The organism is Chitinophaga solisilvae, assembly GCF_009928525.1.
GTDB classification, from domain to species: Bacteria; Bacteroidota; Bacteroidia; order Chitinophagales; family Chitinophagaceae; genus Chitinophaga; species Chitinophaga solisilvae.
On record NZ_JAABOK010000012.1, the window covers coordinates 173,014 to 230,684 of the forward strand.

Consider the following 57,671-nt stretch of genomic DNA (forward strand, 5'->3'; position numbering starts at 1 on the left):
TTCAGAAGGGTCAAAGATACGGTATTCGCTGAAGTGCGTGCAAATATTTTTTATTTAAACCCTGCGCGCGGATATATAAAAAAATACTTCCGTAATAACTATTGTTAAACACATTTTTTTAAATGGAGATACTAACATAGTTTTGCACCCTCGCAGAAAAAATTGTGAATATCTCGCCGTTTATCTGTGAAAGAATTTTTTGTGGAGAGAAGTTACGATATTATTTTATCAGGTATATATCCATATTTATGGTAAAAAGGACAATGATAAAGATAAAGGTGTTGTTAATCAACGGTATTTATAGTACTTAAAAGCGCGTAACGTCAATGCTGTAAAGCAATAGCAGCAGGGGCAAGAGCAGTATTAACACACTGTAATCAGGAGAATATAAACAAGGGTAGATAAATTTTTTTTTTCAACATTTTCTACAGATATTCGTCGTCCTGTCTGAAAATTTTTCAACATCCTGCGTTGGGAGATTTCGAATTCGAGAACTAAGCATCCTTAATTAAGAAACAACTAATTTTTTTTATCTCAATGAATAAAACTTGCGAACAAGTTTGGGAAAGGTGTCTTAATATAATTAGGGATATAGTGGAATGGCAGCCGTTTAAGACTTGGTTTGAACCTATTAAACCCATTAAACTTGAAAACAATGTTTTAACCATCCAGGTCCCCAGCCAATTCTTTTATGAATACCTTGAAGAGCATTATGTGGGATTGTTAGGGAAAACAATTAAAAGAGAATTAGGTAAAGAAGCCCGGTTGGAATACCGCATTGTAGTAGAGAACGGTACACCACACCAGCATCCCAGAACGGTAAACATGCCTACGCAGTTTACCAAGCCCCAGAAAGACAATGAAGTAGATTTTCCGCTTACGATTCATAACCCGGTGAAGAACCCGTTCGTTATTCCGGGAATCAAACGCGTGCAGATTGATTCGCAGCTCAATCCGAATTATACGTTCGATGCGTATATAGAGGGGGATTGTAACCGTGTGGCGCGCCGTGCAGGAAAAACGGTGGCGGAAAAACCAGGCGGCACTTCCTTTAATCCACTGGTGATCTACGGTGGCGTAGGGCTGGGAAAAACCCACCTGGCGCAGGCTGTAGGCAACGATGTGAAGCGCATTCATCCTAACAAGGCCGTGCTGTATGTGAGCGCAGAGAAATTCATTAATCAGTTTATCGATCACTCCAAGAATAATATCATCAACGACTTCATTCACTTCTATCAGCTGATTGACGTACTGATCGTAGATGATATACAGTTCTTTGCCCGCGCAGAGAAAACACAGGACGCGTTCTTCGCGATCTTCAACCACCTGCACCAGTCGGGCAAACAACTGATCCTGACCTCCGATAAAGCGCCCAAAGACCTGGACGGTGTGCAGGAACGCCTGCTGAGCCGCTTCCGCTGGGGCCTCAGCGCAGATATCCAGATCCCTGATTTTGAAACCAGAATGGAAATCCTGGAACTCAAAATGAAAAATGACGGACTGGAAATGCCCAAAGAAGTAGTGAAATATGTGGCATATAATATCCAGACAAACGTCCGTGAACTGGAAGGAGCCCTCATTTCCCTGCTGGCACAGTCCTCGCTGAACCGCAAGGAAATAGACCTGGAACTGGCCAAACGCGTACTGAAATCTTTCGTAAAAACTTCTTCCAAAGAAATTACCATAGAAAGCATTCAGAAAATGGTCTGCGAATACTTCGACGTGCCTTATGATAAACTCCTGCAGAAAACACGTAAACGTGAAATTGTACAGGCACGCCAGATCACCATGTACCTCGCAAAATCATTTACTAAAAATTCATTGAAAACAATCGGGGAACACTTCGGCGGACGTGACCACACTACCGTGATTCACAGCTGCCAGACCGTGAAAGACCTGATGGATACAGATAATAATTTCCGCGACAGCGTCATTGAACTGCAACAGAAAGTACAGCTGGCCGCTATGTAAGTAAGACCCCCTGAGCTTTTTTAAAATCCCAATCTGAAATAATTACGAATTACGAATTGCGAATTACGAATGTAGTAGCGAAGAACTAAACGTAGATGAAGGAGGACATTTTGTAGTTATCACCTTTATCTACGTTTAGTTCTTCGCTACTACATTCGTAATTCGCAATTCGTAATTCGCAATTATTTTTTCTCCCCACCTGATCGTTTATATTAAAAAATTACATATTTTATCAGGAGAAAAAGAATCCTATGAAGATCAACAGTGTCATCTGGAGCATTTTGCTATGCCTTGTTGTATTTCTCTTCAGCAGCCAGATATCTGTAGTAGCCTATCATCATGCCACCCTACCCATTTCACTTACAGGCGGCATATTGCTGGCGTGTTGTCTCATGCAGCTGGTATGCGGCTACAGGAGCCTGCGGGAGTTGTATCCGGACAAAAATCAGCGCGACTGGCGTCATAGTCTGCATCTCGCATGGGTAGGCGCCGCCGTTATAGGCTGTTTTGTCTTTTATGCCCTGGCAGGCCTGCGGGAAGAATGGCAGCTGAAAAGGAAGGGCGTGAAAGTAGCCGGCAGTATAGAAAGCAGCGTACGGCAACAGCAGCAGGAATATGCCGTGAGTAACATTATCGTGAAGTTTACTACCAGGGAAAACAAAAAAGTAAAAGCCCATGTGTCCCTGCCCTCAGAAGTGTTTTCCGCCCGTTACAAAGATCAGCCGGTGGAAATCCTTTACCTGCCTGAAGAACCGGACATCTTTCAACTGATGTACGATGAAGATGCCGGTGATATCCCCGGCAGATCACTCACCCTCACAGAACTGGAACTGATGCTGGCATCTACCTTCAGCCAGGACTCGCTGGGAATGCTGCTGAACACGATCAGCTATCACTGGGAACGGGAAATAAGCCACGACAGTATGCCGTACTGGATCAATACCACCAACGAGGATATGCTGATGCTGGTACCCGGAAAAGAAGTACGCTACGCCATGATGAGCCGTAAACCCGATACCATGCCGCTGTGTATGGAGAACTACACCAGAATAGAAGATATAGGTCTGAACACTAAGCTCCCCCGGACCCAGACAGGAAGAGTACCGCTGACGATGCCCGAAGAAGCCTGGAAGAACGACTCACACACGCTTTTCCTGCATCGCAGGAAACTGAAAGAAGGCATGATGACCCAGCTGCTTATGATCCCCCTGCGACCCTGAACTTTACATCACCACAAATTTTTTTCGAAAAAAATCGAAATGCTTTTGGAGAATATAAAACTTTTCCTATTTTTGCAACCCCTTCAGGGAAATACGGTGAGGTGCCTGAGTGGCCGAAAGGAACGGTTTGCTAAACCGTCGTACGGGTTAAACTGTACCGAGGGTTCGAATCCCTCCCTCACCGCAGGTAAAAGCCTCAGACATGCAAGTGTCTGAGGCTTTTTTTATTTTGTTATTTTTTTATTTGAGATTTAATCGAAGCGGAGACCAGAGCAGATACTTAAAGTATAATCGCTTTGGTCTTCGCTTCTATAGAAATCTCAAATAAAAAAATAATAAAATAAAAAAATAAATCAGAGTGTATACGTGATCGTTAGTTTGGGCCAGGTGGCAGGGTCGGGTTTCCGGTGGCCGGAGAAGTTGAGGTTGCGGTAGTAGTTTTCTACCTGGAGCTGCAGGCTGAAACCATTATTCTGGCCGCTGTTGACGATGTCCTGTACCAGGGCGGTGACGTTCACGGTAGTGGAATAATTCCACTGGGAGGTAGAAGCAGCTACGGCAGCCTGGTTGGCGCTGGTGGTGGCAGGCTGGTTATTCCAGGTAATCGTGGACTCATCCCAGGACCCGAGCACCCGCTTCACCCAGCAGGCATTGGTACCGGAGCCATTGTACGGAGAGCCGGGATAATAGGAGTTGCCACCCGGATTGGCTACCGCCGTGCCGGGAGCCATACCATACAGGGTAAGGGTGGCAGCAACAACGTTAGTCCCCGCAGGCAGATAGCTGATACCCGGAAATTTAATGAAATCCCGCGCCACTCCCGGCGTGCCGGAATACGTCCACGCGGAAGCAGCCAGGTCAGGGTTGCTCACCAGGTTAATACCCGCATAGGCAGGGTTGCTGTTCACCAGGCAGTCTTCCTGTCCCGTACCCAGCTTGATTAAACTCATTACATAGGCTTTTTTGCCGTTAACGATAGTGGTTTCTTCACTGTTAATACCGGCATTGATAACAGGGTCCGTAGCCGCATCTTTCCGGCAACTGAAGAGCTGTGTGAAAACAAGGGCAGACAAGAGCAGTACAAGGGTCTTTTTTTTCATGGTCAGCATTTAGAGGGTTAAAAATGAATAAAGGCATTGTCAGGTTGTGGTACGTAGAATTATCAGGTTGTTGGGTTATCTGAGTGAACGTATGGGATACGTGATTGAATATAGGGATTAATTCCGGCAGAATTCTTTTTAATTCTGTGGGAGAAAATGTATATTCTGAGCCACTGTGGCTATTTTACAGCGAATAAGAATACTTGGGTATAAGCAGCCTTAAAATAAATATGAAAAAAATTGATAATATATCGGAAAGATACAGAAAGTATTTGTTGCAAATTGTATTTGAAGAACAGATGTATTATACCGTCTCTGGTGCAGATTTTTCAGATCAGGAAACAGATAAGTTATTGGTTGATGCTGATGGTAATATACTTCTCTTCTCTTTGCCTGCAGATTTATTATCAGTAATACTAAAGGGTACTTCTTTTTTTGATAATGGAATATTACAAGAATGGGCCAGAGAAATTAACGGTATTGAAGAATCATATGCAGTAATCAATTTGGATCTTCTCGGACAAAACAATTTTTACTTAAATGATGTTGATTTGTTGAAATCTATCTATGACACATTGGGGATTGTGGAGGATTATGCAAATCAGATTAATGATGAAAGATTACTAGCTCTTTTGGAGAAGGATATTTTATTACAGTTCAAAGATGATCTCGCCAGTTATTTTATCTGGTCTGAAAATAAAGCTTTTAAAACGTTCGTTCACGTTGATGCTTTGTTGCTTTTATTGAAAGAAATTCATACAAAATTAAAAGAGAGGTTAAATATTTATCAGTAGCCTTAATAAGGCTAACTAAGATCGTAAATAGATCTATCCTGATCGTTCACCGAAAAGCAATAATTCATCCACGAATTCCTGTTTAGAAGAATTATTTTTACAGATAATTCCTGTTAAAGTCCCTTAACTTTAATCAGTTTAACCTAACTTATATAACATATTAGTAAATTCCGGTATTATATAAACCATACGCCTCATGAGAAAATGGTTACAGTTGTTTGTTTGCATCAGTATATTTTTCTGTTCAGGATGTACAAAAGAGGAAGAAAAACCAGATACCACCGAAGTGGTGTTTCAGCTGGAATCACGGACAGACATACCTTTCGGGGATGTTGAGTACGGAGAAGGTACAGCCCCGCTGAAAAAATGGACAGTGTCCGGTGTTGGTACCTTTGAGCAGACCATGAACCTGAAAACCGGCAGCGGCATACGCTTCAGTGCCCGCCACCCCAGCTCCGACAAATGGAAAATAAGCGTGCGTTCCACAGATGGCAATCTCCTGATTGAAGGCGCCGTGAAAGCCTCGCCGGGTGCAACCGACAAATATTACGCAGATATCCGGGTTACCATCAATTAACAGCTACTTACGCTAACGGCTACACGAAATAGCTATAAAAATAAAACCACCTGAAAAGGTGGTTCTCTAATTCATTTTTGCACAGCCTTCAGTCTGATCAGGGGGGAAACCGTTAAGCTGAAGGCCGTTACAAAAGTAGTACGTCTATACGTAATGGATATACGTAGTTAACAATTATCGTCAGTTGTCTTTTACATTTTCTCCAGCCTGATGTCCATAAAGTGGTTGTAGTAACCATTTTCGTCAGCCTGCTCCCATATTCCGGATAACACCCGGCCCGATTCGCTGAAACTACCGGTGAAGCGTAAACGATTTCCCCGGAATATCCATTTTCCGTTCTCACAGGTACCGGTCATTTCCGTGTACTGCCCCTGACTGTCAAAGGCATGCATATGTATGCTGCCGCCTGCTTCGTCTGCACGGATCATCTCCAGCGTCTGGTGACGCTCCGTACCCATGCGCACATCCACTGTATGTTGCAGGAAATGACCGCCCGGGAACCATTCATATACATCGGTACCACTGATGTCCATATCAGCGGCAGGTATCCGGCCACTGGTTTTCCATTGCCCGGTAAAAGCATTTAATAATTCATACATGACCACAGGATTTAATAGTGCAGCACCCAGGCACTGCCTCTTCTAATTTACATTTTTTATCTGTTCATTTTAAATTAATAGTCTACAAATATTGTGTACTAATAGAATTATTATTACTTTTACGCCGTTGTTCCAGGCAAGGCACTGTCACCAATACCAGATTACAGCAAACCAGAACACTCCTGCTGCTTTTAGCACCACCCGATAAAGCCGGCAGGGGCAGACAGACGCTATCCGGCAACAGTATTCATCAAACACTAAATCTATTTTAGATGTCAACCATGTATTACTCCTCCTGTAGATGCGGAGCAAGGTGCTGTTTCGTGTGCAATAATGAACTGTAGCCGATTCCCGGCACATCTCCCTTTAGGTATCTGATTCATCAATGCTGTCCGTTTCACCGGTATGGTATGGGCTTCCTATGTCCATAGCAGCTTTCCGGCATCGCCATACCGGAACGGACCAGAAAAACCAGTCATTAAAAAAATGCAGCAATATTTACCAGGAAGCAGACTGCTGGCGCAGCTGCTCTCCGCCTTACTTTTTATTCCCTTTATTTTATCAGCGCAGGATCCGGGTACGCCCCTCATCAACTCAAGGCTGACGGGCATTGTACTGGATGCGAGAACAAAGGAACCACTTCCCGGCGCAGTAGTGAATATCAAAGGCACTACACACGGCGTATCCACAGATGCAGAAGGTCGCTTCGCTTTTGTAACCGGACAGAAATTTCCCTATACCCTGATCGTCAGCTATATCGGATACAGGAAAACAGAGATAATTGCTGCCGGCGGCCACATAGAAATACTGCTGGAAGCCATACAGAGCCAGTTAAATGATGTAGTGGTAGTAGGTTACGGCGTACAGAAGAAAAGCGATGTAACCGGCGCCATTGCCTCTGTATCCGGCCCGCTGCTGAAACAACCTGTCAGCTCTCCGGACCAGGCGCTGAAAGGCGCTGTTTCCGGTGTGCAGGTAACGCAGACTTCCGGGCAACCCGGTGGCGGCGTCAGCATCCGGGTACGGGGCGGCAGCTCTATACAGGGCGGCAATGAACCGCTGTATGTCATCGATGGATTTCCGGTGTACAACGGACCCGCAGGCCCGGGCACCATCAGCGGTACGCCCGTAAATCCGCTGGCGGCCATTAATCCCGCTGATATTGAAAGTATAGACGTGCTGAAAGATGCTTCCGCTACCGCCATCTATGGCAGCCGGGGCGCCAACGGCGTAGTTATCATCACCACCCGCAAAGGGAAGGCCGACAAAAACAATGTTATCTATGAAGGTACCTACGGCATACAATCGCTCAGAAAGAAAATAGCCTTGCTCAATGCCCGCGATTTTGCGGTGCTCAGAAATGAAGTGCTGTTTGATACCAACCCTGCAAAAGGGCCGTACCAGTATCTTTCACAGGAACAGATCAGTAAGCTGGGCGCGGGCACCGACTGGCAGCAGGAAGCCTTCCGCACGGCGCCATCGCAGAACCATCAGCTGTCTGTAAGCGGTGGCACGCAGCGCACCCGTTACCTGCTTTCGGGTAACTACTTTAATCAGCAGGGTATTGTACGTAATACGGATTTCTCCCGCATTGCCCTGCGCGCCAACGTAGATGCGCAACCGTACGACCGGCTGAAAGTCAGTGCCAGCCTGTCACTCAGTAAGTCTGATGCCAACGTGTCGCCCGCAGGAATTATTACAGCACTCCTGCAGATGCCGCCCACGGCCACTATCTACGAGCCGGACGGCAAATACACATTGCGTAATCCTTTCGAAAATATCTTCGCCAATCCCATCGCCACCCTCAACGAACAGGTAAATAGATCTGCCGCTAACCGCTTGCTGGGCACGGCTTTCGCAGAATATACCCTCGCTGACGGCCTGCAGGTAAAAGTGCTTTTCGGAGCGGATGTGAATAATACCAATGAAAAAAACTATATCCCTGCTACTATTTACGAAGGCATTCAAAGCAAGGGCATCGCAGCAAGAGGTACCTACAATGCTTACTCGTGGCTGAATGAGAACACCATCACCTACAATAGAAAAATCAACAGACATACTTTTGATGTGCTGGGAGGATTTACACAGCAGGAGTTCAAAAGTGATATTGTCAGAGCCGGTGCAGAAAAATTTGTATCAGATGACCTGACCTACAACAACCTGCAGAGCGGCTCTGTACCGGTACGCCCGTTTGCTGACGCAACCGCCTGGGTACTGCACTCCTGGCTGGCGCGCGTAAATTACAACTATAACAACCGTTACTACTTTACTGCCAGCATCCGTACGGATGGCTCTTCCCGGTTCGGCAAAGGCAACAAGTGGGGATATTTTCCTTCCGCTGCTGCCTCCTGGCGCGTGAGCAACGAGCCTTTCTTTAAACCGTTGTCGCACGCCATCAGCGACCTGAAACTGCGTGCCAGCTTTGGTACTACAGGAAACCTGGAAATCGGGGAATACCAGTCGCTCGCAACATTATACAGCCTGGGATATCTCTTTGGAAAGGAAGTGGCTACCGGTTTCGCACCTTCCCGCATCCCCAACGAAAAGCTGGGATGGGAAACCACGTACCAGTATAATGTTGGTATTGATGCCGGCTTCTTTCATGACAGGTTATCACTCACGCTGGAAGGATATTATAAGAAGACCAGCAACCTTTTGCTGAATGTGGAAATACCATGGACTTCCGGGCAGTCATCTTCCTTGCAGAACTTTGGCTCCGTGCTGAACAAAGGTATTGAAGTGGGTATCAGCAGCCGTAATCTGACCGGTGCGCTGACCTGGAATACAGACTTCAACATTTCCTTTAACCGCAATGAAGTACTGACCATCGGCAATGGCGCGAGTTCCTATATCAGCGGTAACTACATCATACAGGCCGGCAAGCCGCTGGGTAGTTTCTATGGTACGGTAACGGATGGTATTCTGCAAGCCGGCGAAACAACCGCTAAAGGCAGGTATACAGGCAGCGCTGCACCTAAGCCAGGGGACCGGCTTTATAAGGATATTAACGGTGACGGCACTTTCACCACAGCTGCCGACAGAACCATTATCGGCAGTGCGCAGCCTGATTTTATTTTCGGACTCGCCAATAACTTCTCCTGGAAGGGGTTTCATCTTTCTGTATTACTGCAGGGATCTTATGGTAACAAAATCCTGAACGCCAACCGGCAGTCACTGGAGTTATTTACCGGTCAGCAGAATGCATCGGAAGTAGCCCTGGAACGCTGGACTGTCAACAATCCAGGCCAGCAGATTCCCCGTGCCAAGCTGGATCCTGCACCCGTATTTTCCGATCGTTTTATTGAAGACGGCTCTTTTCTGCGTGTAAGAAATGTTACGCTGGGGTATACGCTGCCGAGAAGTATCATCGGAAAATTATCGGCGCTGAATGTATACCTGTCTGCCCAGAACCTGCTTACCTGGACCCGTTACAGCGGATTTGATCCGGAGGTAACTTCCGGCAGCAACATATCGCCGGGAACAGATGCCGGTATTTATCCCGTAGCCAGGACTGTGAGCGCAGGTGTGCGGCTTACATTTTAACCATCATTTTTTAAATATGAGCATATGAAAAGAATATATATAGCGGCGGTGCTCATCCTGCTGGCAGCCTGCTCCCGGCTGGATGAAAATCCTGAGGCAGTATTAACAACAGATAATTTTTACAGTAATGAAGAAGAAGCGAAAGCCGCAGTCACCGCAGCTTACCGTAAGCTGTATGAATCGGGGCAGTCACTTTACAACAGCCTGTTCCAGATAGGTGTGGAAATGGCAACAGACGATTATGAAGCAGGGCCGCGTGCGCGTAACGCCCATGTACGTGCCATCTCCGGGCTTACCCACGATGCCTCCAACGACCGTATGGAGCAGTTGTGGAAGCAGAGCTATGACGCTATCAATGTATCCAACATTGCGATAGACCGTATTCCGCTGATTGCCAAAGATCGTATAACCGAAAGCGTTAGGTCGCGCCTTGTCAATGAAGCTAAATTCCTGCGTGCCCTGCATTATTTCAATCTGGTGCGCTGGTTCGGCGCAGTGCCCGTTGTACTGCATGAGCCGTCTTCCCTGGATGCAGACGCCCTGTATGTTGAAAAATCACCTGAAGCCGCTGTATATGCGCAGATTATCCGCGACCTGCAGGATGCGGAGAACTTACCTGCTCCCGGCGATTACAGTACCGGAGATATAGGCCGTGCCACCGCCGGATCGGCCAAGAGCCTGCTGGCTAAGGTTTACCTCACGCAGCAAGACTGGCAACGGGCAGCAGCCAAAAGCAAGGAAGTGATAGACCGCGGCTGGTATGCCTTATTTCCTGACTTCGCAGATGTATTCAATGTATCCAGGAAGAATGGCAGCGAGCATATTTTTTCTGCACAGTTCCAGGGCAACGGCGGTTACCAGGGAAACAGCCTTGCCAGCCGCTCTGCACCTAATGAAGTACCGGGTATCAACGGAGATTATGCCGATGCGTTGCACAAACAGGGAGGGCTGTACGAAAGTTACGGGGAAGGCGACAGCCGCCGTGCCGTTACCTTTGTTACCCGGATGCAGAGTCCTGCAGACGGGAGCGTCTATACTTTTGAGCCGCACTTTCATAAATATTATGACCCTGCTGTAACAGGTAACCAGAGCCAGTCTTCCAAGAACCTTCCCATTATCCGCTACGCAGAAGTATTGCTGATGTATGCAGAAGCATTGAATGAAACTGCCGGGCCATCGGCGGCAGCCTATGAAGCGATAGATGCAGTGCGGCAAAGGTCGGGGGTACAACGGTTGCAGGACATCGCGCCGGGACTGACCCGTGAGGCTTTCCGTGATTCCGTCTTCCAGGAAAGAAGAAAGGAATTTGTGTATGAGTATCAGCGCTGGTTTGATCTGGTGAGAAGAGGGCCTGACTATTACGTTAAAACGCTGAAGGCTGCCGGTAAAACGCTGGCAGCGCCACGCCACATACATTTTCCTACACCGCAGCGCGAGTTAAACCTCAATCCGAAACTGAAGCAGGATCCGCTTTGGGTTAACTATTAAAAATTTACAGATGAAAAAGATGATTGCCACCCTGTGCCTGTTCAGCCTGTTGATAACCGGCAGGGCACAGCAGCAGCCCAACATCATACTGATTATGGCAGATGATATGGGATATTCGGATATTGGTCCGTATGGCTCGGAGATACGGACGCCTAACCTGAACAGGCTTGCAGCAGAGGGTTTGCGGCTGAAAGAGTTTTACAACAATTCCATCTGTGCGCCTACCCGCGCCTCGTTGCTCACCGGGCAAAGCAATCATAAAGCGGGTATCGGTTACTTCAATGTAAACCTGGGACTGCCGGCATACCAGGGCTACCTGAACCGGGAATCGCTTACGCTGGCAGAAGTATTGCAGCAGGCTGGTTACAGTACACTGATGGCCGGTAAGTGGCATGTTGGTGATGATAGTACTGCATGGCCCAACCAGCGTGGTTTTGACCGGTTCTTTGGATTCATCGGCGGCGCCAGCAACTATTTCGATATCGGTGATTATACCGATAAGGTACCACCTGTGTCCCTGGTAGAAAATAACAACAGAATCAACCTGGCAAAGGGGCAATACCTGACTGATGAAATTGCGGGGCATGCCGTGCAGTTTCTGGAAGAGCAAAGCAAAACCCGTAAACCCTTTTTCCTGTATGTGGCCTATAATGCGCCCCACTGGCCGTTGCAGGCATTGCCGGAAGATATACAGCAATACCGGGGGCGTTATGCCATTGGCTGGGACTCGTTGCGTAAAGAGCGCATAGCCCGGCAGCAACAGCTGGGTATCATTGCTCCCAATACCACTATAGCCCCGGATCCCGAAGTACCGGCATGGGAGAGCCTTACCTATGACGAGCAGCAATTATGGCAGCGGAAGATGGAAGTATATGCTGCCATGATAGACAGGATGGATCAGGGGATCGGGAAGATATTAGCGAAGCTGAAGGCGTTGAAGAAAGATGATAATACACTGATTGTTTTTATCTCCGACAACGGCGCGCAGGGAGGTTTTATACCGGTGGGCCGCAGAAGGCAGCGCAGCTCCGGTCCGATAGGTACGGCAGGTTCCTATGACTACCAGGAACAAAGCTGGGCGCATGTATCCAACTCTCCGTTGCGGGCATATAAAGCCAGCGCCTATGAAGGAGGTATCAGCTCTCCACTGATAGCCTGGTTCCCGCGCAGGATAAAAGGCGGCAGCATTGCACGGGGAACAGCTCATCTGATAGACCTGGCGCCTACCTTTTATGAAGTTGCGGGCGCAGCCTATCCGGCTGTCTATAAAGGCGCGGCAGCGCATCCGTTGCCGGGAGTGAGCCTGGCGTCATTATTTTTCGCTCAGCAGGAGATTGACAGAAAGCAGCCGCTGTTCTGGGAACGAGCCGGCAACCGGGCCGTGCGTAAAGGCCGCTGGAAGCTGGTGTCGTCCTGGCCTTCCCGGGAATGGGAGCTATACGATATAGACAACGACCGGGCAGAAACACATAACCTGGCAGCGCAGCAGCCGCAGGTAGTACAGGAGCTGGCAGCAGCCTATGAGGTATGGGCCAGGCAGAATGATGTGGTAGATTACGACCGTATCAAACCCGCTGGGCCGGCAGGTTTCGCCGCCCCTACCGGAGGCCGCCCGCAGCAGGCGGCAGCGCCCGGAAAACGCAACCTTTAATCAACAGATAAAATTACTGATATCATGAAGCAATTATTTGCCTTACTAACGCTGACGGCTATACTAACAACAGCCGCCGCACAACAAAAGCAGCCCAACATCATTCTCATCCTGGTAGATGATATGGGATATGCGGATCTGGGGGCCTACGGCTCGGAGATACATACACCTCACCTGGACCGCCTGGCGCAGGAAGGGTTGCGGCTGAAGGAATTTTATAACAACGCCATCTGTGCACCTACGCGGGCATCGTTGCTGACAGGCCAGTACCAGCACAAAGCGGGTGTCGGCTATTTTGATGTAAACCTGGGATTGCCCGCTTATCAGGGTTTTCTGAACCGGGAATCCCTGACGCTGGCAGAAGTGCTGAAAACAGCAGGTTACAGCACGCTGATGTCCGGTAAGTGGCATGTAGGGAACGACAGCCTATCATGGCCTAACCAGCGCGGCTTTGAAAAATATTATGGCGTTATCGGTGGCGGCGCAGACTACTTCGATGCAAAGCCACTTCCGCTGGGTGGCGGGCAGTATCCGGTATTGCTCGTAGAAAATAATAAGCGCCTGCATCCGGCAGATAACAGTTACTACTTCACCGATGAAATAGCTAACCATGCCGTGCAATACCTCGATGAGCAAAACCATACCAACAAGCCCTTCTTTCTGTATCTCGCATTTAATGCGCCGCACTGGCCGTTGCAGGCGCTCCCTGAAGATATGGCCAGGTACCGGGGAAAATATGACATAGGCTGGGATTCCCTGCGTCGGCAGCGCCTGACCCGGCAGGCGGAGCTGGGGCTGCTCTCCCCGCAGCAGACGGTAGCTGCCCGCGATGAAGAAGTGCCGGAATGGAATAGTCTTACCTACGATGAGAAACAATTATGGAAAGCTAAAATGGAAGTCTACGCCGCCATGGTAGATCGTATGGATCAGGGTGTGGGCAAGGTGCTGGATAAAGTCAAAGCCCTGAAAAAAGATGATAATACACTGGTGATATTTATTTCCGACAACGGTGCGCCGGCAGAAGATGTTGCGCACTGGGGCCGTAAAGCCGCCAGGAATACAGGTCCGGTAGGTACTGCAGGATCATTTGAATCGCAGGGTAAGAACTGGTCATTTGTATCCAACACGCCTTTCCGTTCCTTTAAGAGCTTTATGTACGAAGGAGGTATCAGTTCCCCGTTTATCGCCTGGTTTCCGCGCCATATCAAGGCGGGCAGCATTGCGCAGGGTACAGCTCACCTGATAGATCTGGCGCCTACCTTTTACGAGTTGGCGGGGGTGAAATATCCTGCTGAATATCGTCACGTAACCACCAATGCCCTGCCGGGAAAGAGCCTTGTCCGGCTGCTTTTTGAAGGAACGCCGCTGAACAGGCCAGAGCCTGTGTTCTGGGAGCGTGCCGGCAACCGGGCTGTCCGTAGAGGTAAATGGAAGCTGGTATCTGCTTACCCGCAATATCGCTGGGAGTTGTACGACCTGGATAAAGACCGCGGCGAAACCAATGATGTAGCTGCAGCCAATACACAGGTAGTAAATGAGCTGTCGGCCGCCTATTTTGAGTGGGCGAAGAAAACCGGTGTGGTAGAGTTTGACCGCATTAAGCCCGCATCCATATTTGATAAAACGCCTGCAAAGAAAACGGGCAACTGATGATGGGATTATTGGAGATATTATGATTTGAGATTTGACCGGAGCGGAGTTGATGTGGTTTTCGTTGCCGGTCAGATCTTAAAAAATAATTTTTTAAAATAATATTTATTGATGAAACGTTTGTTGGTGGCTTGTTTGGAGCGATGCGGGTTTGTTGTTGCGGAAAAATTTTTACAGAAATTTGTTTTTATGTCAAACTTATGCCTACATTTGCACTCCACAATTGAAGAAACAGGGGATCTGAAAAGATCTTTTTGGAGCTGAAAGAGTGGCCCGGAAAGGGATTCGGGGCGTAGCGTAGCCCGGTATCGCGCCTGCTTTGGGAGCAGGAGGTCGCAGGTTCGAATCCTGCCGCCCCGACCGAAGAAAGAGCCATCTGAATATTCAGATGGCTCTTTTCTATTTAAGCTGATATGACTTCCTTTTCCCCCAAAGAAAATCTTATCCGTACATCATAGCGTACGTTACTAATTACGATGTACAACAACTTTCTCGCTGTAGATTTTTCCATCTTTTGCCAATACCCGGAGAATATAATTTCCTGATGACACAGAAGGTGGTAAGTTGATTACCGGATTGGTGGTGTTGATTTTGAAGACTTCTTTCCCGGATATATCGGTTAGTGTGATGAGGTTACCATCAGGATCGAGTTTAGATTTGATAATGATCAAGCCGGTTGTTGGATTAGGGTACAGTTGGAGCGACTGAGTTTTAGCCGTATGAGCGGTTAAGGCCGTTGTATGGATATTGGGCGCTGGCGTAGCGGTAGAATCGGGTACCTGATAAGAGTTCCAGTATGCAGTTACTTCCTGGGCTGTTAGGGCACGATCATAAAAAACCAAATCGTCCAGGTATTGTTGATTGAGCGTTACACCTGTGGGACGTGGGATATTTGGGAGAGTAGGGTCTTTTGCAGGCTTGCTGCCAGTTAATCTGGGAGATCCATTAAGATAGTATGAAATTAGGTTGTCTTTGAGCGTAATGACAACGTGATGGTATTTATCTGCATTCGAGGCGGGTACAATAGCATCAGATATGGCCGGGAAAGGGTGCCCCAACGGCTGCACATATATTCCAATAGTTGCTATTTTATTGTTATCAGATCTTTGTGTAATTATCCAGTAGTCATAGGTTATTGATAGCGTGGAGCTGTTATTAATGCTTTTGGTCCAAAAGGCGATGGTAAATTCGTCTGCCTTTACCGGTAATGTAGGCATTGTAAATGAGCTGTTGGTAAGGTTAGTATCTGCTGCGGCAGTTCTGCAGATAGCATTATCTGTGTACGCAAGCCGGTTGGTAACAGCATTAAAATGATTGGGAGAATAATCGTTGGTGTTCAGGTCTAATGGATAATAGGCCAATGGACTGGCGGGAGGGGTCACACAGTGATTGGTCGGAAGGGTCTCATAATAAACATAGTATATTCTTAAACTATCACCCAGCGAAAGCAGGCCGCCATCGAGTTCAATGCCCACACGGTCAAAATTTTTTGAGGTAAAAAAGGTGTAGGTAAATCGGGTAGAATCCGCATTGTAACCGATACTGGTACTGTCAATGTAACGGGTATCTCCGTTGGAACCCAAGCCCTGGAGGGTTCTGATACTCACATGTCCCAATAATTTTAGGGAGAATCCTCTGCCCCTGCCAAGGCCTACCACAATTTTGGAAACGGCGTTAGTCTGCATTTGCGGGAAGCCCAGCATCTGCGTAATAGAACCTCCTAATGCACTGGTGTTGATTACCAATGTAGCATAATCGTTTTCATTACTGCCGACACTGCCTTGTGGGTTGAGGACCTGACAGCTTCCGCAGCCTGCCACCTGTTCAACGGTCTCTGAACTGGCGTATATTTTAGTTTGTGAACTAGCTGGAATATAACAGTATACAGATATGAGCATAGTGATGACCATACTCTTCAGGAGTAGGATCGGAAGGGAAATTGTTTTTTTCATGGGATGTAGATTTAACGCATTGATAAATGATTTTGATAATTGGGTTATACGATGTTTTAAATTGCCAGGATAACGGAGGATACTTTATTAAAAATAGTAATGCTGATACGAAGGCACAATGCAGAGGAAAAACAGTGTGTAAAAGATAGGTGCTTCATTTAGTAGCAAGCCATTGGTGCAATGGTATTCTGGTAAATCCTTATTTGGCAAAAAAAGAATTATTCTTGTCTTTCTCCGACTGTTTTGTACAGTATTGCGCAATTTTGTTCATATTTGCTATAATAAAGTTCGAAATTTGTCGCGTTCTCCCGACCGGAAAAAGTCTTAATATTCTTGTCAAAAAAAGATTAAGACTTTTTTCGTTTATATAAATCTGTATGCTATGCTGATAGCGTTTAGCCCCCCGGCCGAACCTGTTTAAGCGATTCCCATAATGTACTGTTATCTTTCAGTAGTCAGCAATAATGGCCGGACAAGTAGTATTCAAATCATTGCATCCTTTATTTCGCGATAATGTATTCCTTTCCGTTTTTGCTGCCTGATGCGGCAGGCCAGATGGCTGCCGGATCTAAATGTTATTTTGTTGGTAAAAGAAGAAAAAAATACTAATTTGGAGTCCTTACTTAATGAAAGAAAACCTTATAGTATCCCAAAAGTTAATTCATTTTTCACCCTCAAAACCATTTTTCCATGGAAACTCAATCCCAATCCCAATCGGTAGCCATTTCGCTGTCAGAAGCAATTAAGTATGCTAAATTAGTCGATCTGGCAGACCTTGTTTTCAAACTGGCCGTAAAGAATAGTGATACGAATGCGCAGCAAAATCCTTCCATACTAGCCTACAGGAATGTGTTAAGAAGTAAGACCTATCAGTTGCAGGTAGACACGAACTTTGAGCTGCAATACAAATTATTGTATAACATCCAGACGATGGAGAATGGCTCCCCGGTATTTTATGGTTTTATAGCGCAGAATAAGAGTACTAATGACTATGTAATCACTTTCCGCGGTACAGAAACCATATCAGAAATCGGTTCAGACGATTATATCGTGCCAACTACCTTTAATGAGTTCAGCAACAACGCACAGGTACCAGCCGGATTTTACGATCTTTATGAATCAGCTGTAGTCACATCACTGCCCCACGATACTAATCAGGTATCTGTACCGCTAAAGAATGTTGCAGCTAATCCGGTGAGTATTATGCCGGATATTCAGAAAGTGCTGACAGTGGTTGCGGGCCATAGCCTGGGAGCTACAATAGCCACCTATTTCGCTGCCGCTGTTTCCGTTGGGCAGGATAAAGATATAGATCTCAGCATTTATACGTTTGCATCACCGATGACAGGTGATAAAACCTTCAGCGACACATTTAACAGCAACGTTGGCAGAAGCCAGCGGGTGTATAATGTGCCGGATAACGTTCCCAATCTTCCGCAGTGGTTTATAAACGGTAAGAATATCTATACCCAGGTAGCCAAGGCTTACAAGGTGGACTCAACAAATGATTCCAATGTAGTCAGCGGCGCCGGATGTGCACACCAGCTGCCGGTTTACCAGTATTTATTGGAGAAACTCAATGGAAATACGAACCCTGGTATACTGAACGACGGATTTACTGATTGTAATAGCGGAAGTTAGTAAGATGGCATCCTGATGATATCATCTGGAAAGCCCTGCTTGTAAGGCAGGGCTTTATTATTTGTTACCCGTACTCCGGAGATTAACAATCCATTCACGGGTAAACGCAGGAGCGCTTTGCCTGTAGCAGATAAGTATACCGTCAATGGTCAATATCTGATAATAATCTGGTAATATTCATACTGCCTCCGTAGCGATTCTAGTTAACTTTGATACCAATCAGCAGCTTCCAGTACAAAGAAATAGCTTCGTTTTTGTTTAATAGCATCCAAAGGGTCTGACAGGTGATAATAAGTTAAATGCTCCGGTAATTATCAACCAGCAATATGCTGCTGCACTTTATTAAATTTTCAGATAGCGTCTTACGAATAGCAGTCAATGATTTTTTATTGTTTAATCCTGTATACCTCCCACTATGAAAAAGAAAAAAATCACTACCCCCCTGGTGCTTAAGAAGAGCATCATTGTCAATCTGGGAGCGGTTGTCAGTGGCGGCGGTGAGCCTGCTACGATGCCCGTCAAAACCTACAGGTGTCCCACCTGCGGGCCTCCCTGTACAACACCTGATCCGTTACCTAATCTGCAATCCTGTGAATGTGGCATGACCACTTTCCAGAACACTTACATTCCCTGCACTACGCGGCCGGGGCATATTTGCGGATAAGCGGCATTCGGGAAATGAAAAAGGGTCTTCAAATCCGTGATTTGAAGACCCTTTTGAATCTGCTATATAACTGCTGTATGCTGCTAATTCTTTTCCTTCAGATGATGTTGCCAGCCTGCCGCTAATCCTGCATGAACCGTTCTCCTGGTTTTTTTGCAGAAGTCCAGATACGAGACTGTTACTCTTATCAGGTGATGCGAGGCTTTAACCCGCAGGCATCTGCTCAGCTGCATGTCCTGTGTTAATGCTTCAATCATCTGAATGGGCTTTAAGTAATAGGCTTCGCTGCTGTCTGGTTCCTGCAGGTCCCAGTAAGTACCGGCAATGTTATTGCAGGAAATAATGTAGATATCGATGACGGGCACGCCGGTTTTCAGGTAGGCATAATCTATATCTGTCAGCAGCTCTTCGGCAATTTCCAGCGCATTGTAATAGTAACTGATGCTTTCCCGGTACCGGTTAAGGTGATATAACCGGTTGCCTTCTTCGGTCTGTTGTTTCCAGGCGGCCTCTTTTTGCAGTAATTCCGGTTTCATAATGCCAGGCTTTTGAGGTTACTGTTGCAGAAATCCCAGTTGACTACATCCCAGAAGCCTTCAATGAATTTATTCCGGGCATTACGGTAATCAATATAGTAGGCATGCTCCCATACGTCCAGCGTAAGCAGGGGCGTTTGCCTTGCGGTCACCGGTGTGTTGGCATCCTTTAATGCAAGTATTTCCAGTTTGCCCTGCTGATTTTGTACCAGCCATGTCCATCCGGCGCCGAAGAGCCTGAGAGCGGTGTCAGAGAACTGCTGGCGGAAAGCGTCGAAACTGCCGAAATCACGGTCAATCAGCTGCTGTAACTGACCGGTGGGGGTACGGCCTCCATCGGGAGAAAGACAGTGCCAGAAGAAGCTGTGGTTCCAGTGCTGCGCTGCATTGTTGAAAACAGGGACCTGCTGCTGTGCAAAAGCTGACTGGATAATTTCTTCCACTGTCATGTCAGACATGGGAGTATCTTTCACCAGCCCTTCCAGATTTTTTACGTAGGCGGCATGATGTTTCCCGTAATGATACTCAAAGGTTTCAGCTGTAATGTAAGGTTGCAGCGATTCCTGTGCATAAGGAAGTGCTGGTAACTGTAAGGTTATATTCATTTTTCCGTTTTTTACATTTGTTTACGGCTCATCAGGGCAAAGTATGCCCTGCACCGGCAACGTGGCCGGTGCTGCTGATACAGACTTCTCTTTTTTTATTGCTATTACCGGCCAATTTCTATAATTATTTTAGATTGGCAAAAATAAAAAATTAGACAAGTCTAAAATAAAACGGGTGATTTGAATGCGGCAGATTAAATTATCATGTCTTCATGCTTCTGTACACAAGCACTATAATTTACTATCTTACTAATCTTACAAGACTGCCACAACACGTCTAAAAAACAGCTGTCATCATGAAAAGTAAACTTGTCTTGTTTTTTATCCTGCTGGCTGTAACAGCAACATCGCAGGCACAGGATACCGTGAGAAGATTTTTTGATACCGGAAAACTGGATACTATCAGCTCCGGTATCTTAAAAGAAAAAAGACTGATACAGGTATTTGTTCCTGCTACTTACAAACCCGGCAGTAAGGATAAATATGATGTGCTGTATGTACTGGATGGCGGAAACTGGAACACCGGCCTGATAATGAAAGTGCAGCATTTCCTGGAAGATGAGAAATATATGCCGCCCATCATTGTGGTAAGTATCCTGGGAATAGACCGCAACAAAGACCTGACGCCGACACATATCAGGGACTGGAATACTTCCGGCGGAGCAGATAAATTTCTCGGTTTTATAAAAGAAGAACTGATACCGCATATCAACAGCAACTATCCTTCCAGCGGTGATAACGCCCTCTGGGGACATTCATTGGGCGGACTGTTTGTTATCAACGCCCTCCTGCAGGCGCCGCAGACTTTTAAATCCTACATTGCTGCGGACCCCAGCCTCTGGTGGGATAACTGTTATATACAGGGAATAGCGCCGGATAAATTACCCGCACTGGCAGGCAGACCAACTACCCTGTTCATCAGCGGAAGAGCCGGAAATGAAGGAAAGAATATGAAGATAGATTCGATGGATGCGGTACTGAAGAAAATGGCGCCGGCAGACCTTAGCTGGAAAAGCATTCCCTATCCGGATGAAACACACAGCTCCATCAGATTAAAAACTATTTACGACGGCCTGAAATTTTCCTACGGCTGGCACGACGGGCAGCTGGAATTTCATCCGGAGAATGGTATCATCATTAAAAATCAACCGCTGAAAGTATGGTTTTTCAGTGATACCACCGCTGTGCGATATACCCTGAATGGAACCGTGCCGGAAAGAACCGCAGCAACCATATCCCCGGAAATTACGCTGACGGATGCTACTACCCTGTACATCAAACAGTTTACCAACCGCGCCCGGTACGATAAGCTAAGATCCGGCAACTTTACCGCCGGAAAGGCCATGACGCCGGTATCCCGGCCGGTTGGCGTCCGGCCGGGCGGATTTCATTATGCTTACTATGAAGTGCCATGGGATACGCTGCAAAGCCTGAAATCCCTGCAACCACAACAGACAGGAATACTGAGCCCGGGTTTTGAAAATAAACTTCCCCGGAAAAAAAATTATGCCCTGCTGATTGACGGTCTGCTGGAAACACAGGAAGAAGGCTACTATATTTTTGCACTGGATGCAGACGCCGGTTCGAAACTGTATCTGAACAATCAGCTGCTCATACGCTGGGAAGGCTCTGCCAGCAAGCGTACTACTTCTTATATACTTCCGCTGAAAAAAGGATTTTATCAGCTCCGGCTGGAATATCTGCGCAAACAGGAAGACCTGCATCTGAAACTGGGATATGTTACTCCGCGTAATCTGCAGGAAAAAAAGGTAATTCCTGTTCCGCCTGACCTGCAATACAGTACTCAGTAACAGACGGCGCCGGCAGGTTTATCTGCCGATGGTTCTATGCCGCCAGATGGCTATAACATCGGTATCTGCATGATCTTCTTCAGGATTATTTACCAGCAGATTTTTCCTTATTTCATACGCACGCTGGTAATCATCAATCAGGCCATACCGGTTAAGTTCCGCAGGAAGGAAGGTTTCATCAAAACCGCCGCAGTTGGATAATGCACTGGTGCAGTAATAATAATCGATCAATTCATAACCCAGAAAATCATAGGCATCTGCCTGAATGCCTGCGCAATCTTCTTCCGGATTAATAACTGTCATCAGTAGATTAAAATCTGTTTCTTTTGCCGTTCTTTTCAGTACAAATTCCAGCGTAGTAAAAAGTTCCGTATCACGCGGTCCTGAGAAGGTAAAATGTTTCCAGTCATCCTCATTCTCCCGGTCTGGTTCAACCAGTACTTCATTCAGCCCTGTATCCAATGAAACAAGTTCAGTCAGCTGTGGCAGTCTGCTCCATGCTATATATTTTTCCCAGGGCATACTGTCGTCTTCCTGATGCTGAGCATCAAATTTTCTTCGTGCTGTAAATAAGAATTGCATAGGTATGTTTATTGTATTAAACAGTTGACCGGATGTTTTCAGCCTGCCGGGCGTGTTGCAGGCGTTGTGCGAAACCGCCCCCAGGCTATTACGGCGGCCATCAGTGCTACGGCAATATTGAAGCCTGTCACCGCGCCTTCGCCACGGGAAACATGAAAAATGATGGCGCAGATCATCAGCAGTACAATCGCTGCAGCCGTCCAGGCGGTCAGCGCTGGCCGGATGCGCAGTATGCCCGGCAGCAGTAATCCCAGCGCGCCCAGCAGATCAATGGCTCCCATAAACCGCACAAATAAGGGCGATGCCTGCCCCATCCAGGGATAGCTGGCGGCTAACCGGCTGATGGGTTCTGCCAGCTTCATAAAAGCCGCCATCAGCATAACAGCGGCTACCGCTGCCTGTAATACCCAAAGCATGATGTGCTGCAGAGAAACGTTTTTCTTTTGTGTCATCGTAATAGTTTTAGCTGCAACAAAATTAGGCAGCCTGACTATAGAAAGGTAAGTCCTATACTTTAGTATAGGACTAAACAAAAGTATAGCATATACTCCTATATTTGGAGATGAAAAAACCGTATGATACATGGGTAGACTTCCGGGTATCTCCGGAGGGTTGCCCGAAAGAATATATGCTGGCACTGAATGACGCGCTGAACGTATTTACCGGTAAATGGAAACTACATGTCATCGGCGCACTCACTACCGGCAAGAAACGTTTCAGTGAAATAGAACGTTTCATCCCTGATATTAACCCGCGGATGCTATCCAAGGAACTGAAGGAACTGGAAGTGAATGGTATTGTTTCCCGGACAGTATATGATACGCTGCCCGTAACAGTGGAATATGAGCTGACCAGATCCGGCAGGGAAATCAGGCCGGTATTCGATGCTATGATCCGCTGGGGGCTTGAACACCGCAAGACCAACATTAAAAAGAAAAGATAATTACGACGATGCTCCCTGCCGCAGCGGTTCTTCCGTCGCAGAAACCCAGTCGGGCGCACTGTTAATCCCCTGACGCAGTAACAGGTTCAGCTGCGCGGTATGATGCTGCACATGACGCATGTTGTACAGCAATAACTCAAAAAGAGAGAAATCCTTGTACTCACTGGTGAAACGCCTGTTCAGCAAGTCTTCTGCTGTATTGCTTTGCAGCTGTCTGCGCAACCTCTCCCTGGCTGATTTCAGGAAGTCCAGCAATTCTTCTTTACTGTATACCCTTTCCGGCAGCCTGTCTTCAAATTCAGCGCGGGTAAAAGGATGCGGCGGCTGGTAGTCTGCTTCCAGCGGGGTGTCGGACAGGTAGTAATCCGTCCAGAATAGCAGATGGTAACTGATATACCAGAACCTGGCAGGCGTATCCCACAGTTCCGGCGGACACGCCAGCATGGCGTTTTCCAGCATGTCGATGGCGCCGCCGAATTGCTGCCAGAGGTACTGTTGCATGGAATGAGACATACTTTTTCAGGAAAGGTAACAATATTTTATGTGCCTGAAAGCGCCTGTTACCGTCTCTTTTAAAGCGGCTGCAGCAGGCGCTTTCAGGCGCATATCCTGACCTGATTTATTGTACGCCGGTTTCAAATCTTACCTCATGGGGCTTCAGCCGGTAACCATCTGCTGACCGGAAAGACCGGTCCGTCATGATAAATCCGTACCGCACGCCGGGTTGTAAATTTACCCGAATGAGAATGGACTGCCCGTCAGGACTGAAGCCCTTTACGGCTTTGATGGGATATTGCAGCGTGGTGTCGGCAGACAGGCTGATAGAATAGCCATTGCTGCTCATCGGCCGGGAGAAATCTATTTTCAGCAGGGTGTCTGTTGCCTGTATCAGGCTGTTGCCGGTTACTGTTCCTACTTTGGTTACAACGGGTGTCTGGCGTTCCAGCGTGGTGAGCAGCGTCGCTTTGTTAAAGCCTTCGGGGAAGTAGGCCGATTTCCGCAGAAAATTTTCTATCATCACACTATCCTGGAAGTTCAATCCGATGATATCTTTTACTGCCTGCGTTTTATTTTTTGTTTTGTGGTAGTAGGACTTGCAGATGCGGTATCCCATAAAATAGCCGAGATCTGCAACGGCGGCTCCCTGTCCGTTGTTATACAACCAGGTATCCCAGGAGTCACCGAACATATCTGTTTTGAATTTTTGCTTCAGGGCAGTTTCTTCTTTTCTGCCGTAGTCCATATAAGGCAAAGGAATCTGTTTGCCGGTAACGAGTTCGGTAATGAAGTCGCATGCACCTTCGCAGAGAGATTGCGACAGCAGGTTGTAGCCGTAGTTAGGTTGCTGCGTGTGTACGTACTCGTGAATATTGAGCAGCACCACATTTTTAAAAGGATCGGAACCGTAATAACCCTGGAGCCATTTGCGGGTATTGGCGGGCAGCTCGCTGACATCCGTTTGTGGATTGCCGGTCACCATTTCAGCGCCGATGAGCACCATGCCGGGTTGTGCCGTACCACCGGAGCGCATACCCCCGATGGTGAAGTAGATGGCAGCCGGTTTCAGCTCCGGGTATATCTTCCGGAATTCCCTGATGCCGGGTTCAAACTCGCCGGCGAGTTCCTTCACTTTCATGGTATTGGAACGGATGCTGTTCCAGTACGCAGGATACCTGCGGATCAGGCTCACATAACCGGCAGCAGTATAGTCTTTTAATTTCATAAATGCATGCAATCCCGGCGTACCCTTATCAATGTAAAGCTCCTGTATGTATTGCAGTTGCTGCAGGCTGTCCTGCGTAGTGCGGATGCTGTCATACGCTTCCCAGAAATGATCGATATCTGTGGTGATAACCGTTTTTGCTTCCTGCGCGGACACGGAAGCGGATAATAAAAATACTATCGTTGAAAGTAGCGCCAGTTGCTTCATAATAGAATATTGTCACGTAAAAATAATCATCCTGCAGCTGGGACCGTTTATTTTTTTATCCGGATAACAACAGGTATCGCAGCTTTGAGTAAATTCAGGGATCATTAACAATTCCTTCCTTTAGCGGTTAAGATTTTATTATTTTATTATTTGAGATTTGTTTCCCATCCTGGTATACTGCTGCACCGGCAGGTGCAAGAGAGATAATGATAGCAGATAAATCTCAAATAATAAAATAATGAAATGATACTATATATTTTCCTGCTCCCATCATTTTACCGTTGCCGTCGAAAACCTGTGTGAGCCCTTCTTCCGTAACGTATTCCTGTCCGTCGCCATAAATCCGGGGGGGGGTGATATTGCCGCTGCGGGAGCCGGCGGTATAGGCGTCGTTGAAGAATTTAAGCAGTCCTTCGCGGCCGCAGCGCATGGGCGATCCGGGCATCAGCAGGCAGGCGTCTTCGGTGTACAGGCTGAGGATAGAACCATCGTTTTTGGCAAAGAGGGCAAAGTGTTGCGCATTGCAAAGCGCGATAGCTTTTTTAGCTTCTTCGAGGGTGCCGGAAGATGATTGTGCTTTGCCGGCGATGGAAAACAGGGTCATGATGCATGACAGAGCAGGGATGATCGCTTTCATGGTATGTAATTGTTTGCTCAAAGATCAGTACCGGCGCAGCAAGGAAATTGTATGAAAGCGAACAAAACGGCTGCTGTCTGTCTTTATCAGACAGCAGCCGGGATTCATTGGCTAGATTTCTTTTCTTTTAACAAGCTGGCTTTTACCATACACGAAGTTGGTATATCGGTTGGTTTCTTTACTGCTCCAGTCTATATTACCCCGCATGATAGCCTGCAGGCACTCCTTGTACCGGAGTATTTCGGCTTCATACCCTGTAAACAGCTGGTGGCTGTTGATGCTCATCAGCCGGAGGAACTGGCGCATGTCTGCGTTGTACAGCCTGCGGGTTTCCTTCATGGCCTGTTTCAGATGGATATCTTTTTCCTGCATCATAATTACCACCATGTTATGATAATCCTGGTGCCCTATTTCCTTCATGACAGAAAACATATCGTTGGCAATACATACGGTGATCTGGCACAGCCTGGTGATTTCCTGAAAATACGGGAGATCCAGAATGGTATTGGGAATATGTACTTCCTCAATGATCTCGATCATGTCGGTGGAAGTGTGGGCGGCGCCCAGGAAGGGGCGCATGGTGTAGAACGCCGCAATGGAAGGAATTTGTCTGGCAGCAACATTGTCGTGCGCCCAGAGGGCGGCGTCAAACATTTTGCTGATACTGGAAATGAATTTTTCCTGCCATGCGGGCGTGCTGATGGTTTTTACTTTTGTCCATACGTCGTGCAGGGCGGCCAGGTGACCGGTGGCCGGGAGTTGTCCTTTGTATTCTCCTTTCATGATGAGGAGGCAGGCGTCAATGAACCGGGTGAACCGTTCTTTACTGCTGATAATGATGTCCCTGTTATCCTGGTGATCCATACGGTCGTCCATGGCAAAGAGCAGCGTGTTAAACTGATCGGCAATAAAAAACCGCTCTTTGGGAGCGGTTGGATAAAAGCGTGCAGTCATGTAAGTTAGATTGTCCTTGAGGTAGGCGTCAAAGTCGCTACCTTCATGTAGCTTGAATTTCTCGACCCATTTTCGGGTGTTTTCTCTGGATTCATTTGCAAACCGATTGATGCGGGGAGGGAACGGAGCCAGCAGCTCCGCAATTTTTTGCTTTCTCATGACTTATTGTTTTTGTGAAGAATAAAGATCGTTAACAATAAGCTTTTTGACCGCGGTTTAATTTACAATGGGTTTGCGTAAGTATCCTGCGCCAGAATTTTCTGTATAGAGTTCTTCAAAACCAGTGGGGATACAGGTTTGAGCAGATAGTCTTTGGCACCTGCCTTTAAAGTGGCGCCCACAAATTCGGGGGTAGCTGTTCCTGAAACGATGATAACCGGAATATGCTGTGCTTCCGGTAATGCCTGCAGCTGCCGGAGTACGTCTACAGCGCTGGTATGGGGCAGGGAGCCGTCCAGCAGGATAATATCCGGCCTGTGCTGCAGTATGATACCGGCCGCCTGCTCGTAGCTGTCCGCCTCATAGTGCGTGATACCCAGCTGGGTCAGATGCATTTTCATAATGGCCCGGCTGAGGATCTCATCTTCTATATACAAAGCTGCAATACCGGTGAACTGCCGGCTGATATTTTCCTCGGTTTTTTTGGAGCGGGCAACGGGCAGCTCGGTAGTTTTTACGGGAATGGTTACGGTAAAGGTGGAGCCTTCATCAGGCTTGCTCTGTACGGTGATGTCCCCTCCCATTTTTTCGATGAGGGATTTGGTGATAGGCAGTCCCAGTCCGTTGCCTTCATAGTATTTATTGGTGCCTTTATAAAACGGCTGGAAGATATCGCGCTGCTGTTCTGTGGTCAGGCCCTTGCCCTGGTCGCTGACAGCCAGTTCCAGCGCATTGTCGCGGAAGGCTACATGCAGCGTAACGGTGGTTTGCGCCGCCGTAAACTTGATGGCATTGGTCAGCAGGTTGCTGATAACGCGTCTCAGCTTGGTCGCATCGGCAATGATGGCCGGTGGCAGCTGGGAAGGAATGCTGGCAGCAAACAGCACATGGCGCTGAGCTGCCTGCTCTGTAAAAAATTCCGATATATCCGATATGAACTGTTTCAGGTTAAAGGCTTCGTTGATTAATACCCGGTTGGCGCCGGACTCTATTTCCCGCCAGTTCAATACATTGCCTACCAGGTCCAGCAGTTCGCCGGTGGCCAGCCGCAGCAGCTGGAAGTGCTTTACCTCCATCGCCATGGCCTCGTCCGGCTGATGGTTCATGATAGCAGGCTTGTAATGTTCCGTTATACCATATATCACGTTGAGGGAGCTGCGCATCTCATGGGTAACAAAGGAAGTGTAATTCTGCAGCTCTTCTTTGGCTTTCTGCAGGGCGGCAGTATTTTCATCTATCTCCTGTTGTTTTATCTGCAGCTGCTTCATGTAAAAGAACAGCATGATAGAGTTGAGAAACAATACGGTACCTATTACCAGCCGGCGCAGCAGCTGTTCATACCTGACCGATAGCGTAATCGGGGAAATAAATTCAAACTGATAATTCAGTTCCAGCGCCAGGATAATGAGTACAACAAAAACCAGTGCTGCTATTTTTGCTTTCCGGCTGCTGAAGATGAGCAACGCCACCAGGCTGAGGAACAGCCCCATAGCCCATATGGGCGCTATGGGAGTGAGCAGTAATCCGAAATATAATACGGCGAGCGACTGTAATGTGAAACACAGCGTAATGGCGGCGGTCAGCTGTTTACGGTATTGCAGCAACGGTACGGCCAGGAAACAGAGGCTTTCTATGAAGCCGGCATAGAGAATAATTTTCTGACCGGACATGCCGTACAGTATCGGCGCCATAACGGATGCCAGCAGTGCGGTGGAATATGCGATAATATTGATAATGCGCCCTATGGCTTTGCTGCCTTCGGGAGCCAGTATAAAAGTCTCTTTAGCGGATGGTATATTTATGAGTTTTTTTATCATCAGGTAGTACTGTATGGTTTTTGGAGGATGCCGCCGGAATAAGCACGGTCACTGTTAACCAGGATGACTTTATCAGGATCACCTTGTCTGAAAAGAGATAGCATCGGTTAGAACGGTTATCTGAGACACGGATACAGTGAATTTGCAATTGTTCAGTAAAAGCATTGTAGGTTTAGCTGTAACGGAAAGCCAGGCAGTTGCGTGAATGCTGTTTCAATATAAACGAAATTTCATACCGGTAAGATCTTCGGCTACTGCTTCGTGTTTCCGCTCAGGGCGTGCAACTAAAATACAAATTTTTGAAAATATTACTGTAATATACCTGCAGTCATGATAGCTTACAGTCTTATAAAGAAAACCACAGGATAAAAAAACGATATCTGTAAGCCACCGGTACGGTCAGTATAACTGGTTGCGGAGTATTCGTTTAATCATTTGAATGGTAGACCGCGTGATTTGTCCTTTGTACTTCTGCAGGATGGCGCTTTCACTCACGCCTTCGCTCATTTCGTTGATAACGCACAGCCATTTGCTCAGAAACTCGGCATTGGGTGTACGGTATCGCAGCAGGCGCCTGACGGTGTCTATCACCGATTTGTTGATAGTGCCTTCATGCAGCTCAAAAACTTCCTCATTGCTGAGCCCCATCCGGATATCGTCCGCTATCCTCGAATAATCCTGGAGATATTTTTCATTGGCTTCCATGACCTGCAACATCGGGTTCTCGCTGAAAGTGATATCAGTATACCGGCGGGGCTGCCGCTGCATATGGTGCAGGGCATAATTCCGAGCCACGTTATCGCAGATAGTCAGGTCTCCTTTGCTCAGCTCAAACCATTCTCCCTTGATTCTTTTATGCTGAAAAATGATATGCAGACTTTCTTCGAGATGGGTTATATTCAGGGCAGGGTACTGTCTGATAACACGGAACATAACAGGCAGGTGGGTATGGTAGGCAGCCAGCCGCTTATGCAGATCCTGGGTTTTGCCAATCTTATACAGGTTTTTTCCGGTATTCAGCAGATAAACACATTTCCCGGCTTGTACTTGTTCCATGTGGTGGTTTTCACTTAAAATGACAATTCTGTTGTCAATTTACGACTATGATTTTTATGTACAAAATTGTATAATTACGGTAAATTGTAATATGACTGACAGCACAACCATGTAATCGTACGGGCAGCAGTAATTTACCCCTTACTTAATCCTCACCATATGAAATTACGCACATCTTTATTACTGGCAGTACCTGTACTGCTGATTATTGTTGTGGGATTGTACCCGGTCATTTACCTGGTCATACCCCGTTTCGGGATACTGACTTCAAAAGAGCCGGAGTTATTGTCTGGTATATTATGGAATGCGGCCTTTTACCTGCACATCCTTCCCGGCGGGCTGGCGCTGCTGACAGGCTGGTGGCAGTTTAACCGGCGTATGAGAGCAAGATACCTGCGCACGCACCGGTTCATAGGAAAGATTTACATCATAGCGGTATTGTGCAGTGCAGTGGCGGCTATCTACCTTGGCTTCCATGCCAACGGCGGCATCATTGCTTCCCTGGGATTTATCGGGCTGGGGCTGGTATGGTTTTTTACGACCGTCAATGCGTGGAGCAGTATCCGCAAAGGCAACGTATGGCAGCATGAGAAGATGATGATATACAGCTATGCGGCCTGCTTTGCAGCTGTTACGCTGCGCCTGTGGCTGCCGCTGCTGGAAAAACTTTCAGGAGATTTTTTTACGGCCTACCGCCTGACGGCCTGGTTATGTTGGGTGCCTAACCTGCTGGTGGCGTGGTGGCTGGTAAAGCGGGCAGAAACCCGTAATACGGCGGCTGTATAATATTCAGGGCTTGCCGGGAAGCAGCTCGTACAGCAACACATCTTCATTATTGAGCCTGACAGACTCGCTGAACTGTAGTCCCAGCTTTTCCAGCAGCCGTATGCTGCGGATATTTTCAGGAATAGTGGTAGCCAGTATCGGCTGATAGAAATTTTCCTGCCGTAATCTGGACAGGTAGGCACTGGCTGCTTCAAAGGCAAGCCCCTGGCCTGCATAGGCTGGCAGGAAAGCAAATCCTATGTCATGATGCGGCAGATACGTGCGCTTGATAAAAGTAACCACTCCCACCGGCAGCTGGTTGTGCTGCAGCCGCACTACATTGTAATTAATATCAGGATTACTGATGATCTGCCGGATATAGTTACCGGCATCCTGGAGGTTCTGCACATTTCTGTCGCCGATAAAGGTTTTCCATTCAGTGGTATTGACCAGTTCAAAAATAAAGGGAGCATCATGTATAGTGACCGGCTGTATGGCAAGCCGCGCGGTTGTCAGTTCTTCATTCATAACACAATTTAAATTTTTTAGGCGGATGATGATGTTATGAAGAAAAAAATCAGACTGGCTGAAAAAATAAAGCATTACAGTGAATACTGTAATGCTTACTGCTGTGCGAGCGCTTTTTCCGCGCTCCGGATTTGTGAACAGGACAGGGCTTGAACCTGTATCTACTATACAACCATTGCCGGTGTGCTCGTCAGACTAGCCATCTGTGCGGGTAGAAATGCAGGAAAATCGCCGCTCCACCGGGTAGCTGAATCTGCATTAACTATATAGTGCGTTGTCCATTACGCTACCTGTTCACCACGCTGACTTTGGCGCCTTCTCTTATACCAATCGTCAACCTGATACTCTTTCAGTGTCTTTGGTTATCCGGCCGTGGACCTGCCGTTACACTGTCTGCCACATATCATATTCCTGTTGGATTTCCGGTTGCATACGGTCATTTGTATGGTCATTTTGAGAGTCGATAAATCTTATATGGGGTTTGTCCTGCCTATATAACAAGGAAGAATTAAAGATGTTTAAAAATGTATGGGGGGAAAAATCCCGGGGTAGATTATGATTGATGAAATAATTACGAATTACGAATTGCGAATTACGAATGAAGAGCGAAGACATAAGCGAAGATCCGCTTAAATCTTCGCTTCTACATTCGTAATTCGCAATTCGTAATTCGTAATTATTTATTATGTAGGCTTTTTATCAGATTCATATTAACTGCCTTAATCGCCTGTACGCTCACGGTGCCGAGGGCAATCAGTACGGCGAGGATGCCGGATAAGGCAAACACCCACCAGCTGATGGGGGTTTTATAGGCGAACTGCTGGAGCCAGGTATGCATGGCCCACCAGGCCAGTGGAGCGGCTATCAGGAAGGCGATAGCTACCAGCCAGAGGAAGTCCGATGACAGTAGTCTGAACAGGGAGGTGGCGCTGGCGCCCATTATTTTCCGGATGCTGATTTCCCTGGCTTTCTGTTCTGCGGTGAAGATGGAGAGTCCCAGCAGGCCAAGGCAGGAAATGAATATGGCCAGTACCGCGAAGATAACGGAGAGGCGGCCTATGACTTCCTCACTTTTATAGAGCCTGGTATATTCTTCGTCCGCAAATTTATAGGAGAAGGGGAATTTAGGATTTAGCTCCCGGCATAACTTTTCCAGGCTGGCCAGTGCCTGCCTGGTTTTGCCGGCCTGTGTTCTGATAACAAAGGTGGTACCCTGGTAAGAGGTGAGAAAGCTATTGCCTGCACTTGGTTCCAGGCGCAGTATGAGCGGTTCAATGGCGCTGTGCAATGACTGGAAATGGAAATTCCGCAGCACGCCGATGACCGGCCCCCGCTTTGTCCAGAAGGAAATGTATTTGCCTATGGGATCGCTGAGGCCCATCACTTTCACGGCTGCCTCATTGAGGATATAGGCGCTGGAATCGGTGGGGAAGTCGCGGGAGAAATCCCTGCCCTGCAATAGTTGCAGGTGCATGGTGTTGATGAAGTCGTACCCTACCAGCGAATGGGTAAAATAGTTGACAGCAGCCGGATTCCTGCCCTCCCATTCTACGCCGCTGGTGCGGGCATTGAGACTGGTAGGCGTCCCCATCATTTTGGTAACGGCACTGATGCCCGGACTGCGCAGTGCTGCCTGACGCAGCACTTCCTGCCGCGCTACCAGGTCGCCTTCCAGCGGCAGGTATACCAGGTTCTCCCGGTCGAAGCCCAGGTAGGTATGTTGTACATATTGTATCTGCCGGGAGATAAGGATTGTAGAAATAATCAGTATGATAGACAGTACAAATTGAAATACCACCAGTCCCTTTCTGAACCACAGGGAGCCGGAACCCGTCTTCGCCGGGCCTTTGAGCACATGTATCGGACTGAAGGAAGACAGGAACAGGGCTGGATAGCTGCCGGATAACATGCCGGAAAACAGTGTCAGCAATGCCAGCATGAGCCAGAACAGCGGCTTTCCGTAGGGCAGTATGATTTGTTTGTCTGTCAGTATATTAAATGCCGGCAAGGTAACCGATACCAGCAACATCGCCAGGATAGCGGATAGCAGGGCTACTACCATTGCTTCGCCTACAAACTGGCGGATCAGTTCCCAGCGGATAGCACCCATTGCCTTGCGGACACCGATTTCTTTCAGGCGGTTTACAGACCTGGCTGTGGTCAGGTTCATGAAATTGATACAGGCGATCAGCAAAATGAAAACAGCAACCAGACTGAAAAGCTGTACATACTCTATTCTTCCTCCGCTCAGGTAACCGTTTTCAAAATGACCATGCAGGTATTGACGGTCAAACCGCTGTAGTCCCAGTTCGTAATGAAACTGTTTATTCGCACGGTTATAGATATCCATCAGGTGTAGCAGTTTCTTTTCCAGCTGCGCGGCATCTGTGCCTGCACGCAGCAGCAGATAGGTTTTAGGGCCGTTGCTGCCCCAGTCTGTCAGCCATTCGCTTTCTTTTTTCATGAACTCCCAGTTCAGCAGAAAGTCGAATTTCTCAGATGTATTAGCCGGCAGATCTTCAAAGACCGCCGTTACCGTGAAGTGCTCGTTGTTTTCATAGCGGATGGTTTTCCCTATAGCCTGCGCCGGACTACCGAAAAATGCTATTGCCATTTTGCGGGATATGGCAATGCTTTCCGGCGACCGCAGCGCTTCTGCTGCATTACCTTCGAGCAGCGGATAGCTGAACATGCTGAAAAAATCTGGTCCTGCCGCATTACCAATTTCCTTCAGCATTTTATCTCCGACAGAAAAAGAACAGGACCGCGCCCAGCCAAAACCTGCGGCCAGCTCCACTTCCGGCATGGTCTTCTTTAATTCTTCCGGCAGCAGGCCCGGCGTGGAATAGTTCGCCTCTACCTTGCCTTCCAGCTGGTACCGCATGTACACACCATATAACCGGGAGTTGTTCTCATGAAATCCGTCTACCTGCCGCTCCGACTGCACCCATAATAATATCAGCAGGCTGCAGGCCATACCCAGCGCTAACCCTACTATATTGATGGCTGAAAAACCCTTGTGCTTCCATAAATTTCTGATCGCAATGATCAAATGACTTTTAAGCATGACGCTATTTTATTTTAATAAACCTCCTCAGATGTCTTTGCCGGCTGCCACTATAATGCCACTTTGGTTGAGCGCTGATTTTCAATATATTAACCTGTCAAGCTCCCCTGCAACCGTCCGGTTTCGATACAACAGAATGTCCGGTTTCGTCGTGAGAAGATTTTATTATTTGAGATTTTATTATTTGAGATGGCTCTCTCATCATAGTCTTTTACTGAAGAACCGATCAGTCCGGAGGACATCCTGATGACACAGCCATCTCAGATAATAAAATCTCAAATAATAAAATCCCCATCAGGATTTAAGCATCTTGAACACGTATTCGCGGTAGCTGTTGCCAACGGGGAGTTGCAGCTTGTCTATTTCTACATCCTGCATGGTGAAGGCGGTTATCTTTTGCATGTTAACGATAAAGGAGCGGTGGATGCGGAGGAATTGTTTGCCTTTCAGGTCTTCTTCCAGGTCGCCGATTTTATATTTGGCGGGAAGTTTTTCCTGGTTGGTACGGTGTACCACAATATAATCCCGGATGCTTTCTATGTAGAGGATATCTGCTACCGGCAGCCGGTGAAATTTGTTGCCGGTACGGATATAGATATAGTCATCCTGCTGCTGCGGCGCCACTATTTTTACACCTGTTTCTTTTGGTGCGGAGCGGGCAAAGTAGCGTTCCACTGCTTTGAAAAAACGATCGAAGGTGACGGGCTTCAGCAGGTAATCGATGATATCCAGTTCGTATCCTTCCAGTGCATATTCGCGGTAGGCGGTGGTGAAAATAACTGCCGGCGGGTTTTTCAGCATCTTTAAAAAATCAATGCCGGTGATCTGCGGCATCTTGATATCCAGGAATACCAGGTCTATAGGCATGGCGCGCAGTATTTCCGACGCTTTAACAGCGTTGGAGCACTGGCCTGCTATTTCCAGCATATCCAGCTGTTCTATATGGTTCTGTAACAGCTTTCTGGCCAGTGGTTCATCATCAACAATCAGGCATTTTACTTTCACAACAGGGAATTTACGCTATTTTTTTTCTTTCATCATAATCTGCAGATGTGCGGTGAATACGCCATCCTCCACATTGGTAAGGAATATATGTGAGCCGGGATATATCAGCTCCAGTTGCTTCCGGATATTGGTCAGCCCTATCTGATTGCTGCTATCCTTTGTGGTAGCGGAGTTACGGAAGGTGTTTTTTACTTCAAAGGAAAAGATGTTACGGGTGAACTCCAGGCTTATTTTAATGGCGGGGCTGCCGGCATCTTCTCCGGCGCCGTGTTTGAAGGCATTTTCGACCAGCGATAGCAGGATGAGCGGCGCGATATGAGCTTCTGTTTCTGTATTGTGGCGGAAGGTGATCTGTAAGCGGTCATCATACCGGAGTTTCTCCAGTTCTATATAGTTATGCAGCAGGTTGATTTCCTGGGATACCGGCACAAATTTGCCGCTGCACCGGTACAGCAAATGATCCAGGATATCCGACAGCCGCGCAATCGAAGTAGAGGTCTGCGGCGCATTCATCAGCGACAGGGAGTAAATATTATTCAGCGTATTGAACAGGAAATGCGGATTGAGCTGTGCTTTCAGAGAAGTCAGTTCTATCTCCGTTTTCTTCTTTTCCTGTTCCAGTGTCCGTTTGTTAGATACATACTGATCTTTTATCAGCTTCAGGAAAATAAAAAGGATAGATACAGAAAAGATGGAGATAAAGTAATTTCTGAACAGTTGCCGGAAATCCGTCAGGATTTCAAGGATCGGCTCCTGGTCAAACGGCGGTGTTCTTACTACCGGTTCCAGTAAATATATGGTGGTGATGCGTGCCACGGTACAGATAATATATACGCCAACCAGGAACTCCACCAGTATCCAGAAGTAATTGGTGGCTTTCATGAGTGCCGGCAGAATACGATACGACACAAAATAGGCGCCTATCATAGCGAAGGATATATCGAGGAGCACACATAATACCTCTTTGTACAGCGTATCGTATTTAGTGTAAAATGGTTGCTGATCCGTAATACGGAAACTATCATGCCGGATCATTGTCCAGATAAATATGGCTGCCCAGAGCAGGCAATGAGCCAATATCCGGCGCCGGTTGCTGAAGTTTACTATGTTTTCTATAACTGGCATAACAGGATCAAATCTAAAGGTTATTTGAGTGCCATGCACGCCACCGGAGACAAACCATGTCTTTTAGCCTATAAAAATGCCCTGGCAGCATATGAATATGCCTGCTGCAGTAATTTCTCCATTCTGTAGGCAGGACCCGCCTCTTTGTCGCCTGTCTGTTTTTTGAAGCAGTCTGCGGCTAATATTTGCATAAAATTATCCCGTATGAACAAAGTGAAAGTACTATGGATGCTGCTGTTAACAGGCGTCTGCCTGGCTGGTTACGCACAGCAACCCATGGTTACGCTTAAAGGAAAGCTGATCTCAGCTAAAAACAGACAGCCCGTTATTGCCGCTACTATCAGGCTGATAAAAGACGCCGCTCATGCAAAGGCCGGCCTGTCGGATGCCGCAGGCACTTTCGCCATACCTGCCGCCCCCGGTGCATATACCCTGCGAATAGAAGCGCTGCAGTGCAAACCTCTGGTCATAGCGCTGCAACTCAGCAGTGACACCACATTGGGAGATATTGCCCTGGAAGAAGATACCCGGCAGCTGGAAACAGTAACGGTTACCGGCACCAAATCTGAAATAGAACTGAAAACAGACAGGAAGGTATTTAATGTTGGGAAAGACATTCTTTCCAAAGGAGGAAACGTTAATGATATTCTTAACAACGTGCCTTCCGTTAACGTAGACCCCAACGGCGCGGTTAGCCTCCGGGGCAATGCCAACGTACGCATACTCATTAACGGTAAGCCTTCTATGCTGACGGTCAACAACGGCCTGCGGCAGATTCCCGCTTCCAGCATAGAAAAGGTAGAGGTGATTACCAATCCTTCTTCTGCCTATGAAGCGGAAGGCAGCGCGGGTATCATCAATATTATCATGAAGAAAAATGCGTTATCAGGCTTCAACGCTTCCCTGCAGGCAGGCCTGGGAAGCCCTGCCAATAACAGTCTTAACCTGAATATGAGTTATAAGACAAAAAAGGTAAACATCTTCTCCAACGTCGGTTACAGGTACCAGGAAAGATTTTTTGAAGATATTACCCGGCGGCAGAACTTCGGTAAAGCACCTGTTTCTTCCATGTACCAGGTGAATAACCTCCGCAACAGCAACACAGCTACCAACTATTACCTGGGTATGGACTATTACATCAATGACCGTAATACGCTTACAGGTAGCTTCTACCGGATAAAAGTCAACAACAGGGATTCTGCACGGAACAATTATAATTATTACGGAAGCGCCGGGCAGCCGGACAGCAGCATTACCCGTTTTGAAGACTACCGCGAACCGCAGATCTTCAATGAACTGGAGCTGAACTATGTGAAAACATTCGCCAAAAAAGGAAGAAAGTGGACCACCAATCTGCAGTATGATTTCTGGCATGATGATGAAAACCAGCTGATTACCCAGCGCTCCCTGCATCCTGAGAACAACGGTTTCAAGCTCACCTCCAGAGATCTGGAATACAGCAAGGACCTGTTTATTCAGAGCGATTATGTGACGCCCCTGAAAGGTAGCGGTAAGCTGGAAATGGGAGTACGTGCCGGCCTGCGCGCCATTAAAAGCGACTACACCGCCAGTCAGGATGAAATTTTATTGCCTCAGTACGATAACAAGTTGAACTATGATGAGAACATCTACGCCACCTATATGCAATATGGCAGCAAGGTGAAGCAGTTCAACTACCAGGTGGGGCTGAGGGCAGAGCTGTCTGATATAGGTATCAGGGACCGCAAGGGCAACTTCAACAATGCCAAAAGGTATATTGATTTCTTTCCTGCCGTTCATCTGCAATACAGTCTGAAGAACGATATGGACCTGCAGCTGAGCTACAGCCGCCGTATCAACCGGCCTAAGTTCTGGCAGCTGAATCCGTTCTCCGGCTTGTCTGACACACGTTTGCTGACAGTCGGAAATCCGGATCTGAACCCGATGTATACCAATGCGCTGGAAACCGGTATCCTGAAAAAAGCGGGTAACTTCACACTGAATCCCTCCGTGTATTACCAGTTTGCCACTAACTATTTTGATTACATACTCCGGACTACTCCCGAAGGATATTTCCTGCGTACACCCGTAAACCTTGACCTGGAGCAGCGTTTCGGTGTGGAGCTGAACACTTCCTGGAATCCGTACAATTGGTGGCGTTTATCCATGGACGTTAACTTCTATCAGTTCACCCAGGAAGGAAATTATGAAGGAGAGAAATATCATGTAACGGGTAAAACCTGGTTCTCCACCATCCGCTCAGGGTTTAAGTTCCCCAAGGTGGTATCGCTGGATCTCAGCTTTAACTACCGCGGTCAGAACAGGAATGTGCAATCGCTGATAAAACCGATATACCGCCTGAATGCAGGCATATCCAGGGATTTTCTGGGAGACAGGATGACGTTCACTGCAACCGTGAATAATCTGCTGGACTCCAATACTTACCAGGAGATTACCTCCACGGATACCTACTATCTTGACAGGTTTTCCAAAGGGTTGCAGCGGCAATTTACCGGTACCCTCATTTACCGCTTCAACCGTAAGAAAGATCAGGCTGACCGCATGGGAGACCAGAATTAGGCCGTATATCCCTGAGCGTTATCCGGACACTCCGTTTTTTGCAGCAGCAGGAAGATTGATTTTGTATTATTTTAGGAAACATAAGCAGTACTTATGGAGAGAAGAACTTTTATAAAATCATCCGGGCTGGGAAGCCTGCCCTTCCTGACACCCCTGCTGCCCCTGATGGGCGCGGCTGTCAGCCATCCTGCAGCCGTGCCTGCCGTTAACTTTGTGGCCGCCGGTGAATTGCTCAACACACAGCAGTATGCCGAAAAACTCCAACAGATAGGGCAAACCACGCCCATTGAACAGGATGCCTTTGGTAATGGTGGTTGTGTAACTGCGCTGGAAGAAAAGTTTGAGCAACTGACAGGAAAAGAAAAGGCCATTTTTATGCCTACCGGCACCATGGCCAATCAGCTGGCCATGAAAGTACTGAGCGGACAGCAAACCAAAGTACTGGTGATGGAAAACAGCCACTACTACCGTGATGAAGCTGATGCCGCCAGCACCCTGCATAACAAACGACTGATTCCGCTGGGTAAGGAAAACTACCGCTTTCCGCTGGATGAACTGAAAGCGGCCATTGAATACTATAAAGAAGGTGAATACTTCCCCTCTGGCGTAGGCGCTATGGCTGTGGAAATACCGGTTCGCCGCAACGACAACCGGATGATGAGCTACCGGGAGTTTGAGCAGATCAGTGAATATTGCCGTGCGCAGCAGATACCGCTGCACCTGGACGGAGCGCGGATTTTCATGGCCTCCGCCTGGTCTGGTATACCGGTATCAGCATATGCTGCACTGGCAGATACTATCTACATTTCCCTGTATAAGTACCTGGGAGCTGCATCCGGTGCGATGCTCTGTGGTAAAAAGGAAGTCATCAGCCAGATGCCCCGCCTGATAAAGATTCACGGAGGCAGCATGTACCGTAACTGGACCAATGCCGCTATGGTGCTGCATGGTATTGATGGATTCATGGACCGCCTCGCAAAGGCGCGGCAACAGGGCGACGCCCTCATTGCCATGCTCAACCGCCTGCCGCAGTTTCGTATTACTCCGGCCAAAGACGGCACCTGTGTATATCCTATGGAGCTGAAAGGCGTGGATGCTACCGTCTTTAAAAAAGGAATGGCTGCACAGGGGATACGGGCGGTAGCCTCCGAGCTCATCATCAACGAAACAATTCTTTACCGCGATAATAACGACCTGTTCAATGCCTTTAAAAAAGCGGCCGGTATTGCATGACGGCCGCCTACACCCTGAAAACAGCGATACATGCCGCCAGCAGGGTAAGCACAATGAGAGCATAATAGGCAGTGCGGGTGTATGGCTTGTCGCCCGTAACAGCGTTGATGACCGTTACCACCAGGAACAGCCCGGTTTTGGGAACCACCTTAAAATAATTTATATGCGGATATTTCAGGGCCACCATCGCAATGCCGGTCAGCAGTAAGATAATGCCCAGTATCAGCCCTTTTTTATCCCTGGGCGCAGCAGGGTTGGGCCATAGCTGTACGAGTATCCACAGGTAGGCGGCGAAAGCGATAAAATGAATCAGCAGCAATACATTGAAAAGCAGCATAGTATATGTTTTGAGTGATGATGCAAAACTATACAGCCGTCATTGCATGGCCGTTCACCTGGGTTAATAAACATATCAGGATGACATCCTTTTACGGATACGGCTCAGCGAAGGCGGCTTTACTCCCACAAATGAAGAGATGTAATATTGTGGAATACGCTGCTGCAGGTCAGGATAATACTGCAGGAAATGCAGGTAGCGCTGCTCCGGCGAATCATTATACAGGGAACGGATTTTCTTGATTGCATATACGTAAAGTTGTTCACAGGCCAGCCGCCCGAACTTCTGGCCTTCCTCCAGCTGCGTATACAGCTCCTGCAGCCCATCGTAGCTGAGGCAATATATAACGCTGTCTTCTATACACTGAATATTGACTACTGAAGGCGAATGATCCAGGAAGCTCTCATAATTGCAGGTGAAATCCATCTCCTTACCGAAATCAAATATCTGTTCTTCTCCTTTATCGTTCGTGGTATAATAGCGGATAAGTCCTTCCGTAATAAATCCCAGCATTTTACATACCTGGCCTTCCCGCAGAAAATATTCATTTCTGGCGTATTGCCGGGGAATAAAAAGGGAAGATACCAGTTCCTTTTCTTTGTCAGCAAGGCGGATCAAACTTTCGAAAGCACTGATAATAGCAGTATGCATACGGTGATTGACAGGTTTAAGCCCGCAAAGATAAAACAGGAATTTATTTGAGATTTGGTTATTTGAGATTTGGTTATTTAAAATGCAGCGGAGACAGAAGCGCAATATTATTTTAATATCTTCTTTTGTCTCCGTTGCATTTAAATAAATCTCCAAATTCCAAATTCCAAAATCCGTAAATCTACAAATTTTGTCTCCGCTGCATTTTAAATAACCAAATCTCAAATAACCAAATCTCAAAATATAGTAATTTTAGAGGGAATTTTAACCGGAGAACCCATGAAATATGAACTTATTCAGCCGCCAGTGTATCTGCGTTCCTATGTCCGTTTTTTCTGGACCCTGGAGGGAGATGCTATGGAAGCCCTGTCCAAAGTATTTGGCTCGCTGGTAGATGGTAGTCCCGGCATGATTTTTCAGCAGACTGAAGGAGGCGCGTTTGTGCGTGATGACAAAGCATTGCCGGAGATCTTCCTGTATGGCCAGACCACGAAGCATACTGAAATAGCGGCCCTGGGCGAATTCAGGTCTGCCGGTGTGATCTTTCACCCCAATGCCCTGAAATCCGTTTTCGGGCTGAATGCCGGCGATCTTACCAATTCCTGTGTAGACCTGAACCTGGTGTCTTCTCCAAAAAAATGCTATCTCTCGGAAAAGCTGTTACAAAGTACCAGCATAGACAATCAGATTGAAATTTTATCTTCCTATCTCCATTCCCAGATCAGCAACAGTCATGTGCCGGTTGACGGTATTATTGAATATGCAGTATCCCGTATTATGACATCCAACGGCAGCGTGCCGCTGAAAGAGCTGCTGGATAAACTGCATATGACGGAAAGAACCTTCGAGCGTAAGTTCAAAGAGTATGTAGGGATTTCACCGAAACTGTTTTCCCGGATATGCCGCTTCCAGGCTTCCCTGCAACAGCTGAAAAATAATAAATACACCAGGCTGTCTGATATTGCCTTTGAAAACGATTATGCAGACCAGTCCCATTTTATCCGCTCCTTCAAGGAGTTTACAGGTTGCTCGCCCTTTCAGTTTCAGAAGCAGCAGCAGGATGCTGCCGATAGCAATACCCCCGTACTGATAAAATAGCATTTGTCGGATTTGTTCAATTTCCGGCCGGCGCCAGTTCATAGTTTTGTGTTATCAGGAACTATGAAGCGGTATTTATTTCCCACTATTTAAATGAATAAGATGAATTACAGACAACCACTGCTGATCGCCACCACCGTACTGACAGGACTTACGGCGGGTCTTTTTTTCGGTTTTTCCGTGTCCGTAAATCCGGCGTTCCTGCGGCTGACAGATGTACAATACATTGCCGCCATGCAGGCCATCAATGATGTGATCGTTAACCCGGTGTTTATGATTGCCTTTATGGGGCCGGTATTTTTATTGCCGGTGCTGGGCTACAGCTATGCGAAGCAGCGCTCCGAAGGCAGGCTGCCGCTGATTATTGCCGCTATAGCGTATGTGATTGGTACCTTCGGGGTAACTGTAGCCTGTAATGTGCCGCTGAACGATGCCCTGGCCGCTTTTGATGTAGCTGCCGCCAGCCCGCAGCAGGCCGCCGCCGCGCGTCAGCAGTTCGCTAACCCCTGGAATTCCTGGCATACCATCCGCACCGTTTTCAATGTTATTGCCCTGATACTGCTGGTAGTAGCCTGCACCCGCCGACAGCGCAAACAATAATATTCCGGAAATAAATTTGTTTATATGAATTATTATTTCCTACATTTGCATCCCGATTATCGGAGACGGGGCGTAGCGTAGCCCGGTATCGCGCCTGCTTTGGGAGCAGGAGGTCGCAGGTTCGAATCCTGCCGCCCCGACTTGAGAGGACAAAACAGATTTACTTCTGTTTTGTCCTTTTTTATTTGGGCTTAAATGGCTATCCAATACATAGATAAGTCTTGCCACTTCATTTACCCTACCAATTGCCCATTTTGTCTATTTGTAAACTGTCCGATTTTGCGATAGAAGGTCACTATTTGAATACTTGATCTGGTATTTGTAGTATTTTGGGCTATAAAAGATTCCGAAACTGATTAGACATATCAAAATCAAAAAGAAGAATGGCTAAGCTTATTGTTGCATTTGTGTTTATTCTCACATTTTTAAACTATGGTGCCCTTTGCGCACAAAATAGTGACGAGCTGATTGTTGAAACATTATCTCATTTAAAACAACATAGAAAGGATAAATTTGAGGCCTCGTTAATAAGCATCTTTCCAACCTATTTAAAAGAAAATCTTCCTAACTATCAAAATTCTACAAAGTTTTTGAGGGGGAAAAAATATAATGAAGTATACCAAAACCTAAATAGTCTGATCCAGGAGGACTATTTTTTGGAGGAGATAAAAGTCGATAAGAATTTTAAAATATTACACAATCGCAAGGACTGGAAGGTATTCAAATTAGGATTAGACAAAAGAATAAATCAGTATAATAATACGATCCGTCTATTATTAAAGAATATACAGTACAAAGATCAAGGTATCCGATTAGTCCTTTTGTATCAACAGAAAAAGCAACCCCAAGATTCTGCTTTAACTATATTGGTAAATAGGCAGATGAAAGAAATTGACCTTGAAAGTGCCGAGTCTGTAAAAAAAATCATTGATGAGCATGGTTGGTTAGGTAAGGATAAAATTGGAAAAGAAGCTAATGAAATGCTCTTTTTAGCAATTCAGCATGTGGATGACTCGGTCGCCCAGACAAAATATTTACCAATATTGGCTGAAGCCATAAAGAGTAAAGCTGCAGAACCTTGGCAATATGCGTTCTTAACAGATAGACTTTTAATGAATCAAGGAAAAAAACAGCGCTATGGTACGCAAACAATTATTTCCGATAAGGAATACGGAGGTTATATAGTTCCACTTGAAAATCCTGATCAAGTTGATGAATTAAGACAAGAAATGGGATTGGAGTCTTTAAAAGAATACCTGAAAGAATTCGATATCGATTGGGATATTGAAAAATATAAAAGAGAAGAGACGATTATTGAAAAACGCTATAAAGCGCGGTTTGAAAGTCTTAGAAAAAGGCGATGATAGCTTACATAGGCTGACATCTGAATTCGGCATGCAAGAAACCAAGGGATGCTTACAATTTAATAATTGCTGGATATCAATAACTTAATGCCAGGTTTGGAATGACAGTTTTTTCAAATCAGACAAATAAGTTCGAAATTTGTACAGACAGAGCGACGGAAAAAAGGAGATCATCACTGATCTCCTTTTTTATTTTAAATCTTTGGAATGTATTCCAGGAACCTGCCCCCCTTTTTGATTCATGAATAAACTTTTCTCTACAACCTGCCAGCATCGATGTGCCGGTATTGTTTCACGGCAAAAAGGGCATATCCTTACTGTCTCATCGTATTTCTGCCGCTGCATGCCGCTCAGGTCAGCATCCCCAATATCGCTTTCTCCTGTTCCCTCGCAAGAACAAAAGGTGTTAAAAAATAAGGCTTTAATTCTTCCTTATCACCAAATTTTTCAAAAGCTCCTTCATCTGCGGACGCAAATATTTTATGTAAGCTATCAACAAATATGCTTAACTCGTCATCTTTTATAATGATATAGTCAGGAGTATTCTTTCCGGTTAATACTTCATGAACCGATTTTAATTTCGAAAAAAAGGACTTCTTCTGTGGGATGAAATTATGACGTCTGCCTTCGCCGGATAAGGCCTCGAAAATTATCCCCGGCGCTGCATTATCTGAACTGGCAAATGTGGACCAAACGCTCCAGTGAGCATGATCCGGTGATACCTGTTCTGTTTCGGGTAATGCAATAAGTGACTGTGTTAAGTACAGGTCTAAATATTTCCAGTATTGTTTGTCTAGTTTATTATAATCAAATGCTGACATCCGGAGTTTCTCTGTTACTTCTTCGTTTGAAGTATAGCTTCCTTGTCCCTTTAGAATTTTGTTTTCTAAATCCTGCGGATTAAATGAATGGAAATACCAGGAAAATGACATGTACTGGTTCGTTTTAATTGTTGACAACTTTTGTATTATCCTAAAATACGCTTTAAAAATGTCAATTTATGTACGGTTTTTCCGAAACCTGTCCTGCTACCCCGACTGGGAAAAAGCCCGGTGTATCATTCTCCGGTTTTAGAATAAAATTATGTAATTTATGTATGCCTGAAATACTATTCCCCCGGCATACTTATGATACGATTAACCCATACCCGTCGTTATGATGTTGTTCCCTGCCTGCTTTTTTATGCACTGCTGCTGCTGGCTGCAAAAAGGCTTCAGGCGCAATCCTATACCGTTATTAACTACCGGTGGGTACAGGGTTTCAATGCCAGTAATGTCTATAACATTTTCCAGGACAGCAGAAAATATCTCTGGATCAGTACGGAGAATGGGGTGATCCGGTATAACGGATCCGATTTCAGGCACTATACTAAAAAGGACGGGCTGCTGGACAATGAAGTGCTCAGTATCAGTGAAGACCAGCTTGGCAGAGTGTGGCTGCTGCCTTTTACGAATACCTTGTGTTACTACAGGAACGGCCGGCTGTACAATCAGTCGGATGACCCTTTGCTGAAACGTATCAAACTGGAGGCAAGGGTTTCGCAGATAATGATGGATGCAACCGCCAATCTCTGGATCAGAGAGGAAGGGCAGGCATTGCTCCGGGTGGATACGGCCGGAAAAATATCCCGCTGGAAGCCGGATCAGCAGGCAATTCAACATATATGCATAGGGAAAGAAGGTGCGCTGCATGTTTTATGCGGTAACGCGGCGCTATATGTATTTAAGAATGGCTATTTTGAACTTACAGGACAGGCGCCGTTTGAACCGGATCAGTTCACCGTGTTAAACGCTTCTGCAGTTTACAGCCCTGCGCAGGGAGAACTCTGGTATTATGCCGGAGAAAACAGCGGCCAGCGCAGATCCCTTCCAAAAATAACGCAGCCCACCGGCGTCACTAACAATGAAGATGAAACAGTTTTCGTTGGGTCAGAGAATGGGCTGTACCTCGTTAACCTGCAATCGGGAACAATGATGGAACAGCTGTTACCCGGATACAAAACAGGCCCCTGTATCCGTACACAGGACGGATCCCTTTGGATAGGAACTGCCGGTAAAGGACTTATACGTATGGTACGATCTCCTGTACGGTCCGTGCCATTTGCTCAGCCATTGAGCGCTTTTCTCTATATTAAAGCCACGGCAGACGGTATGTACGGCACTACGCAGAATGGCCTGTTTGTGGAAGCCAAAATCAGCGCGGATGGACGGTATCAGACGAACATACAGCGAATAAATCCTGAACGCCGGTATGAACATTGTGTTTTTGTTAAGCGGGAAAAGGGGCAGGTATGGATGCTGGCCGCAGATGGTATTAAACTGAAAAAAAGCATACAGGGTAAACCGGTGAAGGCTTATTACACCTGCTGTAAACAGGCGCTGGAAGAAGCTGATGGTGAGATGATTACAGCTACCAACACCGGTGTGCTGAAGTTTAGCTTCCGCTCATTTATGCCACGGGATACCCTATTGAAAGGACAACGGGTAGTAACCGTAAGCAGGATCGGAGATACGCTGTATGCCGGTACCCTGTCCGGGCTTGTAGCCTGTTTCCCTGACGGACATTGCCTCCCGGTGGATACCGGGAACAGGTTCCTGCGCACGCGCATCACGGCGCTTTGTAAAGACAGCAGCCATGTATTGTGGTGCGCCGATAACGGCGGGGTATTGCTGGCTATTGTTCATAACAAGGTGATAGATACCATTGGCCCGGAAGAAGGCCTGCAGTGCAGCCGGATCGCGGCACTGAAAGCCTCCCGGAAATACCTGTGGGCTGGTACTGATAACGGACTGTTTGCCATTACACGGAAGCCTCCCTACCGTATCGCCAGGCATGTGACCTATACCACAGGGCTTGCCGGTAATCAGGTCAACTGTATTGATGTGAAGGGGGATATGATTTGGGCGGGTACTTCAGAAGGCGTCAGCTATTTCGATGAAAATGAATTGCCGGAGCCGTATGCCGCCGCCAGAATTGAAATCAGCAGTATACGCAACGGCGATGTGTTTCTCACACCCGGTAACGATGTACTGCAACTGCAGTCAGCTTCGCTGTCAGTAGAATTTGATGCGATTGATTTTTCAGGTAATGCACAACCGGTATTTTCCTGGCGCCTCAATGAAGATACCAGCTGGACAACAATCTCCGGCAGAACACTTTCGTTTCCGTCGCTGCCGTACGGCAAATTCAGACTGGCCATCAGGGCCTTTTCTCCGAACTGGCATCAGCAGTATACACTTGTCCAGAATTTTTATAATAAACCTCCCTACTACCGGAATCCCTGGTTCATCACTATGCTCGTGCTGTTGTCCGTTATTGCATTAATAACCCTGAGCACCGGAATTATCCGCTGGCTAAGAAGAAGGGACCAGCAGCAACTATCGGTACAACGCAGCCTGCTCCATCTGGAACAGATGGCGCTGCAGGGACAACTGAATCCACATTTCATCTTCAACTGTATCGCCGCCATAAAGGAACATTATGAGGCAGGAGATAAGGAGAAAGCACACGAATTTGTTGATGCTTTTTCGTTGCTGATCCGGCAGACATTCGAAATGAGTGCAGAGACTTTTGTTTCCCTGGATAAGGAACTGGAATACCTCCGCCAGTACCTGATTGTAGAACAGCAACGCTTTAACCATGTATTCAGATTCTCTGTCACCAGACAAACGCAGCTGCCCGATAAGGATATTATCATTCCCGCTATGTTGCTGCAGCCTGTGGTTGAAAATGCCATCAGGCATGGCATCCGCCATCTGCCTGACGGGATGGGCTTTGTGACGGTAACGGCAGAGCAACAGGCAGAAAATGTCAGGATAACCATTACCGATAATGGAATCGGCAGAGAGAAAAGCAAGATGCTAAGCAGGCATTTCAATATACGTAAACTCACCAGTACCGCTGTTAATGAAAAACGGCTGAATATCCTGAATCGCTTATTCCCGGGGAAGATAAACATACATATGGAAGACCTGCATCCTCCGGATCACGGCTACAGCGGAACGAAGGTGGTTATTACCTATCCGCTGACCATCAACCAAAACAGCTGTCATGAAAGTAATCATTGTTGAAGACGAACCGGCAGGTCAGCAATTTCTTGCCCGGATACTGAAAGAAAACTTCCCGGAACTGAAACTGATGTGCATCGCCGATAATGTGCCGGATGCAGTGCGGCTTATCAGAGAATGCCGGCCGGATATCGTCTATCTGGATGTGGAAATAAAAATGGGTTCCGGACTGGATGTGCTGGCGCAAACAGAAGACATCGCGTTTGATGTCATCTTTACCACGGTGTTTAATAGTTTCGCCCTGGATGCTTTCCGGTATCATGCCATCGATTATTTGCTGAAGCCGCTCAGCAAAGCACAGGTGACGGCCGCCACACAACGTTTCCTCTCAGGCAGCGCTGCGATGAACAGGGAAAAGATTGCCTCCCTGATGCTGCTGATGCAGCAGGCTGCCGCACAAAGACCTAAGATCTGCATTCCCACCGTGGAAGGTGTTGAGCTGGTAAATGTTGCAGACATTGTTTATGGCAGCGCTAAAGGGAACTACACAGAAATATGGATGAGTAATGGCAGTAAAATTCTTTCCGGCAGGAAAATAAAAGAGGTGGAAGACGAGTTGCCCCGGCATATCTTTTTCCGTATTCATCATTCCTATCTGGTTAACCTCAATTATGTAACGCGGTATCAGAAAGGACGCGGAGGCAGCGTTTTATTATACAATGGCTACGAACTTCCGGTGGCGTCCAACAGAAAAGAAGATTTTTTAACGTGGCTCAGAAAGGGTGTTTCTTTTTAAGTGTTTTCTGTCCCGGTATCAATATTGAAAGCCATCTGCTGCAGATGGCTTTCGATATTGCTTATAAATGCTGCCGCTATTATGCGCTGATGCTGCAGCAGGGGTTACCTATGGTAACACGTGTAAGCGGTTCCGGGCAGTAACGGATTGTCTGACAGTTATATGTCAGGGGACATGGCCTGCAGGGCGTTGTGTCAAGGGATGTCCAGCAGTTAATGTCATTGGTGCCTCCTCCCTGTATCAGTCCTGCGTTTTCAGGAGTCAGCGTACTAACGTGCTCTTTATTCAGGAACAGTTTACGGCCGAGATGTAATTTTTTCTTTTTCATGTGGTACGAAGTTTAAAGATGAATGAAAGTTTCAGATGTGGAAGATGTGAAGTATACTTTTACTGGTATAAGAGATAAGTGCCGGATACGAAGTTACAGGAAGCGCATAGGTGAGAAAGGCTGGATTTCATAGTTGTGCAGCTGTAGTTACAACTATGTTTTGACGATGTATAATTATGCCGGCTGCAAAAGGAGCAGCAACGTATCAGGTTCCTCCTGCAATCATACTGCAGGAGGAAGCATCTGCTTCATTTTTTTTGTATTTTTTATTATTGATAAATATAAATTTCATTCCCTATGCAACCAGGATCAAAAAGTTTGTATGAACTAAGTTACGGACAGCCACAAGCGGTTTGTGGAAATGATGAAAGAGTCCGGATTTCACCGACCACTTCCCAGCCTTATTCCAGTATCTGCGAGTTATTCGTTGAGGACAAGGATGGGAATTACTATGCGGGAACAGGCTGTATTTTCAGCATTCCCGGCGCGGACTACGGCCTTGTCATTACTGCAGCACATTGCCTTTTTGAATTTGAGAAGAAAAGAGCGATGCGCAGTGTTATTGTTATCCCGGCAATAGACGGGAAAAATAGTCCATTTGGAAGGATAACTGTAGACGGCCATCAGTGCTTTGCTTCCTATCCTTTTGTGCTTGGCAGGGAAAGAGGAAGCGATTACGGAGCAATACTTATACCGCTGAAGAAAGGATGGGAGCATAATTTTGAAATGAACGTTTTAACGACCGAAGAACTGGAGGAGCGCGTAGTATTAACTGCCGGATACCCACTTGATAAATCAGGAGAAACCATGTGGTCAACCGGAGATGTTATATACTCTCTGAATAATGTTACATTCAGGTATGAGTTTGATACATATGGAGGGCAGAGCGGCAGTCCTGTATGGACAATGTATAAAGGTAAATGGTCCATTGTGGGTATCCACTCCGAGGGAGGTTGCCCCAATGTTGCGGTAAGAATTACTGAGTTGCAGATAGCACAGTTTAATAGCTGGGCCAGAAAGGGAAGTACTTTTTCCCTGAAGAACGAAGATATGAACAACAAGAACTACTTTCCTGATGAGGGAGGATTAAAGGATATTTATGCAGATACAAATGAGCTGATCTGCCCGCCAGGTCAGATTATGGTAGGATTTTCCCTGTACAAGAAATTCAACCGGGTTGCCCCCCGGATATTATCTGCTGAGCCTGACGGATCTAATGCTGCCTGGATAACCAATACAGATATGAACAATAATTATTTTCCCGGCGAAGGAGGGCTGAAGGATATATATGCAGATACCAACGAGCTGGTTTGTCCTGCAGGTAAGTTTATCACCGGTTTTTCATTCTGGAAGAAAGAAAACCGCCTGGCGCCCAGGATCCGCTGTTCCGATTTAGATGGATCCAATGCTACCTGGATATCCAATACAGATATGAATAACAACAATTATTTTCCCGGTGAAGGCGGGTTAAAAGATATTTATGCAGATACCAATCCGCTTGTCTGCAGATCTACCAACAGTGCTGTTACCTGTTTTGCTTTCTATAAAAAAGATAACCGGATAGCTCCCATGATAAATACGCTGGTGCTTAACAGCTGAGTGTATCCTGTATGCAGTTTCCTGGCCGGCGTGCCGGCCAGGGGCTAATACACATTATACTTCCCGTTTTTCAGTACCACCGGGCGGCCCAGGTCATTGGGCCGGAATATGGTATCCCTTACCATCCGCAGTACTGCCTGTTCCGGTACATTACTAAAATGCAGGTAATGGGATTGTTTGTTCTTCTTTAATACCTGCGGATCGCCAACGATGGTCTGTGTACCTTCCAGGTCTTCCCATTTCCCCTTGTTCCAGTAGATCAGGTGATATTTCCTGTCCATATTCAGCCACCGGGAGCCATCCACTTCATTAAAAACAAGTTCCGTTTTTTTACCGGAGGGAATGAGCCATTCCGTTTCTCCCTTGTTGTTCAGCAGAAAAGGATCGCCGGCAATTTCGTAGTTGTTGTTCACAATGACCATGGGAATATAGATAACGTTCTGCCCTGCTTTCAGGAAGGTGGCGCTATCCCGGCTGGCATTAATTTTTCCCCAGCCTACTATCTGCCAGCTTTCTCCGTTCAGCACGCCCAGGTAGGCATAATGGCTGCCGGTATCTGTATGCTGTAAGCGGATGGTAATGTTGGTCGCAGGAATATATTCGTCGGTAATATCTGCCAGATGTTCATTGGCCAGGTGAGGAGGAATTGTTTCCTTGCCTCTGGTGGCTGCTGCCAGGCTGTTTGCCTGTACGGAATACATAATCCGGTAGGCTTTGGCCAGTTTGTTTTCAAAGGGCAGGGTATCTCTCCGGGGATTATCATAGCCTGCAGTTATAGGAACAAACCTGCCATCTTTGTCAAGTATGCTAAGCCACAGATGCCCGCCGAAATTACTGTTTGCCCAGAAAGGGGTAAACTCCGATGCAACGGGTAAGCCGGCAGCCCGGAACCAGTAACAGGCGATCATGTTAAGGTCCTGACATCTTCCGCCGGTGAGGTCATTCAGCTGTTGCAGATTCAGGTTGCCCGGATAGTAGAACAGGCCCAGGTGTTTGTAGGAATATCCGCGCTTTATGCTGTCATTGATAAAAGCGCTGGTTGCCAGGACGCTTTTATCCATACAGGAATCCGTAATCCATGCAGTTTGTGTGTAGAAGCGCTTGCGCCAGTTCTGCAGGGGTTCCTCTCCCATCCGGTAAGGCAGGATATATTCACAGAACTGCGCAAAGCTCAGATGCTTTGCCCATGGCTGTTCTTTTACGCTGAATGCGCAGTCAATATTTTCTATCAGCTGTTGCGCACTGATATGTTGTATATCTTCCCGGAAGCCTTTATTTTCAAAGATGATTTCCTTTCCCCTTAATTTCTCCAGGTGCTCTTTCATTTTGCGGATAGAATCTTTGAACTTATACTGGAAAAGATTTATCTCCACGTTATTCAGTCCGCTGTCTGCCAGTGCATATTTTTCATATCCCCTGCCGGGCATACCGGATATCAGGAACAATGCTGCCCGGAGTTTAAGGGAGTCGGCAGGGTTGCTGCTGTAATGATCTATAACAGCCTGTATTTCCGTTCTGTTGGCTCCGGCTTTTGTTAAAGCCGGCTGCAGCTGTACCGGTGCATTGGTTTTTGTGGAACAGGCCTGTAACATAAAAAAGACAACGGATAACACAAATAAGGATAGGGTTTGTTTCATGGCAGGGCTTCTTGGGTTATAGGTAACCGGATCATCCGGCAACCGAAGATAAGCATCTTTTAATAATAGCTAAAAGGATTTATAACTGGTATATTCGGTGTTTTTCAGTCTGCCGGAAGTCATGAAAAGTTTACAGGAAATAATGATGTGCATCGTAAAAGCCACTTTTTCTACTGTCAGGATACAATAACAAAGGATAATCCCGGTAAAGAATAAAATGCAGTCTGCTTACCTGTAACAGCAGTCAGTATTTTTTTTTGAATTCGATTGCCTTATTGTGGATTTTGTTTTATCATTGTAAGGAAGCTCAATAGATGTATCCGCAAAAAAGAGTTGATGGAATGATGTTAGCCTATGAAAATGAAACTCTTACCGTTGTATAGAACCTTACGTTTATTGGCTTGCTGAGTTCCTGAAGCAGATAAAAAGATATTTTACCCTTCTGAAAAAATGGAATACTATCCTGATGGTCCTGGTTGAAAATACCCATCCTTCCGGAAGATCAATGAAGAACAGCGTTGTCAGAGGAATGCAGGCAGAGCCGGCATGACTGACGAAGCAACTGTAATAACACAAAATAATATGATATACATGGCGCCCCTGTTATGACAGGATACACTGTGGATATTAAATTCCGCTGGCAACAGCATACTCAGATAGCCGGAGAGATATGACGCATTACAATTGTATTAGTATTCAAAGTAAGGTTCCTGGTGCAGTATACAGGAGTGTAAAGCGTTTGCCGGCACTATATGGTATATGGATGGCTTTCCTGCTGATGCTGCCGGCAGGCGTATGGGCGCAGCAGTTATGCCAGGTGAAGATCCGCTTAATCCATGCAAACGATTCTTCCGCCATACCTTTTGCCCGGATAATTATTGCAGACCTGAACGGAAAAACGGTGGCCTCGGCAGTGACAGATCAGCAGGGTGTCAGTATGGTGAACCTGGCGGATACCTTCAGCAGCAAGGTACGGGTACAATGTAAACCACTGGGGTTTGAAGCCTATACATCTGCACCGTTATCTTTTGACCGGCAAATGCACGATGTTGTAGTACTGGCGCTATCGCGGCTTCCCGTACAGCTTGCAGCCGTAAATATTTTTCAGCAGCAACTGACTAAAGATGTTGATAAACTTGTTTACCGGGTGAAACAGGATCAGTTTTCAGGCGGCACTGGCAGCGCGGAACTTTTTACCAGGTTACCCGGCGTAACGATGGTGTCAGGCGCGGTTAAACTAAACGGACGGTCCGGGGTGCTGATACTGATCGACGGAAAGGGCGAGTTTAAAAGTCAGTCGGAACAACTGGCATATCTTGCTACCCTGAGTGCAGACCAGGTAGATAAAATAGAGATTATGGCCTTCCCTTCTTCCCGGTATGATGCCAGCATTTCTTCCGTCATCAATGTGATCACCCGGAAAGAGCGGAGTATTGCCAGCATACGGGCCAATTATTCCCAGCCGCTGTATATGGTAACAGGAGATTTCGGCAGCAGTATGCCGTCCGGCGGCATGTCAGCCAATCTCAATTTCAAAATCAGGAAAATTAAAACCACCTTCGTTTTAAACACAGGTAATCAGAGGGGATTGGAGAAATCTTCAGGAGAAAATGTGGTGTACGACCAGTTCCGGTTTACTTCTCAGCGGTATGCTCAGACAGCCGCTTTCAGAATTGCTCCGGGGCTCTCCATGGATTACGATATAAATAAGCGTTCCAGCGCCGGTATAGAGGCTGATATTTCATTTACGCCTTCCACGATCAGTAACGTATCGGAGCATTATACCTTCAGCAACTATTCCAATGCGGCTAAGGATTCGGTTATTACAGCTGAAAACAGGTACCGGGGAGAAAGAAAATCTATCCGGACGGCTGCCAGCTATAAATATCTGCTGAACGAAAAGAAAAACAGCCACCTGTATGCTAATTTCATCTATGTGCATAATCCTGCTGTGAATGCAAACAGCATTGCGCGGGTATCTGATATAAATGGCGCATCCTTCGCCGGTAACTATCTCCGTAATACGACCAGCATCTATAACGGGTCAGTAATTTTGTCTGACGTACTTAAAGCTGCCTGGGTAAGCACAGAGTTCGGCGCAAAGTTAAATGCGCTGGAAAACAGTACTAAACAGGTGCTGAACGGTGGTAACGCCGATTTTCATTATAGAGAAAGGATCGGCAGTTTATTTTTCAGTGCCCGCTGGAAATTAGGTAAGTATCAGCTGATATCAGGGCTACGAAGCGAATGGGTAAATGCAGATGCTGTATTCAGACAGGCCGGCAAGGATGAAACAGCAGAAAGAAATTATTTTAAAGTATATCCCAATCTTGTTATACAGCACGATTTCAGCAGTAACCTGAATGCAAGCCTGGGATATACCAAAAAGATAAGACGGCCGCTGATGGGAGATATTAACCCTTCCCAGCAGGTAATGAGCAACTTCAGAACACAGTCGGGTAATATCGGTTTTGTGCCTGCCTATTTTGACAGAATAGAAGGACAGCTTACGTACAAACAGCTGGTAGTAACCCTGTATTATGAAAGTTCATCCAACAGGCGGGTATTTATTCCTGAGAAAGATAAGCCGTTTGAATTTAAGGCCGCCAATGTGGGGCAAATGAAACAATATGGTATTGCTGCTTATCAGTCTTTCCATATCAGCAAATGGTTTAGCTCGGAGGTTAACGTTAATTATGCCTATTCAACCTATCATGCACCAGGGCTGAGTTACAGATTCGATAATACCAACCTGTTCGAAATCAGCAGTACAAATGATTTTACAATAAGCGACCGTACCAGAATACAGGCCACCATCTACTATAATGCCAAGATGAACCTGGAGTATGCTACCTATGGAGATTACTATTCCAGCTCGCTGACGTTAAAACAGATTCTGCTGAAAAATAAATTGTTCCTGAACCTGTCTGTGAATGATCCGGCCGGCATAGAAAAAGTAAGGGCCAGCACCTTCTATCCCAGCCAGACGGATATTTCAGAAGCCATCAGTAATAACCGTACTTTTTCATTGCAGGTAGTTTATAATTTTCCGCTGGGTCAGAAGTTCCGCAGGCAGGTTTACAAGAACCGCACGGATGGTGAGATCAGAGATCAGTGATCAGTGAGTAACCCTGAAATAACGCTTATGCCAATTATGTATCCCTTATATTAACCTTGTAAGTCCCATGAAACGTAACATTTTTCCTGTAAGTATCCTATTGGCGCTGATAGTGATGTTTTTTACCTCCTGCCACAGTGGCTCCGCGAAAACGGAAGATATTGTACAAACATGGATGGGAAAGAAAATCAGGTTCCCGGATAATGTACTTTGTTCTGAACTGGGAGAAATCAAACCCTGTAAAACAAATGACTACAAAAAATTCCGCGTATTGGTATATACCGATTCTGTCGGCTGCGTAAGCTGCAAACTACGCCTGGATGAATGGAAGCGGTTTATAAAGGAATTAGGGGAAGCCAATTCCAGGGATGTGGATTTCGTTTTCTATTTTAACCCGCGGAAAACAGATAACCTTACTGAACTATTTAAACGGGAATATTTCAGAATCCCTGTGCACATTGACGTGAACGATGACATAAACAGGATCAATAAGTTTCCGGCACAGATGGAGTATCAGTGCTTCCTGCTCGATAAGGATAATAAAGTGATGCTGGTAGGAAACCCCACTTTAAGTACCGTCATCTGGGACTTGTATAAAAAGGCGTTAACCGGACAGATGGATGTTAACCTGCCCAGATAGGCAGCCCCGCCGTGGCCTTCACCAACAGCTCATAGTTACCCTTTTTTTCACTATTTAAACTTTCATTTATGAAAATGAGACTCTTGTCTTTGGGTGGAGCGGCTATTGCCCTCACCATTGTTATCTCTGCGCTGACTTTCCGCGTTGAAAAGTCTACAGCTTCCACTATGTCAGGTATTAACGTGGCAGCGTTGAATGCGGCGGCTTTCGGTGAGTGCACCGGGCCCCGTCCGCAGAATGGTAACTGCGAAAGCAGCAATACCAATAAGTGCTCTGATCTTTCCGGCTGCAATTCCGGCGGAACAGAACGCTAGTTTCCAAATTTGCATTTGAATGCATTTTTGCAAAAAAGACAGACTTTTTCTTCATCACTATTTAAAGTTTCACTTATGCAAAAGAGAATTTTGTCTTTGGGTGGAGCCGCTATTGCGCTCGCCATCATCATCTCTGCGCTGACTTTCCGCGCGGAGAAGTCTACTGCTTCTACCTTGTCCGGTATTAACGTGGCTGCCCTGAACGAGGCTGCTTTCGGTGAATGCACCGGCCCTCGTCCGCAGAATGGCAATTGTGAGAGCCGTAATACCAACAAGTGCTCAGACACTGCCGGCTGTAATTCCGGCGGAACTGAACGCTAGATGGCCAGACCATGCATTTGAATGCAATTGGCAAAGGTGGCGGGCTGAACTGAGGCCCGCCCCTTGCGTCTTCATTTTATCATTATCACCACATCTCATTATGAAAGCATCCGTATGTTTATGGCTTTGCCTGCTGATAATTTTTGCAGCAGGCTGCAACCGGACCAGTAAAGAAGCACCACTTAATATTCCTACAGAACAAATAGATCTTGCAAAGTACCAGGAAGTAAATTTCAGCAGTCTGCCGGATGAATACGTGAAACAGAAAAAGTATGTATCCCTGGAGATGAAAGATGATGAGAATTATGTTTCGCTGATCAGTAAAGTCAAGGTTATGAATGACAAAATTTTTATTCTCGATAAGCGGAAAAAAATACTTGTTCAGTATGATGGTAATGGAAAATACCTTGGCAAAGTAGGGAAGCTGAAGGAAGAATACCTGAACATCGCCGATTTTGATGTGGATGATAACGGCAATATTTATATTATAGATGGTAAGCTGGATCGTATGCTGGTATATGATACCGCACGGCATCTGCAATATGTGAAAAAGACTCCTTTTGAAACGGATATCCTTAAAGCGCTTTCGGGCGGAGAACTTTTACTGGGACTGTCTTCCTGGAATGAAGGAGATTACCGCGGCCAGCAGGTGATAAGAACAGATAAGCAGCTGGAGCCGCTGGAAAAAGTACTGCGATA

General features: G+C 46.6%; 49 protein-coding genes and 3 tRNA genes (1 of these 52 running past the window's edge). 29 read left to right on the forward strand and 23 right to left on the reverse strand.

The genetic code is table 11. The features are described 5' to 3' along the window. Positions 1-537 precede the first annotated feature (537 nt). From dnaA to GWG06_RS23225, 3 genes are all read left to right on the forward strand, one after another. On the forward strand, positions 538-1,971 hold the full coding sequence (gene dnaA / locus GWG06_RS23215) for a chromosomal replication initiator protein DnaA (RefSeq protein WP_127044574.1): 1,434 nt from the start codon (positions 538-540) through the stop codon (positions 1,969-1,971). A gap of 251 nt (positions 1,972-2,222) precedes the next feature. Then, the gene (locus GWG06_RS23220; protein ID WP_160716323.1) at positions 2,223-3,191 is read left to right on the forward strand and encodes a hypothetical protein; all 969 of its coding nucleotides are present in this window, start codon (positions 2,223-2,225) and stop codon (positions 3,189-3,191) included. A 95-nt stretch (positions 3,192-3,286) separates the two neighbouring features. Beyond that, a tRNA-Ser gene (locus GWG06_RS23225) sits at positions 3,287-3,375 on the forward strand. Between the two features lie 169 nt (positions 3,376-3,544). On the opposite strand, the gene GWG06_RS23230 is transcribed toward GWG06_RS23225, so the two are convergent. Then, positions 3,545-4,291 carry a DNRLRE domain-containing protein gene (locus GWG06_RS23230; protein ID WP_158631652.1) on the reverse strand — a complete coding sequence of 249 codons (747 nt, stop codon included), beginning with the start codon at positions 4,289-4,291 and terminating at the stop codon, positions 3,545-3,547. Positions 4,292-4,521: 230 nt separating this feature from the next. On the opposite strand from GWG06_RS23230, the gene GWG06_RS23235 reads away from it, so the two are divergent. Both GWG06_RS23235 and GWG06_RS23240 read left to right on the forward strand, forming a co-directional pair. Beyond that, positions 4,522-5,085 carry a hypothetical protein gene (locus GWG06_RS23235; RefSeq protein WP_160716325.1) on the forward strand — a complete coding sequence of 188 codons (564 nt, stop codon included), beginning with the start codon at positions 4,522-4,524 and terminating at the stop codon, positions 5,083-5,085. Between the two features lie 196 nt (positions 5,086-5,281). Continuing rightward, positions 5,282-5,662, forward strand: coding sequence for a hypothetical protein (locus tag GWG06_RS23240; protein WP_127043902.1), 381 nt, complete (start codon positions 5,282-5,284; stop codon positions 5,660-5,662). A 191-nt stretch (positions 5,663-5,853) separates the two neighbouring features. Here GWG06_RS23240 and GWG06_RS23245 read toward each other — a convergent pair whose 3' ends face one another. Beyond that, positions 5,854-6,261 carry a hypothetical protein gene (locus tag GWG06_RS23245; RefSeq protein ID WP_160716327.1) on the reverse strand — a complete coding sequence of 136 codons (408 nt, stop codon included), beginning with the start codon at positions 6,259-6,261 and terminating at the stop codon, positions 5,854-5,856. Between the two features lie 486 nt (positions 6,262-6,747). Between GWG06_RS23245 and GWG06_RS23250 the strand changes: the two genes are divergently transcribed. From GWG06_RS23250 to GWG06_RS23270, 5 genes are all read left to right on the forward strand, one after another. Continuing rightward, complete coding sequence (locus GWG06_RS23250) at positions 6,748-9,804, forward strand: SusC/RagA family TonB-linked outer membrane protein (protein ID WP_202183099.1); 3,057 nt, start codon at positions 6,748-6,750, stop codon at positions 9,802-9,804. Positions 9,805-9,828: 24 nt separating this feature from the next. Then, positions 9,829-11,292: a RagB/SusD family nutrient uptake outer membrane protein gene (locus GWG06_RS23255; RefSeq protein ID WP_160716331.1), complete on the forward strand. Its 1,464-nt coding sequence runs from the start codon at positions 9,829-9,831 to the stop codon at positions 11,290-11,292. 10 nt (positions 11,293-11,302) lie between these two features. After that, a complete protein-coding gene (locus tag GWG06_RS23260; protein WP_160716333.1) occupies positions 11,303-12,943 on the forward strand; it encodes an arylsulfatase in 1,641 nt (546 codons plus the stop codon). A 24-nt stretch (positions 12,944-12,967) separates the two neighbouring features. Then, positions 12,968-14,593 carry an arylsulfatase gene (locus GWG06_RS23265; RefSeq protein ID WP_160716335.1) on the forward strand — a complete coding sequence of 542 codons (1,626 nt, stop codon included), beginning with the start codon at positions 12,968-12,970 and terminating at the stop codon, positions 14,591-14,593. A gap of 286 nt (positions 14,594-14,879) precedes the next feature. Continuing rightward, positions 14,880-14,953 (forward strand) — tRNA-Pro (locus GWG06_RS23270). Between the two features lie 107 nt (positions 14,954-15,060). Here GWG06_RS23270 and GWG06_RS23275 read toward each other — a convergent pair. Then, entirely contained in the window at positions 15,061-16,545 is a 1,485-nt protein-coding gene (locus GWG06_RS23275) for a LamG-like jellyroll fold domain-containing protein (RefSeq protein WP_160716337.1), read from the reverse strand. Between the two features lie 690 nt (positions 16,546-17,235). Here GWG06_RS23275 and GWG06_RS23280 point away from each other — a divergent pair. Beyond that, positions 17,236-18,186 (forward strand): lipase family protein, encoded by a 951-nt coding sequence (locus GWG06_RS23280; protein WP_160716339.1) that lies wholly within the window; start codon positions 17,236-17,238, stop codon positions 18,184-18,186. 415 nt (positions 18,187-18,601) lie between these two features. Next, positions 18,602-18,850: a hypothetical protein gene (locus GWG06_RS23285; RefSeq protein ID WP_160716341.1), complete on the forward strand. Its 249-nt coding sequence runs from the start codon at positions 18,602-18,604 to the stop codon at positions 18,848-18,850. Positions 18,851-18,933: 83 nt separating this feature from the next. Here GWG06_RS23285 and GWG06_RS23290 read toward each other — a convergent pair whose 3' ends face one another. Both GWG06_RS23290 and GWG06_RS23295 read right to left on the reverse strand, forming a co-directional pair. After that, the gene (locus GWG06_RS23290) at positions 18,934-19,386 is read right to left on the reverse strand and encodes a tetratricopeptide repeat protein (RefSeq protein ID WP_127043335.1); all 453 of its coding nucleotides are present in this window, start codon (positions 19,384-19,386) and stop codon (positions 18,934-18,936) included. Further along, positions 19,383-19,991, reverse strand: coding sequence for a superoxide dismutase (locus GWG06_RS23295; RefSeq protein ID WP_160716343.1), 609 nt, complete (start codon positions 19,989-19,991; stop codon positions 19,383-19,385). The genes GWG06_RS23290 and GWG06_RS23295 overlap by 4 nt, the downstream gene beginning before the upstream one ends. Positions 19,992-20,287: 296 nt before the next feature. Here GWG06_RS23295 and GWG06_RS23300 point away from each other — a divergent pair, with 296 nt between their 5' ends. Further along, positions 20,288-21,802, forward strand: a complete 1,515-nt coding sequence (locus GWG06_RS23300) for an alpha/beta hydrolase-fold protein (RefSeq protein ID WP_160716345.1) — start codon at positions 20,288-20,290, stop codon at positions 21,800-21,802. An 18-nt stretch (positions 21,803-21,820) separates the two neighbouring features. Here the strand turns inward: GWG06_RS23300 and GWG06_RS23305 are convergent, their stop codons facing one another. After that, positions 21,821-22,384, reverse strand: a complete 564-nt coding sequence (locus GWG06_RS23305; RefSeq protein WP_160716347.1) for a hypothetical protein — start codon at positions 22,382-22,384, stop codon at positions 21,821-21,823. Between the two features lie 38 nt (positions 22,385-22,422). Then, positions 22,423-22,836, reverse strand: a complete 414-nt coding sequence (locus tag GWG06_RS23310) for a DoxX family protein (RefSeq protein ID WP_160716349.1) — start codon at positions 22,834-22,836, stop codon at positions 22,423-22,425. A 110-nt stretch (positions 22,837-22,946) separates the two neighbouring features. On the opposite strand from GWG06_RS23310, the gene GWG06_RS23315 reads away from it, so the two are divergent. Continuing rightward, positions 22,947-23,327, forward strand: coding sequence for a winged helix-turn-helix transcriptional regulator (locus tag GWG06_RS23315; protein WP_127043330.1), 381 nt, complete (start codon positions 22,947-22,949; stop codon positions 23,325-23,327). Here GWG06_RS23315 and GWG06_RS23320 read toward each other — a convergent pair whose 3' ends face one another. The 6 genes from GWG06_RS23320 to GWG06_RS23345 form a co-directional block, all read right to left on the reverse strand. After that, entirely contained in the window at positions 23,328-23,840 is a 513-nt protein-coding gene (locus tag GWG06_RS23320) for a DinB family protein (RefSeq protein ID WP_127043329.1), read from the reverse strand. It abuts the gene before it with no gap. A gap of 106 nt (positions 23,841-23,946) precedes the next feature. Further along, positions 23,947-25,257: a DUF2268 domain-containing putative Zn-dependent protease gene (locus GWG06_RS23325; RefSeq protein WP_160716351.1), complete on the reverse strand. Its 1,311-nt coding sequence runs from the start codon at positions 25,255-25,257 to the stop codon at positions 23,947-23,949. A 223-nt stretch (positions 25,258-25,480) separates the two neighbouring features. After that, positions 25,481-25,894 carry a Cif family virulence factor gene (locus GWG06_RS23330; protein WP_160716353.1) on the reverse strand — a complete coding sequence of 138 codons (414 nt, stop codon included), beginning with the start codon at positions 25,892-25,894 and terminating at the stop codon, positions 25,481-25,483. Between the two features lie 111 nt (positions 25,895-26,005). After that, complete coding sequence (locus GWG06_RS23335; RefSeq protein ID WP_160716355.1) at positions 26,006-27,007, reverse strand: terpene synthase family protein; 1,002 nt, start codon at positions 27,005-27,007, stop codon at positions 26,006-26,008. 62 nt (positions 27,008-27,069) lie between these two features. Then, on the reverse strand, positions 27,070-28,824 hold the full coding sequence (locus GWG06_RS23340; RefSeq protein ID WP_160716357.1) for a hybrid sensor histidine kinase/response regulator: 1,755 nt from the start codon (positions 28,822-28,824) through the stop codon (positions 27,070-27,072). Positions 28,825-29,223: 399 nt separating this feature from the next. Continuing rightward, positions 29,224-29,880, reverse strand: coding sequence for a GIY-YIG nuclease family protein (locus GWG06_RS23345; protein WP_127043324.1), 657 nt, complete (start codon positions 29,878-29,880; stop codon positions 29,224-29,226). A 159-nt stretch (positions 29,881-30,039) separates the two neighbouring features. Between GWG06_RS23345 and GWG06_RS23350 the strand changes: the two genes are divergently transcribed. After that, positions 30,040-30,666 (forward strand): DUF2306 domain-containing protein, encoded by a 627-nt coding sequence (locus GWG06_RS23350; RefSeq protein WP_160716359.1) that lies wholly within the window; start codon positions 30,040-30,042, stop codon positions 30,664-30,666. A 3-nt stretch (positions 30,667-30,669) separates the two neighbouring features. Here GWG06_RS23350 and GWG06_RS23355 read toward each other — a convergent pair whose 3' ends face one another. The 5 genes from GWG06_RS23355 to GWG06_RS30720 all read right to left on the reverse strand — a co-directional run bounded on the left by GWG06_RS23355 (position 30,670) and on the right by GWG06_RS30720 (position 36,561). Beyond that, positions 30,670-31,173 (reverse strand): GNAT family N-acetyltransferase, encoded by a 504-nt coding sequence (locus GWG06_RS23355; protein ID WP_158631620.1) that lies wholly within the window; start codon positions 31,171-31,173, stop codon positions 30,670-30,672. A gap of 676 nt (positions 31,174-31,849) precedes the next feature. After that, on the reverse strand, positions 31,850-34,240 hold the full coding sequence (locus GWG06_RS23360; protein ID WP_160716361.1) for an ABC transporter permease: 2,391 nt from the start codon (positions 34,238-34,240) through the stop codon (positions 31,850-31,852). Between the two features lie 294 nt (positions 34,241-34,534). Continuing rightward, the gene (locus tag GWG06_RS23365; protein WP_160716363.1) at positions 34,535-35,245 is read right to left on the reverse strand and encodes a LytR/AlgR family response regulator transcription factor; all 711 of its coding nucleotides are present in this window, start codon (positions 35,243-35,245) and stop codon (positions 34,535-34,537) included. Between the two features lie 15 nt (positions 35,246-35,260). After that, positions 35,261-36,370: a sensor histidine kinase gene (locus GWG06_RS23370; RefSeq protein WP_160716365.1), complete on the reverse strand. Its 1,110-nt coding sequence runs from the start codon at positions 36,368-36,370 to the stop codon at positions 35,261-35,263. 68 nt (positions 36,371-36,438) lie between these two features. Beyond that, complete coding sequence (locus GWG06_RS30720; protein ID WP_262888720.1) at positions 36,439-36,561, reverse strand: hypothetical protein; 123 nt, start codon at positions 36,559-36,561, stop codon at positions 36,439-36,441. A 13-nt stretch (positions 36,562-36,574) separates the two neighbouring features. On the opposite strand from GWG06_RS30720, the gene GWG06_RS23375 reads away from it, so the two are divergent. Together GWG06_RS23375 and GWG06_RS23380 are read left to right on the forward strand one after the other, a co-directional pair. Then, positions 36,575-38,929, forward strand: coding sequence for a TonB-dependent receptor (locus tag GWG06_RS23375; protein WP_160716367.1), 2,355 nt, complete (start codon positions 36,575-36,577; stop codon positions 38,927-38,929). Between the two features lie 93 nt (positions 38,930-39,022). Continuing rightward, positions 39,023-40,162 carry a threonine aldolase family protein gene (locus tag GWG06_RS23380; protein ID WP_160716369.1) on the forward strand — a complete coding sequence of 380 codons (1,140 nt, stop codon included), beginning with the start codon at positions 39,023-39,025 and terminating at the stop codon, positions 40,160-40,162. Positions 40,163-40,169: 7 nt separating this feature from the next. Here GWG06_RS23380 and GWG06_RS23385 read toward each other — a convergent pair whose 3' ends face one another. Together GWG06_RS23385 and GWG06_RS23390 are read right to left on the reverse strand one after the other, a co-directional pair. Continuing rightward, entirely contained in the window at positions 40,170-40,499 is a 330-nt protein-coding gene (locus GWG06_RS23385; protein ID WP_160716371.1) for a hypothetical protein, read from the reverse strand. Positions 40,500-40,574: 75 nt separating this feature from the next. Beyond that, positions 40,575-41,150, reverse strand: coding sequence for a Crp/Fnr family transcriptional regulator (locus GWG06_RS23390; protein ID WP_127043529.1), 576 nt, complete (start codon positions 41,148-41,150; stop codon positions 40,575-40,577). 279 nt (positions 41,151-41,429) lie between these two features. Here GWG06_RS23390 and GWG06_RS23395 point away from each other — a divergent pair, with 279 nt between their 5' ends. From GWG06_RS23395 to GWG06_RS23410, 4 genes are all read left to right on the forward strand, one after another. Then, positions 41,430-42,248: a helix-turn-helix domain-containing protein gene (locus GWG06_RS23395; RefSeq protein ID WP_160716373.1), complete on the forward strand. Its 819-nt coding sequence runs from the start codon at positions 41,430-41,432 to the stop codon at positions 42,246-42,248. A gap of 102 nt (positions 42,249-42,350) precedes the next feature. Then, entirely contained in the window at positions 42,351-42,848 is a 498-nt protein-coding gene (locus GWG06_RS23400; protein WP_160716375.1) for an anthrone oxygenase family protein, read from the forward strand. Positions 42,849-42,914: 66 nt separating this feature from the next. After that, positions 42,915-42,988: transfer RNA gene (locus GWG06_RS23405), tRNA-Pro, on the forward strand. A gap of 243 nt (positions 42,989-43,231) precedes the next feature. Continuing rightward, positions 43,232-44,212: a DUF6624 domain-containing protein gene (locus tag GWG06_RS23410; RefSeq protein WP_160716377.1), complete on the forward strand. Its 981-nt coding sequence runs from the start codon at positions 43,232-43,234 to the stop codon at positions 44,210-44,212. A 350-nt stretch (positions 44,213-44,562) separates the two neighbouring features. On the opposite strand, the gene GWG06_RS23415 is transcribed toward GWG06_RS23410, so the two are convergent. Beyond that, the gene (locus GWG06_RS23415) at positions 44,563-45,144 is read right to left on the reverse strand and encodes a hypothetical protein (RefSeq protein WP_160716379.1); all 582 of its coding nucleotides are present in this window, start codon (positions 45,142-45,144) and stop codon (positions 44,563-44,565) included. Positions 45,145-45,339: 195 nt separating this feature from the next. On the opposite strand from GWG06_RS23415, the gene GWG06_RS23420 reads away from it, so the two are divergent. Both GWG06_RS23420 and GWG06_RS23425 read left to right on the forward strand, forming a co-directional pair. After that, positions 45,340-48,282 carry a sensor histidine kinase gene (locus tag GWG06_RS23420; RefSeq protein ID WP_160716381.1) on the forward strand — a complete coding sequence of 981 codons (2,943 nt, stop codon included), beginning with the start codon at positions 45,340-45,342 and terminating at the stop codon, positions 48,280-48,282. Next, on the forward strand, positions 48,263-49,015 hold the full coding sequence (locus GWG06_RS23425; protein ID WP_160716383.1) for a LytR/AlgR family response regulator transcription factor: 753 nt from the start codon (positions 48,263-48,265) through the stop codon (positions 49,013-49,015). Before GWG06_RS23420 ends, GWG06_RS23425 begins: the two co-directional genes overlap by 20 nt. A 79-nt stretch (positions 49,016-49,094) precedes the next feature. On the opposite strand, the gene GWG06_RS23430 is transcribed toward GWG06_RS23425, so the two are convergent. Next, positions 49,095-49,343, reverse strand: a complete 249-nt coding sequence (locus GWG06_RS23430) for a class I lanthipeptide (RefSeq protein ID WP_127040828.1) — start codon at positions 49,341-49,343, stop codon at positions 49,095-49,097. A 297-nt stretch (positions 49,344-49,640) separates the two neighbouring features. On the opposite strand from GWG06_RS23430, the gene GWG06_RS23435 reads away from it, so the two are divergent. Next, complete coding sequence (locus GWG06_RS23435) at positions 49,641-50,942, forward strand: trypsin-like serine peptidase (protein ID WP_160716385.1); 1,302 nt, start codon at positions 49,641-49,643, stop codon at positions 50,940-50,942. A gap of 44 nt (positions 50,943-50,986) precedes the next feature. Here GWG06_RS23435 and GWG06_RS23440 read toward each other — a convergent pair whose 3' ends face one another. Next, positions 50,987-52,579, reverse strand: a complete 1,593-nt coding sequence (locus tag GWG06_RS23440; RefSeq protein WP_160716387.1) for a hypothetical protein — start codon at positions 52,577-52,579, stop codon at positions 50,987-50,989. 739 nt (positions 52,580-53,318) lie between these two features. Here GWG06_RS23440 and GWG06_RS23445 point away from each other — a divergent pair. The 5 genes from GWG06_RS23445 to GWG06_RS23465 all read left to right on the forward strand — a co-directional run. Beyond that, a complete protein-coding gene (locus GWG06_RS23445; RefSeq protein WP_160716389.1) occupies positions 53,319-55,697 on the forward strand; it encodes an outer membrane beta-barrel protein in 2,379 nt (792 codons plus the stop codon). Between the two features lie 67 nt (positions 55,698-55,764). Beyond that, complete coding sequence (locus GWG06_RS23450) at positions 55,765-56,337, forward strand: hypothetical protein (protein WP_127040817.1); 573 nt, start codon at positions 55,765-55,767, stop codon at positions 56,335-56,337. 68 nt (positions 56,338-56,405) lie between these two features. Further along, complete coding sequence (locus GWG06_RS23455) at positions 56,406-56,651, forward strand: hypothetical protein (protein ID WP_127040814.1); 246 nt, start codon at positions 56,406-56,408, stop codon at positions 56,649-56,651. 75 nt (positions 56,652-56,726) lie between these two features. Further along, positions 56,727-56,972, forward strand: a complete 246-nt coding sequence (locus GWG06_RS23460) for a hypothetical protein (RefSeq protein ID WP_127040811.1) — start codon at positions 56,727-56,729, stop codon at positions 56,970-56,972. Between the two features lie 100 nt (positions 56,973-57,072). Next, positions 57,073-57,671: the 5' portion of a 6-bladed beta-propeller gene (locus tag GWG06_RS23465; RefSeq protein ID WP_160716391.1), read on the forward strand. Its footprint extends 508 nt past the window's final position; 599 of the gene's 1,107 nt are visible here — the first part of the coding sequence; its start codon is at positions 57,073-57,075; its stop codon lies off the right edge, out of view.

What these genes read in the sequence shown, in the direction of transcription:
- dnaA (WP_127044574.1), top strand. Translation starts at nt 538, where the DNA reads ATGAATAAAACTTGCGAACAAGTTTGGGAAAGGTGTCTTAATATAATT.
- GWG06_RS23410 (WP_160716377.1), top strand. Translation starts at nt 43,232, where the DNA reads ATGGCTAAGCTTATTGTTGCATTTGTGTTTATTCTCACATTTTTAAAC.
- GWG06_RS23390 (WP_127043529.1), bottom strand. Translation starts at nt 41,150, where the DNA reads ATGCATACTGCTATTATCAGTGCTTTCGAAAGTTTGATCCGCCTTGCT.
- GWG06_RS23275 (WP_160716337.1), bottom strand. Translation starts at nt 16,545, where the DNA reads ATGAAAAAAACAATTTCCCTTCCGATCCTACTCCTGAAGAGTATGGTC.
- GWG06_RS23435 (WP_160716385.1), top strand. Translation starts at nt 49,641, where the DNA reads ATGCAACCAGGATCAAAAAGTTTGTATGAACTAAGTTACGGACAGCCA.
- GWG06_RS23245 (WP_160716327.1), bottom strand. Translation starts at nt 6,261, where the DNA reads ATGTATGAATTATTAAATGCTTTTACCGGGCAATGGAAAACCAGTGGC.
- GWG06_RS23440 (WP_160716387.1), bottom strand. Translation starts at nt 52,579, where the DNA reads ATGAAACAAACCCTATCCTTATTTGTGTTATCCGTTGTCTTTTTTATG.
- GWG06_RS23260 (WP_160716333.1), top strand. Translation starts at nt 11,303, where the DNA reads ATGAAAAAGATGATTGCCACCCTGTGCCTGTTCAGCCTGTTGATAACC.
- GWG06_RS23295 (WP_160716343.1), bottom strand. Translation starts at nt 19,991, where the DNA reads ATGAATATAACCTTACAGTTACCAGCACTTCCTTATGCACAGGAATCG.
- GWG06_RS23385 (WP_160716371.1), bottom strand. Translation starts at nt 40,499, where the DNA reads ATGCTGCTTTTCAATGTATTGCTGCTGATTCATTTTATCGCTTTCGCC.
- GWG06_RS23375 (WP_160716367.1), top strand. Translation starts at nt 36,575, where the DNA reads ATGAACAAAGTGAAAGTACTATGGATGCTGCTGTTAACAGGCGTCTGC.
- GWG06_RS23395 (WP_160716373.1), top strand. Translation starts at nt 41,430, where the DNA reads ATGAAATATGAACTTATTCAGCCGCCAGTGTATCTGCGTTCCTATGTC.
- GWG06_RS23460 (WP_127040811.1), top strand. Translation starts at nt 56,727, where the DNA reads ATGCAAAAGAGAATTTTGTCTTTGGGTGGAGCCGCTATTGCGCTCGCC.
- GWG06_RS23235 (WP_160716325.1), top strand. Translation starts at nt 4,522, where the DNA reads ATGAAAAAAATTGATAATATATCGGAAAGATACAGAAAGTATTTGTTG.
- GWG06_RS23345 (WP_127043324.1), bottom strand. Translation starts at nt 29,880, where the DNA reads ATGGAACAAGTACAAGCCGGGAAATGTGTTTATCTGCTGAATACCGGA.
- GWG06_RS23305 (WP_160716347.1), bottom strand. Translation starts at nt 22,384, where the DNA reads ATGCAATTCTTATTTACAGCACGAAGAAAATTTGATGCTCAGCATCAG.
- GWG06_RS23430 (WP_127040828.1), bottom strand. Translation starts at nt 49,343, where the DNA reads ATGAAAAAGAAAAAATTACATCTCGGCCGTAAACTGTTCCTGAATAAA.
- GWG06_RS23360 (WP_160716361.1), bottom strand. Translation starts at nt 34,240, where the DNA reads ATGCTTAAAAGTCATTTGATCATTGCGATCAGAAATTTATGGAAGCAC.
- GWG06_RS23450 (WP_127040817.1), top strand. Translation starts at nt 55,765, where the DNA reads ATGAAACGTAACATTTTTCCTGTAAGTATCCTATTGGCGCTGATAGTG.
- GWG06_RS23380 (WP_160716369.1), top strand. Translation starts at nt 39,023, where the DNA reads ATGGAGAGAAGAACTTTTATAAAATCATCCGGGCTGGGAAGCCTGCCC.
- GWG06_RS23255 (WP_160716331.1), top strand. Translation starts at nt 9,829, where the DNA reads ATGAAAAGAATATATATAGCGGCGGTGCTCATCCTGCTGGCAGCCTGC.
- GWG06_RS23300 (WP_160716345.1), top strand. Translation starts at nt 20,288, where the DNA reads ATGAAAAGTAAACTTGTCTTGTTTTTTATCCTGCTGGCTGTAACAGCA.
- GWG06_RS23310 (WP_160716349.1), bottom strand. Translation starts at nt 22,836, where the DNA reads ATGACACAAAAGAAAAACGTTTCTCTGCAGCACATCATGCTTTGGGTA.
- GWG06_RS23415 (WP_160716379.1), bottom strand. Translation starts at nt 45,144, where the DNA reads ATGTCATTTTCCTGGTATTTCCATTCATTTAATCCGCAGGATTTAGAA.
- GWG06_RS23340 (WP_160716357.1), bottom strand. Translation starts at nt 28,824, where the DNA reads ATGATAAAAAAACTCATAAATATACCATCCGCTAAAGAGACTTTTATA.
- GWG06_RS23425 (WP_160716383.1), top strand. Translation starts at nt 48,263, where the DNA reads ATGAAAGTAATCATTGTTGAAGACGAACCGGCAGGTCAGCAATTTCTT.
- GWG06_RS23400 (WP_160716375.1), top strand. Translation starts at nt 42,351, where the DNA reads ATGAATTACAGACAACCACTGCTGATCGCCACCACCGTACTGACAGGA.
- GWG06_RS23280 (WP_160716339.1), top strand. Translation starts at nt 17,236, where the DNA reads ATGGAAACTCAATCCCAATCCCAATCGGTAGCCATTTCGCTGTCAGAA.
- GWG06_RS23335 (WP_160716355.1), bottom strand. Translation starts at nt 27,007, where the DNA reads ATGAGAAAGCAAAAAATTGCGGAGCTGCTGGCTCCGTTCCCTCCCCGC.
- GWG06_RS23420 (WP_160716381.1), top strand. Translation starts at nt 45,340, where the DNA reads ATGATACGATTAACCCATACCCGTCGTTATGATGTTGTTCCCTGCCTG.
- GWG06_RS23320 (WP_127043329.1), bottom strand. Translation starts at nt 23,840, where the DNA reads ATGTCTCATTCCATGCAACAGTACCTCTGGCAGCAATTCGGCGGCGCC.
- GWG06_RS23370 (WP_160716365.1), bottom strand. Translation starts at nt 36,370, where the DNA reads ATGCCAGTTATAGAAAACATAGTAAACTTCAGCAACCGGCGCCGGATA.
- GWG06_RS23330 (WP_160716353.1), bottom strand. Translation starts at nt 25,894, where the DNA reads ATGAAAGCGATCATCCCTGCTCTGTCATGCATCATGACCCTGTTTTCC.
- GWG06_RS23455 (WP_127040814.1), top strand. Translation starts at nt 56,406, where the DNA reads ATGAAAATGAGACTCTTGTCTTTGGGTGGAGCGGCTATTGCCCTCACC.
- GWG06_RS23355 (WP_158631620.1), bottom strand. Translation starts at nt 31,173, where the DNA reads ATGAATGAAGAACTGACAACCGCGCGGCTTGCCATACAGCCGGTCACT.
- GWG06_RS23350 (WP_160716359.1), top strand. Translation starts at nt 30,040, where the DNA reads ATGAAATTACGCACATCTTTATTACTGGCAGTACCTGTACTGCTGATT.
- GWG06_RS23240 (WP_127043902.1), top strand. Translation starts at nt 5,282, where the DNA reads ATGAGAAAATGGTTACAGTTGTTTGTTTGCATCAGTATATTTTTCTGT.
- GWG06_RS23230 (WP_158631652.1), bottom strand. Translation starts at nt 4,291, where the DNA reads ATGAAAAAAAAGACCCTTGTACTGCTCTTGTCTGCCCTTGTTTTCACA.
- GWG06_RS23220 (WP_160716323.1), top strand. Translation starts at nt 2,223, where the DNA reads ATGAAGATCAACAGTGTCATCTGGAGCATTTTGCTATGCCTTGTTGTA.
- GWG06_RS23285 (WP_160716341.1), top strand. Translation starts at nt 18,602, where the DNA reads ATGAAAAAGAAAAAAATCACTACCCCCCTGGTGCTTAAGAAGAGCATC.
- GWG06_RS23290 (WP_127043335.1), bottom strand. Translation starts at nt 19,386, where the DNA reads ATGAAACCGGAATTACTGCAAAAAGAGGCCGCCTGGAAACAACAGACC.
- GWG06_RS23315 (WP_127043330.1), top strand. Translation starts at nt 22,947, where the DNA reads ATGAAAAAACCGTATGATACATGGGTAGACTTCCGGGTATCTCCGGAG.
- GWG06_RS23265 (WP_160716335.1), top strand. Translation starts at nt 12,968, where the DNA reads ATGAAGCAATTATTTGCCTTACTAACGCTGACGGCTATACTAACAACA.
- GWG06_RS30720 (WP_262888720.1), bottom strand. Translation starts at nt 36,561, where the DNA reads ATGCAAATATTAGCCGCAGACTGCTTCAAAAAACAGACAGGCGACAAA.
- GWG06_RS23325 (WP_160716351.1), bottom strand. Translation starts at nt 25,257, where the DNA reads ATGAAGCAACTGGCGCTACTTTCAACGATAGTATTTTTATTATCCGCT.
- GWG06_RS23250 (WP_202183099.1), top strand. Translation starts at nt 6,748, where the DNA reads ATGCAGCAATATTTACCAGGAAGCAGACTGCTGGCGCAGCTGCTCTCC.